Consider the following 55,719-nt stretch of genomic DNA (forward strand, 5'->3'; position numbering starts at 1 on the left):
CCGATGCGCAAGGTGGTCATGGGGCTCCTCGTCGAGTGTGTCTGAGACGCCGGGTCTCGGGTACCGCCTCACCCTAGCCGACGTGCGCCCGCGGGCGTGGCAGCAGATCCTGGGGCGATGGCGACCTACGACGACGTGGCACGGCTCGCCCTGGCACTGCCGGGCACGGAGGAGGGGGTCTCGCGCGGGTGGCGCGTGTGGCGCGTGGCGGGACGCCAGTTCGTGTGGGAGCGACCGTTCAGCAAGGCTGACCTGCGCCGGTTCGGCGACGAGCCGGTGCCCGCCGGGCCGATCCTCGCCGCGGCCGTCGAGGACCTCGGGGAGAAGCAGGCCGTGCTGGACGCCAGGCCGCAGACGCACTTCACCATCGAGCACCTCGACGGCTACGCGGCAGTGCTGGTGCGCCTCGACGTGGTCGGCGACGAGCTGCTGGCCGAGACGGTCGAGGACGCGTGGCTCGCCCGCGCCCCGGTGGCGCTGGCGGCCGCCAGGGCGTCCGGAGCCCAGGGGCCGGCCGAGGGCTAGGTCGTCCCGCCGAGCCCTCCGACCCGGCGGATCGCCTCGTGCGGGTAGGGCACGGTCCGGCTCTCCCGTCGGAACCGCCGGGAGAACTCGCCCATCACGGCGGCGACCGGAGCCTCGCGCAGGAGCAGGGCTCCGACCGACGGAGGAACCCCCTCGGGGGCCGACCCCTGGGCGCACGACCGGACGAACGCACTGCGTTCGTCCGCTGAATGTCCGAAGAGGGCCACAGCCAGCCAGTTCATCAGGTGCATGGCGGTGTAGGACCGGTCGTAGCCGCGGTGCTCGTCGAGGAAGTCGGCCTCGTCCCGGGCGAGCTCGAAGCGGGAGCTGATCGCGAGCCCGTAGTCGGCGACGTACAGCCGTTCGCCGTCGGTCAGGATGTTCTCGAAGTGGGCGTCGAAGTGCTGCATCCCGCGGGTGCTCATGAACTCGATCACGGCTCGCAGCTGGTGGTCCACCATGGCGCAGGCACGCTCGGCGACCTCCCCACCGATCTCGACCTGGGCGCTGAGCCACTCGTGCAGGTTCTGCGGGACGTACTCCTGGAAGACCAGGATGCTCGCCGTGGACCGCCGCAGGGCCTCGATCCGTCCGCGAACTGCGGCTGCGCCGCCCCAGTAGGCGACGGCCCGGTCCACGTCGGCCAGCTCCTCGGGCAGAGGGTGGCCGGCGTCGGGCAGCACACGCCAGTGGTACGTCAGCGGGAAGCCTTCATGATCGCCGGAGATCACCCAGCCGGTGGTCATGAGATGCACGGCCAGCTCCCGCCAGGCCCCGAACCCCGGGGCGCCGATGGTGCCGATCCCGTAGTGGCAGAAGGACGGCAGGCCGAACAGGTTCGTGGTGGTGCGGAGGTTCTCGGGCCGTCGCTCGAGGTCGGTCAGGCGCAGGCGCTTGACGAAGACCGGGACTCCGTCGATCTCCAGCAAGGCGGTCTGCCCGCCGATGCCCGCACCGAGCGGGGGAGCGGCGTCCACGACCTCGCGCAACCGCCGGTCGCTGCACAGGGCGAGAGCGGCGGACACGGACCCGTGGGCCGCGAGGCGGGCACCGCGGGACGTGTCCGGGCCGGTCATCGCAGCTCGCCGGCGCCGTCGGACGGAGCCCGCAGCACGCCGGGCATCAGATGACGTACTCGATGAGCTGGGAGGGGTCCTCGAAGCTCTGGCCGTTGGTCGGTGGCGGCGTGGCCGGCTTGCGCAGCCGTGCCGGTACACCGACCGCGACCGCACCGGCCGGCACGTCCCGGGTGACGACGGCGTTCGCACCGACCTTGGCGTCGTGGCCGATCCAGAGCGGCCCGAGCACCTTGGCCCCGGAGCCGACCATCACCCGGTCGCCGAGCGTGGGGTGCCGCTTGCCCGGGCTCATCGAGCGCCCGCCCAGCGTCACGCCGTGGAACAGCAGGCAGTCGTCACCGACCTCGGCCGTCGCCCCGATGACGACGCCCATCCCGTGGTCGATGAACAGCCGCCGGCCGATCTTCGCCCCGGGGTGGATCTCGATACCGGTGAGCAGGCGGGAGACGAGAGAGATCACCCGGGCCAGCAGGCGCAGGACGGGCTGCTGCCACAGGGCGTGCGCGACGCGGTAGTGCCACACCGCGTGGACGCCCGGGTAGGTCAGGACCACCGCGGCCAGGGACGTCGCGGCCGGGTCCTGGGCGCGCGCGACCTCGGCGTCCTCCCGCAGGAGGCCGAGGAACGCGCGCGCCGAGGAGCCCGCCATCAGTCGAGCAGGTCGGAGAACAGGATGGTGGACAGGTAGCGCTCGCCGAAGCTGGGGATGATGACGACGATCGTCTTGCCCGCGTTCTCCGGGCGGGCGGCGACCTGTGCCGCGGCGGCGAGGGCCGCCCCGGACGAGATGCCCACGAGCAGGCCCTCCTCCTTGGCGGCGCGCTTGGCCCACTCGACGGCGGTCTCGGCGTTGATGTCGATGACCTCGTCGTAGATCTCGGTGTCGAGGATCTCCGGGACGAAGTTCGCGCCGATGCCCTGGATCTTGTGCGGGCCGGGGGCGCCGCCGTTGAGGATCGGGGACTCCTCCGGCTCCACGGCGATGATCTGGACCTCGGGCTTGCGCTCCTTGAGGACCTGGCCCACACCGGTGATGGTGCCGCCGGTGCCGATGCCGGCGACGACGATGTCGACCTCGCCGTCGGTGTCGGCCCAGATCTCCTCGGCGGTGGTCTCGCGGTGGATCTTCGGGTTGGCCTCGTTGGCGAACTGGCGGGCCAGCACCGCGCCCTCGCGCTCGGCGGCGATCTTCTCGGCCGCGGCGACCGCGCCCTTCATGCCCTCCGCGCCCGGTGTCAGGACGAGCTCGGCACCGTAGGCGCGCAGCAGCGCCCGGCGCTCCTTGGACATGGTCTCCGGCATGGCGAGCACCACGTTGTAGCCGCGGGCCGCGCCGACGAACGCGAGCGCGATGCCGGTGTTGCCCGAGGTGCCCTCGACGATGGTCCCGCCCGGCTTGAGGTCACCGGAGGCCTCGGCGGCGTCGATGATCGAGACGCCGATGCGGTCCTTCACGGAGCTCGCGGGGTTGTAGAACTCGAGCTTGGCGGCGACGGTGGCCGAGGAACCCTCGGTGAGGCGGTTGATCCGCACCAGCGGGGTGCGGCCGATGAGTTTCGTCGCGTCGTCGTAGATGGTGGCCATGAGTGTCAGTTCCTTCGTGGGTAGCGGTGATGCAGGGCTGGTGGAGCAGTGATGGTGCTGTCCGGGCCGACGTGTGCAGCGACCGAGCAGGACGCTCGAGCGCGGCGGCCGGCCCGACCGGGCGATCGCGCGGGCTGTCGTCGAGGTCGCGATGGGCGGTGGGGCGGGAGCGTCGCACGGTCGCCGCGACCCGGCGGGCGCGGGTCAGGCGTGGCGTGGACGCTCTACCGACAGCGGCAGGCCGACATCGTCGCGGCACGCGCGGACGGGAGCGGCGACGTGCGAGGCTGGGTTCCGACGAGGAGCGGGGCACCGAAGGGGAGCGCGGTGGTCATCGTGCCTTCCTCTCGGTCCTGCGGCAGCATCTGCTCGCGTCGGCGTTCGTGCAGGGCTGAACAGCCCTGCGGCGTCGAGCCTAACCACCAGCGGACAGATCGACAAGATCGGTCTCACCGATCGAGAGAATCGATGAGTCGCAGCGGGGGCGCTGCTGCACGGTGAAGGCCCCGACCCGCGATGGGTCGGGGCCTTCACCGTCGAGCAGGTCAGGAGGCGGTGCACTCCGCGGAGAGGTCTCCCGGCTCGCCCGTGCCCAGGAAGCCGAACGAGGTCGAGGCTCCGGCCGCGAGCCGACCGTTCCACGCGGCGTTCGAGACGGTGCTGCCGGAGACCGTCCCGTTCCATGCCTGGCTGATCACCGCTCCGTCGACGACGACGTCCCAGCCGTCGATCGCCGCGTCACCGGCAGTGACAGTGACGTCGGCCTGGTATCCACCGGACCACGCGCTGGTGACGGACACGTCGGCGGAGCAGTCGCCGGGGTCGCCGGGATCCTCACCATCGCCGGGGTCGCCGGGGTCGCCGGGGTCACCCGGGTCGCCAGGGTCGGCGGGGCCGTCCCCGACGATGTCGTCGCCACCGATGTTGATGTCGGAGCACAGGTAGTAGGGCTGGTCGGCGTGGCTGGCCTGCCAGACGGTGTAGAGCACCGCCCGCCCGTCGTAGCCGGTCAGGTCGACCTCGGCCTGGTACGGCGAGACGGTCGGGTAGGAGCCCGTCACCTGCAGCAGGTCGAGGTCGTCCCACCCGAGCCGCTCTGTCGTGGGGTCGAAGCTGGGCTTCGAGACGTAGATCCGCAGGTAGTCGGCCCCGTGGTTGGCACCGTCGGTGAGGGTGAGCGTGAAGTGGTGGTCCACCCCGGTGGCGTACCAGCCGCCGGGCGTGTCCAGGTAGTCGTAGCGGCCGCCCTCTGTCTGCCCGCCGGAGCAGAGCTGACCGTCGGGGATGAGCTCTTCGTGCCGGTGGTTGATGCCCTCGTGGTAGAGGCCGTTCCAGTTCCACATGGCGGCCGGCTCCGCCTGCCAGGCTCCCCAGCACATCGGGTCGGCCTCGGCCATCGCCGGGTTGAGGTGGTCGGTGCCCCACCGCTCGAAGCAGCCGTAGTTGCGGGTGGGTGGGTCCGTGACCGAGCCGTGCGCGCTCGCCGGAGCGGCGCCCACGGTGGCGACGGTGACGAGCGCGAGCGGCGCGATGAGGGCGGCAGCGGCGGCCATCGCCGCCCTGCGCCATCGGGACGTACGGGACATCGGTGTCCTCCTGGTGCTCGTTCGGCGGCCGCTGCGCAGCAGCCCGGACACCAGTCATCACGCCACACGGGAGGCCGGGGGGCCACGGGCCGAAGCGTTTAGGGGCCCGGGGGAGGCGACGTCGTCCGCACGCGTCCCGGAAACAGTGAATCCCAGGCCGGCAGGACGCCGAGCCTGGGATTCGAGGGAGAGCGGGCGACGAGAATCGAACTCGCGTCATCAGTTTGGAAGACTGAGGCTTTACCATTAAGCTACGCCCGCGCGTGGCCAACGACGGCGCGCCGCTGGTGCGGTGCGTGCGTCGGAACGCGGGCGCCAGCCTAGCAAAGACTTCCGCGGTCTTCGTGGCACTACACTGTGCGCCGGGCCTGCCGTCCTCGGGCGGACAGGTACCACGGGGTGTGGCGCAGCTTGGTAGCGCATCTGCTTTGGGAGCAGAGGGTCGCAGGTTCAAATCCTGTCACCCCGACCATGGGAAGGCGGGCCTGCGGCGTGCGGGCCGGCCTTGTGATGTCGTCCCACGACGAGGATGCTGGTCGTGTGCGACCCATCGAGTTCGAGCTCGAGCGCCTGGTCATGGCGCCGATCGACGAGGTGTTCGCGCGGATCATCGACATCGACGGGTACGACGACTGGCTGACCGGGACGCAGAGCATGCTCGTGCAGACTCGACAGACCTCTGCCGGGGAGCCTGCTGTCGGCACGACCTTCGTCGACATCACCCGCCGGGGGACGATGCCCGGTGAGATCGCCGAGCTGGAGGCGCCCACGCTGGTCGTCTTCCACTGGTGGCAGCGGTCGGCGGCGGGCAGGACGGCCATCGAGGGCTGGCCGAGCTACCACCTCAGCCCGTCGGGCCACGACCAGACGGTGGTCCGGCATCGCGGCCGGCTGGAGCCGCACGGCATCTGGCTGCTCGGCGCTCCGGTCCTCCGGCGCATCGCCGTCAAGGAGCGCACCATCACGGTCGACGCGCTGCAGGCGTCCTTCGCCCGGGGTGCGCGCGCGGGCTAGCACGAACCTGCCGTCATCCCGGTCGCGGCATCGCGCCTGCCGGGGCAGGCTGCTCGGTGGGGGCACCGAGCGGGGGAGACGCGTGAACGGATCCACGCAGGCGGAGGCCTGGATACCGGGCAGGGTGTCCGAGCGTCTCGCGCGCACTGAGCCCGCCCCGACCTGGCCCCCGACGAGGCCCCGACGAGGTGGACGACTCCTGACCGGCCCAGCGCCACGGACGCCGGGCGGTCCGTGCCGACGAGCAGGACAGGGGGAGGAGCTCAGCGCGCGGAACCTCTTCGCCGGTGCCATCGTGTGGCCATGACAGCCCCGAAGCCGCCCGTAGACCGCATCGTCAGCCAGCAGCAGGCCGTCCTGGACAGCCTCCCGTTCTCCGACACGCAGGACTTCGAGGACGCCACCCGCGGGCTGATCGGCCGTCGGCAGCCGAACGTCGTCACGGCGGACGACGGCGCGGTGCTGTGGGACAACGACACGTACGACTTCCTCGACGGCGACGCGCCCGGCACGGTCAACCCGAGCCTGTGGCGCCAGTCCCGGCTCAACGCGATCGACGGGCTGTTCGAGGTCGTCCCCGGCATCTACCAGGTGCGTGGGATGGACCTGTCGGTCATCTCGTTCGTCGAGGGCGACGACGGCGTGATCGTCATCGACCCGCTGATCTCCGAGGAGACGGCGGCCGCCGCCATCAACCTCTATCGCGAGCACCGCGGGGACCGCCGCGTGACGGCGGTCATCTACTCGCACTCGCACGTGGACCACTTCGGTGGGGTCCGGGGCGTGGTCGACCAGGAGGACGTCGACGCGGGGCGTACCCAGGTGATCGCGCCGGCCGGGTTCGTCGAGCACGCCGTGGCGGAGAACGTCTACGCCGGTCCGGCGATGGCCCGCCGGGCCGGGTACATGTACGGCGCCGCGCTGGCCCGTGGTCCGCAGGCCCAGGTCGGCGCCGGTCTGGGGCAGACGACGTCGACGGGGACGGTGACGCTCATCCCCCCGACGCTCGAGATCACCGCCACGGGCGAGGAGCACGTCGTCGACGGCGTGCGGATCGTCTTCCAGATGGCGCCCGACAGCGAGGCGCCCTCGGAGATGCTGTTCTACTTCCCCGCTCACCGGGCGCTCTGTGCCGCGGAGGACGCGACCCACACGCTGCACAACCTGCTCACACTGCGTGGCGCCGTCGTCCGCGACCCGAACGCCTGGTCGAAGTACCTCACCGAGACCGTGGACCTCTTCGGGGACGACCTGGAGGTCGTCTTCGCCTCCCACCACTGGCCCACCTGGGGCCGGGAGCGGGCCGTGGGGTACCTGGAGAACCAGCGGGACCTCTACGCCTACCTGCACGACCAGACGCTGCGGATGATCAACAAGGGCATGACCGGCCCGGAGATCGCGGAGGAGATCCGGCTCCCGCCGGCGCTGGAGGACACCTGGAGCGCCCGTGGCTACTACGGGTCGGTGAGCCACAACGTCAAGGCGATCTACCAGCGGTACATGGGGTGGTTCGACGGGAACCCCGCTCATCTGTGGGAGCACCCGCCGGTGGAGCGGGCGAAGCGCTACGCGCGGCTCGCCGGCGGGGTCGACGCCCTGGTCGCCGACGCCCGTCAGGCATTCGAGGCCGGTGACCTGCGCTGGGCCGCGGAGGTCGCGAACCACGCCGTGTTCGCCGAGCCGGACCACGTCGAGGCACGCGAGGTGCTCGCCGACACCTACGAACAGCTCGGCTACGGCTCGGAGAACGGCACCTGGCGCAACTTCTACCTCTCGGGCGCCGCCGAGCTGCGGGACGGGCAGTTCGGCACCCCGACGGACACGAGCGCCACCGACGTCATCGCCAACCTCTCCCCGGAGATGTTGTTCGACGCCATCGCCGTCCAGGTCAACGGCCCGCTGGCGTGGAACGAGCGGCTGAGCGTCGACGTGGTCCTGACCGACACCGGCAAGCGCTACCGCCTGCGGCTGGCGAACGGCGTGCTGACGTACAGCGCGGCGCCCCAGCGGGAGGAGGCCGCCGCCACGCTGACGGGGACGACGAAGGCCCTGCCGGTGCTTGCGATGGGCGGCCTGGCTCCGGAGCAGCTCTCGGAGGTCGGCATCGAGATGAGCGGGGACCCAGGGGTGCTCGGCCGGCTCGTCGCGGTCCTGGAGCCCGGGGACAAGGACTTCGCGATCGTCACCCCCTGACGTCAGGAGGCGAGGACCAGGACCACCCCGCCCAGGCCCAGCAAGCACGTGCTGGCGCACACGACCGCGATGCGCCGGCCGTGCCGCAGTCGCGGGGTGGGTGCCTGGAGGTGCGCGTGGGTGTGGCGGGCGTGCTGCGCGGTGAACCACCACAGCGGAGGGGTGAGCACCAGCAGGACCGCGACGGAGACCGCGAGCGCCCGCGAACCCTGCACGGTGGGCAGGACCTGGGTGGTGACCAGACTCGCTGCCATGAACGACAGCAGGGTGCGTCGCCAGGCCAGCGCGGTGCGCTCGGCGGCCACGCCCCGTTCGGCGGACGGGGTGGGCACGTCGGCCGGGTCGCTCATCGCAGCATCAGCGCCAGCAGGACGAGCACTCCGACGGCGGTCACGGTCACGACGAGCACGAACCCGGTGATCGCTCCCGGCAGAGGGCTCTCCTCGCGCATGGCGCGCTCCGCGCGCGCCCACTCGACGGCGGCGACGACGGGTACCACCGACCCTGCGACGAGCAGCACCACGGCCGCCGCGAGGCGGAGCCGGGGCTCCAGGGGCAGGTCGAGGGCCTCCAGCGCGGTCCCGCCGGCAAGGAGCCCGAGCGCCGTGCGTATCCACGCGAGGAGGGTGCGTTCGTTGGCCAGGGAGAACCGGGCGTCAGGTTCGGTGCCCCGGGAGTACACCCATCGGGGGAAGCGTTCGGCGGTCATGGGTCGGACCGTCTCCTCTCGCAGGAACCGTCGCCGCCATCCTGGCACCTGCCGGACGGCGCGGCGCGGCGGCGACATGGGTGCGTCCACGGGCGTCGGCGGACCGCGGACCGGGTCGGCGTCGATGCTCGCGGAGGCGGTGCACTCGTGGGCGGACACCGACGAACGCCGTGCTGGCGTTCGTCCTGGAGGGTGCGTCCTTCGTGCGTGCCTGGCGCCAGGCACGCACCGAGGCCCGAGCGGTGCGGCGCGACGTCGTCCGGCACGTCGTGGTCACCTCCGACCCGAGGCTGCGCGCGGTGGTGCTCGTCGACCGCGACCGGCGGCTCCTCGTCGGGGAGGTCGCCCGGCCGGCCACCCGCGACGCGGTGCTCCGTCACCTGCTGACCCTCCCGCAGGTCGACCGGGTCACCTACCTGAGGATCGAGTTCGTCGGCCCGAGGTCCCCCTACCTCACCGCCAGCGTCGACCTGCGCGGTGACGAGCTCGAGGTCGAAGTCGCCCGGCACCTCGACGAGCTGGAGCGGGCCGTGGCGCGGCTGGAGGCGATCAGCGGAGCCGTGTTCACGGTCTCGACGCCGGAAGAACCTTCCCTGCGGGCCCCCGCGCCTTCCCGCCCCGGCGACGGTCCTCTGGCATGATCAGCCGCTGACCCGTCCGTCCCCTACCGACCAGGAGAGCCATGACCACCCCGGACCCGAACACCCCGCAGCAGCAGCCGACGCCGCCGCCGGGCGGCTATCCCGCCGGGCCCCCGGCACCCGCCTACGGCCAGCCGCCGGTCGAGAACCCCGGCAAGACCCTGGGGATCGTCGGCCTGGTGCTCGGCTTCCTCGGCCCGCTGTCCCTGGTCGGCCTGATCCTGTCGATCGTCGGCCTGCGCAAGTCGAAGAAGGTCGGCCAGCCGAACGGCATCGCGATCGCCGGCATCATCGTGAGCAGCCTGGTGCTGATCGGTGTCATCATCGGGTCGATCGCGCTCGGCCTGGGCCTGGCGCACGTGGTCGAGGTGTGCAACGACCTCGGCCCGGGCACCCATGTCCAGAACGGCGTCACCTACACCTGCGGCTGAGCCAGCCCTTCGCCCGGTCCACGGCCCGCCACGACGTCCTGCGTCGTGGCGGGCCGTGGCGCGTCAGCGGGCGTCGACGAGAGCGGTGGCGTCGGCGTCGACGAGGTCGAAGGTGATCTGGGCCGCGGCCCAGGCGCCCTCGGCGGCGGCGGTCGAGACCTGGGCGACCAGGTTGCCGGCGTTGCCGGCGACCCACACCCCGGGGACCGAGGTGCGTCCCGTCTCGTCGGCCACCACGTGCTCGCCCTGCCCGGAGGGGTGCGGGGCGACCTGCAGCCCGAGCTGGGCGACGACGTCGGCCCGGGCGCGCATCGTGGTGGCCACGGCGAGCGCGTCGAGCGCCACGGTGGAGCCGTCGTCGAGCAGGACGCCGGACAGGCGTCCGTCGTCCGAGGTGACCTCACGGACGGCGCCGGGCACGACGGTGACGCCGCGCACGGCGAGCTTGGCGGCGTCCTCCTCTGCCGGTACGGCAGCGGTGTGGCCCAGCAGCACGACCTGGTCGCTCCACTGGCTGAACAGCAGCGCCTGGCGGGCGGCGTGCGGGCCGGTCGCCAGGACGCCGATGCGTCGGTCGCGGACCTCGTAGCCGTGGCAGAAGGGGCAGTGCACGACGTCGCGGCCCCAGTGCTCGGCGAGGCCGGGCACGTCGGGCAGCTCGTCGCGCAGGCCGGTCGCCACGAGCAGGCGCCGGGACCGGGAGACCCTGCCGTCGTCGAGCGTCACCGCGAAGGGGTGGGTGCCGGCGTCGTCCCGGACGACCTGGGCCACCTGTCCGTCCACGACGTGCCCGCCGACCGCACGGACCTCGGTGCGCCCGGTGGCGAGGAGCTCGGCGGGGGAGATGCCCTCCCGCCCGAGCAGCCCGTGGATCCCGACGGCGGGCGCGTTGCGCGGGTCGCCCGCGTCCAGGACGGCGACGCGCCAGCGTGCGCGCGCCAGGGTGAGTGCCCCGCTCAGCCCGGCGGCTCCGCCGCCGATCACGAGGACGTCGTAGGTGTTCTCGAGTGTGTCGCTCATGGAACCCATCATGAGAACGACTCTCGACGCGCGCAACGCTCGTTGCCGCCGTGGCAAACTGGCGGACATGGCACACGAACAGACGGGGCCCGAGGGCGCCCTCGCCGCGATGCTGGGGACCGTCGGGCCGCGGCTACGGAGCCTGCGGACCGGACGGAAGGTCACCCTCGCGAACCTGTCCGGGCAGACCGGCATCTCCGTGAGCACCCTGTCCCGGCTCGAGTCCGGCCTGCGCCGGCCCACCCTCGAGCTGCTCCTGCCGCTCGCGCAGGCGTACGGGGTCACGCTCGACGACCTGGTGGACGCCCCGACGACCGGTGACCCACGGGTGCACCTGGACCCCGTCACGGTCGACGGCGTGACCTACGTCCCGCTCACCCCGGGTGCGACGGAGATCGTCGCCTACAAGATGATCATCGAGCCCGGCGCCCGGAGCGGTCGGCCCGACCTGCGCACCCATGAGGGGTACGAGTGGTGCTACGTGCTCACCGGCCGGCTCCGCCTCGTCCTCGGGCACCGTGACCTCGTCATGGGCCCGGGGGAGGCCGCGGAGTTCGACACCCGGGTACCGCACTGGTTCGGACCGGCCGACGACGAGGCGGTCGAGCTGCTCAGCCTCTTCGGCGAGCAGGGACAGCGAACCCACACCCGGGTGCGGCCCCGGCGCCCCGCCCAGGAGCCCTGACCGGCGGACGCAGGCGTGGTCTATCCCACCTGTCGGTGGCTGACGGGCGCGAAGCGCGGTGGCGTATGATCGATGGGTTGCCCGTACGCCTGCCGTACCGGCTTCGGAACCACGAGCAGGACCGAGCACGACCTGAGCAGGACCCGAGCACGAACAGCACTGCACAGCATCCAGCGCCGCAGCAACCAGCCCGGAACACACCGGCGAGACGCGCGCGCACGCACCCGACACTCTGGAGACCATCGAAGTGAAGAGCGCCGTCGAGACCCTGGACCCCACCAAGGTCAAGCTGACCGTCGAGGTGGAGTACGACGAGCTCAAGCCGAGCATCGACCACGCCTACAAGCACATCGCGGAGCAGGTGAACATCCCCGGCTTCCGCAAGGGCAAGGTCCCCCCGCGCATCATCGACCAGCGGGTCGGCTGGGGTGCCGTCGTCGAGCACGCCGTCAACGAGGGCCTCTCGGGCTTCTACCGTGACGCCGTGGCCGAGAGCGAGCTCCGCCCCCTGGGTCAGCCCGAGGTCGAGGTCACCGAGGTCCCGGAGAAGGCGGGCGAGGGCCAGCTCGCGTTCGTCGCCGAGGTGGAGGTCCGCCCCGAGCTCACCCTGCCCGAGCTGTCCGGCCTCGAGCTGACCGTCGAGTCGACCGAGGTCGCCGACGCCGACGTGGACGAGCGCCTCGACTCGCTGCGTGAGCGCTTCGGCACGCTGGTGGGCGTCGACCGTCCCGCCGTCGAGGGCGACTACGTCGTCATCGACCTGAAGGCCGTCATCGGCGACGAGGAGATCGACTCGGTCTCCGGTGTCTCCTACCAGATCGGCGCGGGCAACATGCTCGAAGGGCTGGACGAGGCCCTCACCGGGCTGTCCGCCGACGAGACGACCACCTTCACCTCGAACCTCGCCGGTGGCGAGCACGCGGGCGAGGAGGCCACGGTCACGGTCACCGCCACCTCGGTCAAGGAGCGCGAGCTTCCCGAGGCCGACGACGACTTCGCCCAGATGGCGTCGGAATTCGACACCCTCGACGAGCTCAAGGCCGACCTGCGTGGGCAGGTCGCCTCGGCGAAGACCTCGAACCAGGCCGTCGCCGCCCGCGACGCGCTCCTGGAGAAGCTGCTCGAGGCCGTGGAGATCCCCGTCCCGCAGGGCGTCGTCGACGCCGAGGTGCACCGCCACCTCGAGCAGGAGGGACGGCTGGAGGACGAGGACCACCGTGCCGAGGTCGTCGTGGACGCCACCAAGGCGATCAAGAACCAGATCCTGCTCGACACCCTCGCCGAGCAGCTCGAGGTGAAGGTCGGCCAGGGCGAGCTCATCGAGTACCTGGTGCAGGCCTCCCAGCAGTACGGCATGGAGCCGCAGCAGTTCATCCAGACCCTCGACCAGGGTGGTCAGATCCCCGCCATGGTCGGTGAGGTCGCGCGCTCCAAGGCGCTCGCCGTCGCCCTGCGCGACATCGAGGTCAAGGACTCCGACGGCAACGTCGTCGACCTGACCGAGTTCATCGGTACCGCCGAGGACGACGAGGCCGAGGCCGCCGCTGCCGAGGACGCCGCCGAGGAGGAGGTCGCCGAGGACGAGGCGACCGAGGAGCAGGCCAAGGCCTGACCCCCGCCGTACGACGACGGCCCGCACCTTCCGCGCAGGAGGTGCGGGCCGTCGTCGTCCGCGGTGACGGGGCTGTGCGCCCGCAGCGAAACAGGCCCTGCCGGGGACTGTTCGGGCCGGTGGGGCGCGTTAGGGTCGAGCGACAGCGAACCGAAGGAGACGGACGTGAACGACCTGCTGCAGGTGGACCGGGCGATGCCGGAGGCTCGGTCCGAAGGACAGGGCCTCGGCCTCAACGACTCCATCTACAACCGGCTCCTCAGGGAGCGCATCATCTGGCTGGGTTCGGAGGTCCGCGACGACAACGCCAACGCGATCTGCGCCCAGCTGATGCTCCTGGCGGCCGAGGACCCCGACAAGGACATCTACCTCTACATCAACTCCCCGGGCGGCTCGATCACCGCCGGCATGGCGATCTACGACACCATGCAGTTCATCCAGCCGGACGTCGCCACGGTCGCCATGGGCATGGCTGCGTCGATGGGGCAGTTCCTGCTGTCCTCGGGGGCGAAGGGCAAGCGGTACATCACCCCCCACGCCCGCGTGCTGATGCACCAGCCGTCCGGTGGCGTGGGTGGTACCGCGACCGACGTGCGCATCGGCGCACAGCTGATCATGCACATGAAGAAGGTGCTCGCCGAGCTCACGGCCGAGCAGACCGGTCAGCCGCTCGAGAAGATCCTCAAGGACAACGACCGGGACAGCTGGTTCACGGCGGCCGAGGCCCTCGAGTACGGCTTCGTCGACCGTGTCGTGGACACGGCGTCGTCGGTCGCCGGTGGCGGTGGCACGAACCCCAGCTGACACCACCCTCCACCGACCCGGTCGCCAGACCTTTCCTGCTCCGAGGAGAACCATGAGCCACTCGCCCGAGTACCAGTTCGCGATGACGGCCGAGCGCCTCGCCGGGGGCGCCGCGCGCCCGGGCGGCGTCGCGATGCCGTACGGATCGAGCGCCGCCGCACCGTCTGCACGTTACGTGCTGCCCCAGTTCGAGGAGCGCACGCCTTACGGGTTCAAGCGTCAGGACCCCTACACGAAGCTCTTCGAGGACCGCATCATCTTCCTGGGTGTCCAGGTCGACGACGCCTCGGCCGACGACGTGATGGCGCAGCTGCTGGTCCTGGAGTCCCAGGACCCCGACCGCGACATCATGATCTACATCAACTCGCCGGGCGGGTCGTTCACGGCCATGACGGCGCTGTACGACACGATGCAGTTCATCAAGCCGCAGATCCAGACGGTCTGCCTCGGGCAGGCCGCGTCGGCGGCGGCCGTGCTGCTCGCCGCGGGGCAGAAGGGCAAGCGCCTGGCGCTGCCCAACGCACGCGTCCTGATCCACCAGCCGGCGATGGAGAACGGTGGCTACGCCCAGGCGTCGGACATCGAGATCCACGCCAACGAGCTGATCCGGATGCGCGAGTGGCTCGAGACGACGCTCGCGCAGCACACGGGCAAGGACGTCGCCCAGATCCGTGACGACATCGAGCGGGACAAGATCCTCACCGCGGCGGCCGCCAAGGACTACGGCCTGGTCGACCAGGTGCTCGAGTCCCGCAAGGTCGCCCAGCTCGAGAGCTGACCGGCTGCAGCTCCTGCTGCGCCGGGTGCGCCCGGGGCGCCGACCACGTGTCGGTGCCCCGGGTGACGCCACACCGGGCCTATCGTGCTGACAACGCGGCCCGCGTGGTGTGGAATGGTCGAAGGACCTGCACGAGACGGCCCTGCACGAGACAAGGAGGCCCGAGGTGGCTCGAATCGGTGACGGCGCAGATCTGCTCAAGTGCTCGTTCTGCGGCAAGTCTCAGAAACAGGTCAAGAAGCTGATCGCCGGACCGGGCGTGTACATCTGCGACGAGTGCATCGACCTGTGCAACGAGATCATCGAGGAGGAGCTCGGCGAGGCCACCGAGGTCGGGATGACCGAGCTGCCCAAGCCGCGGGAGATCTTCGCGTTCCTCGAGCAGTACGTCATCGGCCAGGAACCGGCGAAGCGAGCGCTGGCCGTGGCCGTGTACAACCACTACAAGCGGGTCCAGGCCGCGCCGCCGGCGAAGGACGACGAGGACGCCGTCGAGATCTCGAAGTCCAACATCCTGCTGATCGGCCCCACCGGGACGGGCAAGACGTACCTCGCCCAGACCCTTGCCAAGCTCCTCAACGTCCCCTTCGCGATCGCGGACGCCACAGCCCTCACCGAGGCGGGCTACGTGGGCGAGGACGTCGAGAACATCCTGCTCAAGCTCATCCAGGCCGCGGACTACGACGTCAAGAAGGCCGAGACGGGCATCATCTACATCGACGAGGTCGACAAGGTCGCCCGCAAGGCGGAGAACCCGTCGATCACCCGGGACGTCTCCGGCGAAGGTGTGCAGCAGGCGCTGCTGAAGATCATCGAGGGCACGAGCGCCTCCGTGCCGCCACAGGGCGGCCGCAAGCACCCCCACCAGGAGTTCATCCAGATCGACACGTCCAACGTGCTGTTCATCGTGGCGGGTGCCTTCGCCGGGCTGGACGACCTCATCGCCGCTCGCTCGCGCAAGCGAGGGATCGGGTTCTCCGCACCGATGGAGTCGGCGGTCAACGAGGACCTCTTCTCCGAGGTGCGCCCGGAGGACCTGCACAAGTACGGCCTGATCCCCGAGTTCATCGGTCGCCTGCCGGTGATCGCCTCGGTGTCCCCGCTCGACCGGGAGGCGCTGGTGCGGATCCTGACGGAGCCGCGCAACGCGCTGGTCAAGCAGTACCAGCGCATGTTCGAGATCGACGGGGTCCGCCTGGAGTTCGCGGACGACGCCATCGACGCCATCGCCGAGCAGGCCCTGCTGCGGGGCACCGGCGCCCGCGGGCTGCGGGCCATCATGGAGGAGGTCCTCCAGCAGGTGATGTTCGACGTCCCGAGCCGCGACGACGTCGAGGGTGTGGTCGTCACCCGTGACGTGGTCGAGGAGAACGTCAACCCCACGATCGTTCCGCGGTCGTCGGGTCCGGTCCGGAACCGCAAGTCCGCCTGACCCCGGCTGCCGACGTGCGCCGGTCGGGAGACGGCGTCGGTCAGCCGTAGATCGCGTCGATTTCGTGGGCGAAGTCCTTCACCACGGCCGAGCGGCGCACCTTCATCGAGGGCGTCAGGTGTCCCCGGGACTCGGTGAGGTCGCCGTCCAGCACCCGGAAGGTGCGGATCTGCTCGGCACGGGAGACCGTCGTGTTGGCGTCGTCGACCGCGGCCTGGACGGCGGCGAGGACGTCGGGGTGGTCCCGCACGTCGGCGGCGGGCGCCCGGGGGATCCCGCGCGCGGCGAGCCAACCGGGCAGCAGCTCGGCGTCGAGCGTGACGAGCGCCGCCACGAACGGTCTTCCGTCACCCACCACGACGACCTGGGACACGAGGGCGTGCGCACGGACCCGGTCCTCCAGGGGTGCCGGCGCGACGTTCTTGCCACCGGCGGTCACGATGATCTCCTTGGCACGCCCCGTGATCCGTAGTCGACCCGACTCGTCGAGGCTGCCCAGGTCGCCGGTGCGGAGCCAGTCGCCCGTGAAGGCCTCCGCGGTGCCCGCGGGGTCGCCGGCGTAGCCGCGCATCAGGTGCGGGCCACGGACCAGCACCTCCCCGTCCTGGGCGATCCGGACCTCCGTGCCGGGGAACGGTGGTCCGACCGTCCCGATCGAGACCGCACCCGGCAGGTTCACCGCCGTCGGCGCCGTCGTCTCCGTCAGGCCGTAGCCCTCGAGGATCGTCAGCCCCGCCCCGCGGAAGAAGTGTCCGAGCCGCTCCCCGAGCGGCGCGCCGCCGGAGATGACGTGGCGCACCCGGCCGCCCAGGGCGGTCCGCACCCGCGCGAGGACCAGACGGTCGGCCAGCGCGTGCCGCACCCTCAGCGCGAGACCCGGCCCGCCGTCGTCCTGGGCACGGGACCAGGCGACCGCGGTCTCGGTGGCCCAGGCGAAGAGCCGACCCCGCCGACCGCCGCCGGCGGCCTGCTCGGCCGAGTGGTAGACCTTCTCGAGCACGCGGGGGACCGCGAGGAGGTAGGTCGGGCGGAAGTCGTGCAGGTCCGCGACCAGGTTCTTCACGTCACCGGAGTGCCCGACGACGGTGCTCCCGGCGACGGCCGCGACCTGGATGAGACGTGCGAAGACGTGCGCGAGCGGCAGGAACAGCAGGGTGCGCGCGTCGCGGGCGGCGACCACGTCCGGCAGCGCCTGCTGGGCGTTGAGCGCCAGGTGGCAGAAGGCTCGGTGCGTGAGCTCGGCCCCCTTGGGGCGCCCGGTGGAGCCCGAGGTGTAGACGATCGTGGCGAGGTCGTCCGGGCCGACGGCGTCACGGCGGGCGAGCAACGAGCGGTTCGGCACGCTGCGCCCTGCGGACCTCAGCGTCGCCAGCGCGGCGTCCTGGGCACCGCAGGAACCTCCGTCGAGCACGAGGACACGCTCCAGGTCGGGCAGGTCGGCGTCGACCTGCCCCACGGCGTCGGCGTGGGCGGGGGTCTCGACGACCGCGAGGCGGACACGCGCGTCGGAGAGGATCCAGTGCACCTGCTCGGGGGAGCTGGTCTCGTAGACGGGCACGGGGACGGCCCCGGCCGTCCAGATCGCGAAGTCGAGCAGCGTCCACTCGTAGCGGGTGCGACTCATGATCGCCACCCGGTCGCCCGGCTCGACGCCGTGCGCGACGAGCCCGCGAGCCACCGCGAGGACGTCGGCGTCGAACTCGTGGGCGGTGACCGGGACCCAGGAGGAGCCGTCGCGACGCTCCAGGAGCGTGCCGTGACCGGTCCGGGCGACGCGGTCGGCGAGGAGGGTGGTGATGCTGGTGCCCTCGGGCACGTCCACGAGGCTGGGCGTCGCGGCATGGTTCATCGGGAGTGTCTCCGGCTACGGCGGGATGGCCCCGGGCGCGGAGCCTGCAGGACACTACACCGTCGAGGTCACATACCGGTCACGCGCCCTGGGCCCGAGCGACGACCGTAGGATCAGGGCATGGCTCAGCCCTTCGACGAAGCTCCCGTTCCCGAGACCGGCCGGGCGCTGCCCCCCGAGATCCTCGCGCTGCGCCGCACCATCGACAATATCGATGCTGCGCTGGTGCACCTGCTGGCCGAGCGGTTCCGGGCGACCGAGCGGGTGGGAGAGCTCAAGGCGACCGACGGGTTGCCGCCGGCGGACCCGCAGCGGGACCGCCAGCAGATCGAGCGCCTCAAGACGATCGCGTCCGGGGCCGGGCTCGATCCACAGTTCGCCGAGGCGTTCCGGAACTTCATCGTCTCCGAGGTGATCCGCCATCACGAGCGCATCGCCGCCGAGCACGAGGCCGGGAAGCGCGCGGGCAACGCGCCCCCGCTCGACACCTACAGTTGAAGAGCACCGTGGTCTGAAGCACCGTGATCGCGCCGTGCTCGCGGCGCGGGTGGCGCGCCGAAGGGATCCGTCGCACGCTGGGAGGCACAGTCGACCGACGCGAGGGAGACCCTGCATGACGATTGAATGGATCAAGCCCCTGGTCGGCCACCCCGGCCCGTTCGCGACCGTCTACCTGGACGCGACGCGATCGGTCGAGGCGGGCGACAAGGACGTGGCCAACCGCTGGCGGGCCATGCGCAAGAACCTGGGGAAGCAGGGCGCACCGGACGGTGTGCTCGACGACCTCGACGAGGCGGTCAGCCGCCCCACCAGGGTCCGTGGCCCGCACGGGAGGGTGCTCATCGCCGATGCCGGCGGCGTCCTCGTCGACCGGGTGCTCAGAGAACCGCCCTCGGTGATGGCCGCCGTCTGGCACCGTGTGCCGTCGCTGCTGCAGGCGGCCCGGTCGGCCGACCAGGCGGTGGACGCCCTCTGCGTCGCCGTGGACCGCCAGGGTGCGGACTTCTTCGCCGTCGCCACCGACGGGACCCGCCTCGGTGAGAGCGAGGCGTTCGAGGGCGGTCACGACCAGGTGTCGAAGACCTCCAGCACGTCGACCAAGCGCGCGACGATCGAGTCGCGCGCGGAGGACTCGTGGCGTCGCAACGCCGAGGCCGTGGCCGGCGAGATCGACCGGCGCGTCGCGTCCGAGCGGCCCGAGGTCGTGCTGGTCACCGGAGACGTGCGTGCGGTGCCCCTCGTCCGCGGTGCGCTCGGCCAGCAGGCCTCCGAGGTGACGGTCGAGGTCGCCGGAGGTGGTCGTGACGCCGGGGTGCACCAGGAGTCGTTCGCCGAGGCGGTGGCCGACGCGCTGGACTCGTTCCGCGCGCGACGCAGCGAGCAGGTGCTCGCGGAGCTGCGCGAGGGCCTGGGACGTGACAGCGGGGCCGTCGCCGGTGTCGAGGACGTCGTCGAGGTCCTCTCGCGAGGACAGGTCAAGCACCTCGTGCTGTCCGAGCAGCTGGCCGACGACGCGGCCCGTGCCCTGCGGTCGTGGACGGACGGCGCCGAGAACGGCCCGGACACGAGCACGCTCCTCAACGGCCGGCAGGTGTGGATCGGCCCGGAGCCGCTCCACATCGGGATCGCCAGGGCGCAGCTCGAGGGCCTGGGCGTGACCGAGGGCCTCGAGGAGCTGCCCGTGGCCTCCGCGCTCATGCGGGCGGCCGTCGGCCAGGACTCCGGGCTCGTCTTCGCCCCGGAGGGATCGGTCGAGCTCATGGACGGAGTCGGTGCGACGCTCCGGTGGGAGGACGGGGGCACGCCGCACGAGTCGGCCGCGTCGATGAGTAGCGACGGGGCGCGCCTGCGGGCCCTGTAAGGCTGTCGAGCCCGGGAGGAGGGTCCGGCGCACGGTCGCGTTCACGGGCGCTGCGCGCCCTGCACTTCGCGTCTGACGACCGTGCGCCGGCCCCTCCTCCCGGGCTCTTGCGTGCCTCGGCCCCCGTCAGCCGCGGGGCTTCTTGGCGGGCGGCTCGCCGAGCTCGTGCTCGACGACGACGATCCCGCCCTGCACGTCGAGGTCGCCCTGGCCCTCGGCCGCCTCGACGAGCTCGAGCTCGCCGGTGGCGCGGCCGGCGCCCCGGATGTCGTCGAGCGCGGAGGTCACGCCCGGCAGGAGGGCGGCCGGCACGGCGACGGTCCCCGACAGGATCGGCGTCTTCATCGAGACCTTCGCGGCCGACTTGAGCTTGCGCAGCGCGGCGAGCGCGTGCCCGGCGGCCGCCAGGTCGAGCGCGTCCGCGCCGGCGGCGGCGGACCGCAAGGGCTCCGCCGTCGGCCACTCGGCGCGGTGCACCGACCCGGCGCGCCACCAGGACCAGACCTCCTCGGTCGCGAACGGGATGAAGGGTGCCAGCAGCCGCAGCATCGCGTCGAGTGCGATCGCCAGCGCGGTGCGCGCCGAGACCGTCTCGGCCGACAGCTCGTCCGCCGAGGCACCCGCCCCGTAGGCGCGGTCCTTGACCAGCTCGAGGTAGTCGTCGCAGAACGCCCAGAAGTACGACTCGGTGATCTCGAGGGCGCGGGTGTGGTCGTACGCCTCGAGCGCGGCCGTGGCCTGGTCCACGACATCGGCCAGGCCGGCGAGCATCGCGCGGTCGAGGGACACGGTCACGGCGGCGGGATCCAGGACGATCTCGCCGGTGCCGGTCTGCGGGTCCACGCCGAAGGTCAGGGCGAACTTCGAGGCGTTGAGGACCTTGATCGCCAGGCGGCGTCCGATCTTCATCTGCCCGACCTCGAAGGCCGCGTCGGTGCCCAGGCGGGCGGCCGCGGCCCAGTAGCGCACGGCGTCCGAGCCGTGCTCGACGAGCAGGTCCATCGGGGTGACGACGTTGCCCTTGGACTTGGACATCTTCTTGCGGTCCGGGTCCAGGATCCAGCCGCTGATCGCCGCGTTCTTCCAGGGCAGGACGCCGCACTCGAGGTGCGAGCGGACCACCGAGGAGAACAGCCACGTGCGGATGATGTCCTGCCCCTGCGGGCGCAGGTCCATCGGGTACACGCGGTCGAACAGGTCGGCGTCACGCTCCCAGCCCGAGACGATGAGCGGGCTCAGGGACGACGTCGCCCACGTGTCCATCACGTCGGCGTCGCCCACGAACCCGCCGGGCTCGCCGCGCTGGGACTCGTCGTAGCCGGCCGGTGCCTGGGACGTCGGGTCCACCGGCAGCTCGGCCTCCGACGGCGTGATCGGGTGTGCGTGGTCGACCTCGCCCGAGTCGAGCAGCGGGTACCAGACCGGCACCGCGACCCCGAAGAACCGCTGGCGGGAGACGAGCCAGTCGCCGTTGAGCCCGCCGACCCAGTTCTCGTAGCGCACCCGCATGAAGTCGGGGTGGAAGTCGAGCTCCTTGCCGCGTGCGAGCAGCTCGCTCTTCAGGTCGCGCCGGTCCCAGTCGCGACCGCCGTTGCGGATGTACCACTGGCGGGAGGTGACGATCTCGAGGGGCTTGTCGCCCTTCTCGTAGAAGTTCGTCATGCGCTGGGTGGGCTTCGGCTCGCCGTCCAGGTCCCCGGACTCCACGAGCGCCTCGACGACCGCCTTGCGGGCGCTGAACGTCGTCTTGCCCGCCAGGCCCTCCGCGTAGAGGCCGGCGCCGGGACCCTCGGCGATCCACGGCGGGGTCTCACGGGTCAGGCGGCCGTCGCGCCCGACCACCGAGCGGGTGGGGAGCTGCAGCTCGCGCCACCACTGCACGTCGGTGAGGTCACCGAAGGTGCAGCACATCGCGATCCCGGCACCCTTGTCCATGGCCGCGGCAGGGTGGGCCACGACCGGCACCTCGACGCCGAACAGCGGGGACGTGACGGTGGTGCCGAACAGGTCCTGGTAGCGCTCGTCGTCGGGGTGGGCGATGAGGGCCACGACGGAGGGCAGGAGCTCGGGGCGGGTCGTCTCGATGTACACGGGCTCGCCCGCGCCGTCGGCCCCGGCGCGGTGGAACGCGACCCGGTGGTAGTGGCCGGGGTACTCGCGGGCCTCGAGCTCGGCCTGGGCGACCGCCGTCTGGAAGGTGACGTCCCACAGACCGGGGGCCTCGGCCTGGTAGGCCTCGCCGCGCTCGAGGTTGCGCAGGAACGCGCGCTGCGAGGCGGCTCGCGAGGTCGCGTCGATCGTCTGGTACGTCTGGGCCCAGTCGACGCTCAGCCCGAGGCGACGCCAGAGCTCCTCGAACTGACGCTCGTCGTCGGCCGTGAGGCGCTCGCAGAGCTCGATGAAGTTGCGGCGGCTGACCGGGACCTGGTCGGCCGGCTTGACGGCCTTGCCCTCGGTGCCGGTGTGCGGGGGCTCGAAGCCCTCCACGTAGGGCAGGGACGGGTCGCACCGCACGCCGAAGTAGTTCTGCACGCGCCGCTCGGTGGGCAGGCCGTTGTCGTCCCACCCCATCGGGTAGAAGACCTCCTTGCCCCGCATGCGCCAGAACCGGGCCACGACGTCGGTGTGCGTGTAGCTGAACACGTGACCCACGTGCAGCGACCCGGAGACCGTCGGCGGCGGGGTGTCGATGGAGTAGACCTGCTCGCGGGTGGCGGTGCGGTCGAAGGCGAAGGTGCCCTCGGCCGCCCAGCGCTCGTCGAACTTCTGCTCGAGCCCGTCCGTGCTGACCCTGTCCGGCACCTCCCGGACCACCGCACGCACGACGTCGCCGGCTACGTCGCCGACGGAGCCGCCGGTGGCCGGGGTCGTCGCGAGGGTCTGCTCGGGCGCCTGCTGCGCCGGGGAGGTCGGGAAGTCGCTCATGGTCACACATTGTCCCAGATCTGCCGGGGCGGGCCGACGGGTTTCAGCACGTGAGCGCCCTCCGCGCGGACTGGCGCCGCGCGCCATTCTCTGACTAGAGTCAGAGACCATGACCGCCAGCGCACCCGCCCCTGACCCCGTCGACGTCGTCCGTCGGTTCAACCGCAGCTACACCCAGCGGGTCGGCGCCCTGGACGAGTCCTTCCTCGGGTCGGGGATGCCGTTGGGCAGGGCGCGGCTGCTGTACGAGATCGGGGTCGAGCCCGGCACCACGCAGGACCTGCGCACCCGGCTGGGCCTCGACTCCGGGTACCTGAGCCGCCTGTTGCGGGACCTGGAGGCGGACGCGCTGGTGACGGTCGAGCCGGACCCGGCCGACCGGCGTCGTCGGACCGTCGCACTGACCGACGAGGGCCGCCAGGCGTGGGGCGACCTCGAACGGCGTTCCGCCGAGCGGGCCCGCGGGTTGGTCGAGCCCCTCACCGCCCGGCAGCAGTCGCGTCTCGCGGCGGCGCTCGCGGAGGCGGACCTGCTGGTTCGTGCCGCCACGATCGAGCTGGAGACCGTCGCGCCCGCCGCGGACCTGGCCCGCCGTGCCGTGCGGGCCTACGTCGACGAGGTCGGGGCGCGCATCGGCGGGACCGGCACCTTCGACGCCGACGAGGCGCTCGCCGACGACGCAGCGCGCCTCGTGGCGCCCCGCGGCGCGTTCGTCGTGGCGACGTCGGCCGGGTCTCCCGTCGCCTGCGGCGGGGTCCAGACCCTCGGGCCCGGTGTGGGCGAGATCAAGCGGATGTGGGTCGACGACGCGTGGCGCGGTGCCGGGCTGGGGTCGCGACTGCTGCGGCACCTGGAGCAGGTCGCCCGCGAGCTGGGGCACACCGAGCTGCGGCTCGACACCCACGAGGCGCTCACCGAGGCGATCGCGATGTACGAGCGCGCCGGCTACCGCCGCATCGAGCGGTACAACGACAACCTGCACGCGACGCACTTCTTCTCCACCGAGATCCGTGAGTTCCCGAGACGCGGGGTACCGGGTAGGCGTAGGGTCGGGCCATGTCTGCCTCACCCGACCTGACCATCGGCTACGCCGCGATGCTCGAGCAGTTCCACCCGACGGAGGTCGTCGACCTCTCGGCCTACGCGGAGGAGCACGGCTTCACGGGCGTGATGGCCGCCGACCACTTCCAGCCCTGGGTCCCTCAGCAGGGGCACGCGGCCTTCGTCTGGAACGTCCTGAGCGCGCTCGGCGAACGGACCCGTGGGGACCTGGGCCCCGGCGTCACCGCCCCGACGTTCCGCTGGCACCCGGCCATGGTCGCGCAGGCCTCGGCGACGCTCGCCGCCATGTACCCCGGGCGTCACTGGCTGGGCCTGGGCTCCGGCGAGGCGCTCAACGAGCACGTCACCGCCGGCTACTGGCCCGAGGCGCCCGAGCGCATCAACCGCATGTTCGAGGCCATCGACATCATCAAGAAGCTCTTCACCTCCGGCCTGGAGGGCAAGGACGTCAAGCACTCCGGGCAGTTCTACAAGATGGAGTCGACCCGGTTGTGGACCATGCCGGAGGTCGCCCCGGAGATCCTGGTCGCCACCGCGGGCCCGGTCACCGCCAAGCGTGCCGGCAAGCACGCCGACGGTCTCATCACGGTCGGTGCCCCGCTGGAGAAGATCGAGATGCTGTTCGGCCGCTTCGACGCCGGCGCCCGCGAGGTCGGCCGCGACCCGGACACCATGCCGAAGGTCCTGCAGGTGCACATGTCGTGGGCCGAGACGGACGAGGAGGCGCTGACGAACGCGATGACGGAGTGGCCGAACGGGGGCATGAAGTTCCCCAAGGCCGACATCCGCTCGCCGCACGACTTCGCCCAGATGGCCAAGCTGGTCCGTCCCGAGGACTTCGAGGGACGCATGGTGATCTCGGCCGACCCGGACAAGCACCGTGAGGCCATCCAGAAGTACGTCGATCTCGGGTTCGACCGCATCTACCTGCACAACGTGGGTCGCAACCAGCGTGAGTGGATCGAGACCTTCGGCCGCGAGGTGCTGCCGAAGCTCGTCCGGTGAGCCGCCCTGGTCCCCGGCAGGGGGAGGGGGCGCTCGACGGTGCCCGGTTGACGCTCTGGGCGCCGGACGGGTTGGCCGAGGTGCGCCCGGGCGACGACCTCGCGGCCCTGGTGGGCGATCTGCTGGCGAGCGACGCGGACCGCTCCGGCGATCGCCTGGCGGAGGGCGACGTCGTCGTGGTGACCTCCAAGATCGTCTCCAAGGCCGAGGGGCGGGTCGTGCGCGCCGCGGACCGCGAGCAGGCGATCACGGACGAGACCGTGCGGGTGGTCGCGGTACGTGAGCGGCCGGGCGGCCTGCCGCCGCTGCGCATCGTGGAGAACCGGCTCGGGCTGGTCATGGCCGCAGCCGGGGTCGACGCCTCGAACACCCCGGAGGGCACGGTGCTGCTGCTCCCCGAGGACCCGGACACCTCCGCCCGGGCACTACGTGCCGCGTGGCGAGCCCGCTTCGGCATCGACCGGCTCGGTGTGGTCGTCACGGACACCGCCGGACGACCCTGGCGCGAGGGCCTGACCGACATCGCCGTCGGCGCCGCGGGCCTCGCCGTGGTGGACGACCTGCGTGGCGGGACCGACGCTCACGGGCGACCCCTGTCGGTGACCGTCGCCGCGGTGGCCGACGAGATCGCCGCCGCGTCCGAGCTCGTCCGCGGCAAGGCGAGCGGACGGGCCGTCGCCGTCGCGCGCGGCGTCGGGCGGTACGTGCTCGCCGGCCACGGCCCGCAGGGTGACGGTGCCGGGGCGCGGAGCCTGGTGCGCGGCGGCCCGGACGACCTGTTCCGCGAAGGGAGCGCGGAAGCCTATGCCCGCGGTCTGGCGGACGGGCACGACCTGCCGCGATGACCCGGGAGCCCCGGGTGCCCGGCGGAGGAAATGCCCTCGATCGACGGCATCCCGTTCGCTAGCGTGGCCGGCATGCTGCCCCAGGAGTGGATCGAGCACCGGCGTGCGGAGGACCGTGAGCAGGTCGGGTGGATCCGACCCGACGGCGAGGACTGGGTCGCCGTCTCGCTGCTCGGGCACGAGCTGACCGGTCCGGTCGACTGGCTCGCTGCGGAGGAGGCGCTCGACGGCGCGACCCTGGCCTGGTTCGCCGAGGTGTGGATGCTCGAACGACCGGGGCGCGAGCCGCTGCGCGTCCGGCTGGTCGAGGTCACCCCCGACGGTGTGGTGGTGCAGACGGACGACTTCGGCGCGATCGACGTGCCGGTCGAGAGGTTCACGCTGCCGTGGCCGGCGCCGGAGGAGCTGCGGCCCCGCCGGGCCGGCGACCCGGACGGACGGACCTTCCCCGCCTCAGGGCGTCACGGGTGACGGCTCGCCACCCGTGATGCGGACCAGCTCGTCGAACGACGTGGGGAACACGGTCCGGGCATGGCCGGCCGCGGCCCAGACCACGTCGAAGCCCGCCAGGGCGACATCGACGACGGTCCGCACGGGCGCGGGGTGCCCGAGCGGTGCGACCCCACCGATGACCTGGCCCGTCGCCTCCTTGACGAGCTCCTTCGGCGCGCGGCCGACGCGACCGCCCAGGCGGTCACCGAGGAAGGCGGTGTCCACGCGGTGAGCGCCGGAGGTCAGCACGAGCAGCGGCTGGTCGTCGAGGGTGAATACCAGGGAGTTGGCGATCGCTCCCGCCTCGACGCTGAGGGCGTGGGCCGCGGCGGCGGCCGTGGTGGCGGCCTCGTCGAACCAGCGGATGCCGTCGGCGGCGGAGACGGCGCCCTCGGCCACCAGAGCGGTGCGGACCCGGTCGACGGCGGGGTGGGACGTGGAGGTGCTCATACGCCCGCAGCGTAGTGCGCGGGGGGCGCGAGGGTGTCCCCTTTTTCTGCTGCCGTCGCCGCTGTGGGCGCTACCGGCTACCGTCACGGGGTGAGTGCCGGGCACCAGCGCCCGGTCGAGGAGGGAAGACGCACATGACGCAGCACGCGACCAGCGTGACCGGTGACCGGGTCGGGTTCGACCGCTACGGTGACGGCGGGCCGGCCGTCGTCTTCGTCGCCGGTGCAGGACCGTCCCGCGCGACGGACCCGGTCACCACCGCGACAGCACGGCTGTGCGCCGAGCAGGGGCTGACGACGCTGGTCTTCGACCGTCTCGGTCGGGGGGACAGCCCCGCCGACGGGGTGCTCGACCTGGATCGCGAGCTGCACGCCCTCTCGACGATGATCGACGTCGTCGGACCGCCCGCCGTGCTGGTCGGTCACTCGTCGGGGTCGGCGATCGCGCTGTGCGCCGCGGACGCCGAGCTTCCGGTCTCGGGCCTGGTCCTGTGGGAGGCGCCGCTCTCCGAGCCGGCCGACGACGTCGCCGTGTGGATCACCGAGTTCGAGCGCCGGCTCGACGCCGAGGACTACGTCGGTGCCACCGAGCAGTTCATGAAGGACATGCCTCCGCAGTGGTTGGAGGCGCTGCGGGCCGCGCCCGACTTCGAGGTGCTCGCCCGGGCGTCGGCGACCCAGCGCGCCGACGGGCAGGCCCTCGTGCGGGCGACCGACCTCGTCGAGACGGAACGGCTGCGCGAGCTCGCCATCCCGGTGCTCGCCGTGCACGGCACCCGCACCTTCCCCGAGATGCCGGTGGCGGCGGAGCGCATCGTCGCAGCGGTCACCCGGGGTGCGGTGGACGAGGTGGCCGGCGCGGACCACTCCTGGCAGCCGGAGGCGATGGCGGAGCGGATCGCCCGGTTCGTCCGCGAGGAGGCCTGACCGACGAGGGCTCCGTCCGGCGCGCTATCTCGCGCCGTCCTCCTCGAGCTCGTCCGTCACCACGGTCCCGTCTGTCTCCACGGTCCCGTCGGAGGTCGCGGGATCACCGTCCGACGGCGGCAGGGACGTCGGGGTCCGCTCCGGTGCACGGACGGACGGTCCGTCGTCGACGTCGTCGCCCGAGAGCCAGCGCAGCCAGTCGTTGCGCGGGTCGCCCTCCAGCACCAGGGCCCGCACCAGCAGGGTCAGCGGGATGGCGAGGATGGCGCCGAGCGGGCCGATCACGAAGGTCCAGAACACCACGGACACGAAGCTCAGCGTGAGGGACAGCGAGACGGCGTCCGCCACGAACTTCGGCTGCACGAAGACCTGCAGGACGACGTTGACGACGCAGTACACGGCCACGACGGCCAAGGCGAGCTGCCAACCCCCCACGACGAAGCCCATGACCACGGGAGGGACCAGCCCGAGGACGAAGCCGATGTTGGGGACGAAGTTGGTGACGAAGGCGAGGATCGCCCAGATGGCGGCACCGGGGACGTTCAGCAGCCACAGGGCGACCCCGTCGACCAGTGCGACGACGGCGCCGAAGGTCGCGTTGACGACGTAGTAGCGGCGTACGCCGGAGCTGAACCGGGTGGCGCGGTCGATGGCGTCCGCCCGGGTGGCACCGAACCGGTGCTGCGCCGTCGAGTAGCGGGCGCCGTCGGCCGCCATGAAGACGGCGTAGGCCAGGACGAAGAAGAACGCGGTGCCGACGGTCACCACCGTGCCGCTGACCGTCCCGGCCACCGACAGGACGTTCGCCGGCTGCAGCCAGGAGGTCACGGTCTCGGTGACCTGGGTGTCGATGCCGGTGGCCACGAGCTGCGCCTCGATGTCGGACACCGACGCGGCGAGCTGCGGGATGTAGCTCTGCACGAGGGCGGCGAACCGGAAGCCGGCCCACACCAGCATCGCCAGCAGCGCGGCGAGGATGAGGTAGGCCACGACGATCACCACCGTGGTCGCCGCCCAGCGCGGCCACCCGCGCGACTCGAGCGGGAACCGCACGGGGTGGCAGATGATGACGATCACCGCGGCCAGGAAGAGCGGCGCCAGCACCCCGGCGGCAGCATGGACGGCGGCCAGGACGACGGCGCCGCTCGCCAGGACGAGCAGGGTCCGCGCGGCAGGGGAGAGCCCGACGTGCGTCGGTGTCGGCTCGGTCTGGGCGCGGGGAGTCGAGGTCACGCGTCGACCCTAGCGGGCGCCTCCCCGACCGCCAGCCGGGTGACCCTGCTCCCCGACGCGGTGACGCTCCCGCACCGGGCATATGCTGCCGGGAACGGGTCGAGCGTGAGGTGGTGCCCGATGGTGCGTGGCGAGGTGGTCCGGTACGACGCGATCAAGGGCTACGCCTTCGTCGCCGCCGACGAGCTGGACGAGGACGTGTTCCTGCACGTCAACGACATCGACTTCGACAAGACGCTGATGGCGGTCGGCACCGTGGTCGAGCTGACCCACGAGACGGGGGACCGCGGCCCCCGGGCCCTGAGCGCCTCGCTGGTGAGCTCGCCTGTCGCCGACGCGGCGCACGCGGCGCTCGGCGGAGAGCCCGTACGGCGTGCGGACGCGGGCCAGCGGACCGAGCGGGCCCCGGGCCAGCGCCCGCACGACGGGTTCGCGGACGTGCTGTCGGCCGGCGAGCTGCGTGCCGAGCTGACCGAGCGGCTCCTGGCGTCCGCGGGCGACCTCACGGGGCGACAGGTCCTGGCTGTCCGGGGCGCCGTCGAGCAGCTCGCGCGGTCCCACGGGTGGCTGGACGCCTAGGACGCGCGCTACATCCACTTCTTCCAGCGGAACACCGCGAAGAGGCCCACGCTGACGGTGATCATCGCCAGCAGTGCCAGCGGGTACCCCCACTGGGCGTGCAGCTCGGGCATGACGTCGAAGTTCATCCCGTAGACCGAACCGACCAGGGACGGGGCGAAGATGATCGCCGCCCAGCCGGAGATCTTCTTGACCTCGTCGCCCTGCTTGATCGAGACCTCGGTGAGGTGCGTCATCTCCTCGTTCTGCCGTTGGGCCACCAGGGTGGCGTTCACCGTGAGGATGTCGCGCAGGACCACGCGGAAGGTCTCGACCGACTCGGCCACCTCGATGAGGTGGTCGGCGACGTCACGCAGGTAGGCCTGCAGCTCGTCGTCCACGTGATACTTCTCGGCGCCCTTGGCCAGCGACTGGCAGACGTTCTGCAGCGGGCGTACGGCACGCTGGAAGTCGACGACCTCGCGGGAGAGCTCGTAGATGCGCCGCGACACGGACTTGTCGCCGGAGAAGACCTCGGACTCGATCTGGTCGATGTCGAAGTCGAGGCCGGAGATCACCGGTGCGTAGTCGTCGACGACGCGGTCCATGATCGCGTAGAGCACCGCCTCCGGCCCGCGCGAGAGCATCTGCGGGGTGGACTCCAGGCGTGCGCGGACGGTGGCGAGGTCGGGGGAGTCGCCGTGGCGGACGGAGACCACGAAGTCCGGGCCGACGAACAGGTGCAGCTCGGAGAACTCCACCTCCTCGATGGAGTCCAGGTACCGGGCCGCGTGCAGCACGACGAACAACGTGTCGCCGTACCGTTCGATCTTCGGGCGCTGGTGCGCCTGGATGGCGTCCTCGATGGCCAGCGGGTGCAGGTCGAACTCCCGGGCCAAGGCTGCCAGCTCTCGCTCGTCGGGGCGCTCGAGGCCGATCCAGGCCATCCCGTTCGGGGTCGACCGCAACGTGCGGAACGTGTCGGCCAGGCGGGTGAACGACGCCGTGCGGTGCCCGTCGCCGTCGTACACCGCGGCCGCGACGATGGCGGACCGGGACCGGGGCCGGATCGGCGTCGGGGTCGCGGGCTCCGGGGTCGCAGCGGGAGCACCGCGTCGGGGCCGCAGCGCGCCGAGGACCTGGCGAGGGCGTGCGGAACGGGGAGAGCTGAAGGCCATGAGGGACTCCCAGGCGTGCAGGAACGATGGTCTGCGTGCTGTGGATCCCGCGACTGAGGTGGCTGGGCACCGGGGCGCGTTCAGGGACGGCGGCGTCGTCCGGCGCAGGGCGCCGGACGGTATCGAGCCGAGGTCAGTCGCGGCTCGGACTACTAGGAGGCTCGCTGCGGGTCATGCGCGATACCTCCTTCGCGGTCGGGCAGCACGGGCGACTGCGTGCACGGGGCCTCGGTCAGTGTACTCCCGCGCGCACGACGGCGCCCGGAGGCAGTTGCGTGACCTGGCCCACCGCCGCGAGTCTGGGCTCAGCGCAGCCGCACGGACAGACAGGTGACGCAGCCCTCGAGCTTCTCGAGCTCGGTCACCGGCGTCGTGACGACCTCGAGGCCACGGGAGCGGAACAGATCGGCGCTGCGCGGCGCGCTGGCGGACATCAGGACGGTGCCCTCGTCGAGGACGACGACGGCGTTCCCTTCCGGCTCGGGGACGGGCAGGAACCGGTCGAACAGCTCCGGGTCGTCCACCTCGGGCGGGTGCCCGACGACGGTGCCGTCCGGCAGGGCGGTCACGGCGCTCTTGAGGTGCAGGACCCGGGTGACCGGCACCGTGACCACCTGCCAGCCACGGGGCGAGAGGAGGTCGCGGAGCGCGGCGATCCCGTCGTCGTTCGTCCGTGAGCTCCGGCCGACGTAGACGGTCCGGCCGATCTTCAGCACGTCCCCGCCGTCGAGCGTGCCGGGCGCCTCGATCTCCGCGACCTCGAGGCCCAGACCGGTGACGGCGGGACGGAGCGTGGCCAGCTCGCCGCGGCGCGAGGCCGCACCGGGCCGCCCGAAGACCGCCAGGTCGTCGAAGACGACGACCCCGTCCTCGACGAACACGCCGTCCGGGTGCTCGTCGGCCGACGGCACCTCGCTCACCTCCCAGCCGCGCGCACGGAAGACGCCGACGTAGCCCTCCCACTGGCGACGGGCGAGCGCCGGGTCGACGGGCACGCGGTCGAGGTGGGTGACCTCGCCGTCGGCGAGCTGCGGGGACGGCGGGCGGACGAGGAGGCGCGGCATGGCCCCAACCTAGCGGCGTGGGTCGAGCACGGACATCCCGGCGCGCGGCGCGTCCCGCAGAGCCGGCAGCAGGTCGGCGGCGACGTCCATGCCGACGACCTGTCCCACCAGGTCCTGGGGCCGCAGCGTCCCGTCCGCGACGAGCGCCAGCATCTCCGGGTAGTCCGCCGCGGCCATGCCGTGGGAGCCGAGCACGTCCAGCTCGAAGGCGATGACGCGGTCCATCGGCACCCGTGGGTGCCCCGCCGCGGCGGGCAGCAGACCCACCTGCACGTGCCGGCCCCGGCGGCGCAGCGAGTGGACCGCCGTCGCGCACGTCGTCTCGGTGCCGACGGCGTCGAGCGCCACGTGCGCGCCGCCGTCGAGCACCTCGTGGACCCCGGCCACGACGTCGGTGCCGGGGTCGGCCAGCACGGTGTGCTCGGCACCGGCCCGCCGAGCCGCCTCCAGCGCCCGGGGGTTCCGGTCGACGGCGACGACCTGCGCCCCGCGGGCGGCCGCCACCATCACGGCACTCAGCCCTACCCCGCCGGCACCGACGACGACGACACGCTCACCGGCGCGCACCCTCGCCCGGTGCACCACCGCTCGGTAGGCCGTGGCGAAACGGCAGCCGAGGCTCGCCGCCGCCACCGACGTGACGCCGTCGGGCACCGCGACCAGGTTGTGGTCCGCGGCGTGCAGCACGACCTCCTCGGCGTACGAGCCGTGGTGCGTGAAACCTGGCTGGGTCTGGTCAGGGCACACCTGCGCATCCCCGTCGCGGCACCAGGTGCACCGGCCGCAGCCGCAGACGAACGGCGCCGTGACACGGTCGCCCACCCGCCAGCGTCCGACGCCGGCACCCACCGCGGCGACGGTGCCCGCCAGCTCGTGGCCGGGAACGTGGGGGAACGCCGTGATGTCCGGGTCGTGGCCCGCCCACGCGTGCCAGTCGGACAGGCACAGGCCGGTCGCGTGCACCTGGACCACCACCCCACCGTCGGGCGCAGCAGGCCGGGGCAGCTCCCGCACCGAGACCAGGCCTCCGAAGCGGTCGAACGCCAGGGCGCGCATCGGGCGGCTCACCCCTCGGCGATGCGCCGGACCGCCGCCAGCGTGGCGGGGATCCCCTCGTGGGCCATCCGAGTGCGGGCCTCGATCTCGGCGTCGGCGTCGTCGCCGTAGCGCTGGGCGAACGCGGCCAGGCCCTCCGGGGTGAACTCCCAGGACTCGGTGAGCACGGTCGCCCGGCCGTCGTCGCGGGACTCCAGCGTGTAGGCCCAGCGGACGAAGCCCTGCCCGACCACCCAGGCGAACTCGCGGCCCGGGTCCGCGACGACGACCTGCGACCGGGTCTCCCACGTGCGGTCCGGTGTCTCGTTGCGGCCAGTGAAGTGCGCGCCGCTCCGAGGCGGCTCCCCGGGACCGGGGGCCTCGGCCTCGTCCCACCAGCACTCCTTGCACACCGGTGACCACTCCCCGGTGCGGGTGACGTCCGAGACGAGGGCGTAGACCTCGTCCGGGGTGGCGGCGATCTCGATCGACTGCGCGTGGGTCCGTGCGGTAGTCATGCCCGCGATGATCGCACGGCCGAGACCGGGGCCGTGTCGCGGTGCTGCCCGACCGACAACATGTCGTCGCCCGACGTTCACCCTGCCGGACCCCGACGTTTGCCCCGAGCAGGCAGCGTGCGGGTCAACGCTCCCGAGCCGAAGGTGTCCCGTCGCATGCCGTCGTCCCGCCAGCCCTCCGTCCGTCTGACATCGACCCTCATCGCCATCAGTCTCGTCACCGGAGGGCTCGCCGCCACGGCGCTCCCGGCCGCGGCGGCCCCGGAGCCCGGCGACCCGCCCGCGGCGGACCTGCCCTGGCCGCTGGTCGTCACCGAGATCGCCCCCGACAACACCGGGCCCGACCACTTCGAGTTCTTCGAGGTCACCAACACCACCGACGCGCCGGTCGACCTCGCCGAGCAGGCGTTCACGTACGTCTTCACGCACGAGGGCACCTCGGGCAGCGACAAGCCGCTCGACCTCACGGAGTCCTCCGCCGTCGTCCCCGCGCGCGGCAGCGCCGTGCTCTGGCTGCAGTACTCCACCTCCACCGTCGACAGCTTCGCCCGGAGCGACGACGACTTCCGTGCGGCCGTCGGCGCCGACGACGACGTGCTGCTCTTCCACGTCACCGGGCAGGCAGGCATGGCCAACACCGGGACCCGAGGCATCCGCGTCGACACCTCTGGCGGGCAGACCAGCTGGTCGGTGTACGACCGGGTCTCGGCCGCGCCCGACGTCTCGACGCACTTCGCGGTCCCCGCCGACCCGGACGCGGGTGGCACGGTCGAGCTGTCCTCGGGGCCGTTCACGCCCGGGGTCGTCGACCCCGCTCAGCTCATCCCGACCGAGCCGGAGCCCGAGCCGGGACCGGAGGTCCCCGTGCAGGGCCCGCCGCCGCCGACCGACCCGGGCCTGGACGCCCCCGTGCTGCAGATCACCGAGCTGGCGCCCGACACCGCGAACGTCGGTGGCGCCGACGCCTACGAGTTCATCGAGGTCTACAACGCCTCCGACGCGCCGGTGCCCTTCGGGGAGCACTCGATCGACTACCTCTACCTCGACGGCAGCCACCAGGTCACCAACAGCACCGTGTGGCCCGCGACGCCGCACGACCCGGTGATCGAGCCGGGGAGCACGCTGGTGCTGTGGGTCAAGAACGGCGCGAACGACGGCCTGACCGCGGCGGACTTCAACGCGCACTTCGGCAGCCGGCTGACCGCGGGCGTCGACCTGGTGGAGATCCACTCCGCCGGGATGGCCAACGGTGGCCAGCGAGGCATCCAGGTGACCACCAACACCGGGCACGTCGTCTCGCGAGCCGACTACATGACCGACGACCAGACCGTGGCCGACCGTCCCATCCAGTACCGGTGGGACGAGGGCACGACCCAGACGCTCGTCGGCACCGGTCTCGCCACCCCCGGGTACGCCTCCCCGGACCAGGTGCCGGACGCCCTGGTGGCCACGCCCGAGGACACGAGCGCCCCGGACATCGCCGACCTCACCGACCACGGCCCGGGTGCCGACGGCCTCGCGCTGGCGTTCGACGTCACCGACGACCGCCGGGTGACCACCGTGGAGCTCACCCTCGCCACCGACGTCGGTGAGCCGAGCACGCGGCTGCTGCGCTTCGACGAGGAGGGGCGCTACACCTACGCCGTGCCTGCCGTCGACCTCTACGGCAAGGCCTGGGTCGAGTACACCCTCACCGCCTCGGACGGCACGGGCACCAGCACGCTCGGTCCGGTCCGGATCGACCTCCTGGACGGTGAGCGCGCACCGCTGCGCCTCAACGTCACCGACGGTCAGCACGTCGCCGGCCAGACCTGGCTGGCGGCGACGACCATGGGCGACCCCCGCGACGTGCGCCTCGCCGTCGACGGCCAGGAGGTGGGCGACCCGACGCCCTCGCTGGAGGCGCCGGCGATCTTCGCCTTCGAGGCGACCAGCACCGACGCGTTCTTCCGCAACGGCGTCAAGCTCGGCGACGAGGTGCTGACGATCTTCGACGAGGGGTTCTACGACCGGGTCGAGACGGTGGCGAGCGACGTGCCGCTCGACCGGACGGTCGCGGGAGAGAGCCTGACCCTCGGCATCTACGCCGGTACCAAGGCCTGGCCGGAGCCGGACCCGGACGAGAACAACGACGACTTCAGCGCCTACGACCTCCGTCTCGCCCTCCCCGACGGGCGGGTGCTGCTGCCCGAGAGCTGCGCGGGGGCGGGCGAGGGCCAGGAGGAGACCGCGCGCCCCTGCCCAGGCCCCGGCGAGCGCGTCCGCTTCTCCGACGCCGACCAGGTGTACTTCACCGCCACCTTCACCGTGCCCGACGACGCGTTCGACTCGATCGCGTACGCGTGGGACACCACCGCGGTGGACGACGGCGAGCACGTCGTGTCTGCGACGGCGGGGGAGGAAGCGGTGACCCGGACCGTCGTCGTCGACAACACCGCACCACGGATCACGACCGCGCTGCGCGACGGCGAGACGTACCGGGGCGAGGTCGTGCTGGACGCCGAGGCGTCGGACGCAGGCTCCGGGCTCGCGTCCCTCACCGCGACCCTGGACGACGTCGCCGTCGAGCTCCCGCACACGACGAGCTCGCTCGTGCTGGACCCGGGCGAGCACACGTTCGTCGTGCGGGCCGAGGACGAGCTCGGCAACACCGCCACGCGGACGGTGGTGTTCACGACGCCGGACGAGAGGCCGGGCGTGACGCTGAGCGAGCCGCAGGACGGTGCCGTCGTGGCCACCGGCGACGTGCCGTTGGCGGCGACCCTCGAGACGGCCACGGGAGACGCGGTGGACGTCGAGTTCCGTCGGGGCTTCACGTTCGACGCCACGGACGCCGAGGTCGGCGTCTTCGCCGGGACGACGACCGACGCCGCCTCCGTGGACCGCGACCACCGGGACGACGGGGACAGCGACGAGATCAGCTCCGACACCGAGCTGCCGTACCAGCTCTTCACCCTCGACGTGCCCGAGGAGGCCGGTGACGAAGGGCAGGTCCGTGTCGCCTGGTCCGGCTCGGCGAACCCGGACGCCAAGGTGCTGCTCTCGGTGCTCGACACGTCGGACGGGACCTGGCGCGAGATCGACCGGCACGTCACGACCGACGGCGAGGTCGACGTCGAGCTGGGCGGCACCGTGCCGCTGGCCGACCACGTCCAGGACGGCCGGGTGACCGTCCTGGTGCAGCACTCGGAAGGGTTCGCCGGCACCGCCCGCTCCGCGCGCGAGGACAACACCCCATTCCACCCGGACGCCACGCCCCGCTCGGAGTACGACTTCACCATCGGCTGGGAGTCCGACACCCAGTACTACAACGACAACGAGGGGCGGCCCACCGACGGCTCGGGCGAGGAGTGGTACTCCCACCAGGAGGCCATCCACGAGTTCTTCCTGGACCGCCGCGACGAGCTCAACCTGCAGTACCTCATCCACACCGGGGACGTCGTCGACGACTGGGACCAGGAGCACCAGTGGCTCAACGCCGACCCGACGTACCGGACCCTCGACGAGGCCGGGCTGCCGTACGGCGTGCTGGCCGGCAACCACGACGTCGGCGGGGCGCTCGCCGACTACTCGGCGTTCTCCCAGTACTTCGGAGCCGACCGGTTCTCCGGCAACCCGTGGTACGGCGGCGACCACCAGGACAACCGCGGTCACTACGACCTGATCAGCGTCGAGGGCGTGGACCTGCTCCTGCTGTACATGGGCTGGGCCCCGGGTGACGACCAGATCGACTGGATGAACGAGGTCATCTCGCGGTACCCGGAGCGCAAGGTGTGGCTCAACCTGCACGAGTACATGCTCACCACCGGCGGGCTGGGGCCGATCCCGCAGCGCATCCTCGACGAGGTCGTCGCGCCGAACCCGAACGTCGTCCTGGTCAGCTCGGGCCACTACCACGACGCCTACACCCGCACCGACGCGTTCGACGACACCGGCGACGGCCTCCCCGACCGGACGGTCCACTCGATGCTCTTCAACTACCAGGGGCTGCCCGAGGGCGGGCTCGGGTACCTGCGGCTGCTGCACTTCGACAACGCCGGCGAGCGCATCATGGTGCGGACCTACTCGCCCTCGCTCGACGTCTTCGACTCCGACGACCCGGCGCTCAACGACCCGCCCGGCATGCAGGACTTCGAGATCCCGTACGCCGCGCTCGGGCTGGAGCCGAGCACGAAGACGCTGGCGACCGACGCCATGACCTTCGACGTCCTGACCACGGAGACGATCGACACGGTCACGGCGGTGGCGAGCGGCGAGACGGCCCGAGGCACCTGGTCCGGCGTGGGCCCGGGCGAGCACGGATGGTTCGTCCAGGCCACGGGACCCTACGGCGGGGTCACCGCGTCGACGGTGCGGACCTTCACGGCCGAGGAGGTTGCCGGGCCGTCGGTGCGTCCCGGCACGCCGATCATCGTGGTGCCAGGTGGTGACGGCCCCCGGGTCGGCAAGCCCGTGCGCGTGGACCCGGGGAGCTGGACGCCCGGGACCCGGCTGACCTTCGTGTGGCGGGCCGACGATGAAGAGGTCGCCGCCGGCAAGGGGCGGACCTACCGCCCGACGGCGGACGACGTCGGCAAGCGGCTCACGGTCGAGGTGACCGGCACCAAGAAGGGGCACCGGCCGGCGACCGCGACGTCTGAGGAGACCGCCGCGGTGGTGGGCCGGCGCTGACCGTCAGGGTGCCGAGCGCCCGGGGGGCCGGCACGATCCACGCGGATCGTGCCGGCCCCCGGACGGTCGGTGCTGCGGTGGTCAGCCGAGCGAGGCGACCTCCTCGGCGGTCAGCGCACCGGTGTAGACCTGCAGGTCGTCGACCGATCCCTGGAAGGGGACGTCCCACCAGTTGACGCCGAGCGCGAAGACGCCGTTCGACGTCGTGAAGACGTTCGGGAAGCCCGCGCCGGTGTGCACGACCTCGCCGTCGAGGTAGATCGTCACGTCGCCGCCGTCGACGGTGAAGACCACGTGGGACCACTCGTCGGTGGGGAGGCGCGTGCCGACGTCACCGTCGTAGAACTGGGTCGAGCCGGACCACAGCATCGTGTTGTTCGCGCCGAAGCCGACCTCGGGCACGAGGCTCACCCAGCTCGTCTGGTTGCGGGCGCCGAAGAACGCCGTGGTGAAGGGCGTCCGGCGCTCGGGCTTCAGCCACAGGCTCACCGAGTAGTGGTGCCCGCTGATCAGACCGTCGGGAAGCCGGACGCCGCTCGACCCGTCCAGGACGAGCGACTGCCCGCGGACGCCGTCGTCGAAGGAGACCTGCCCCCCGGCGCTGTCGATCCGGTCGCCCGTGACGGTCCCGGCCGCGACGGCGTCGTCGACGGCGGTGAGGTCACCGTCGAACGGGAAGTGCGCGACCAGCCCGGGGGCGGGCAGGGCGGCGACGGTGAGCTCGAAGTCGACGGAGCCGGAGACGCGGCCGCGGGCGACCTCTGCGGTCAGGGTGACCGGCACGTCCTCCTCGGTGCGTGTCACCGTGCCGTCGGGGGCGACGGCCTCGGGGTCCGACGACGTCCACCGGACCGTGGCGTCGTGGGTGCCGACCGTGGGCAGGTCGAGGTCGGCGACCACCGGGGTGGGGACCGCGAGGTCGGCCAGGACGGCGTCGACCACCTGGCGGTCGGTCATCGGAGCCTGCGCGCTGCCCCACAGCGGCACGCCGTCGTCGCCGACCACGCTGAACGTGGTGACCCACGCCGCGGCGGTGGGGTCCCACTCGCGCGAGAACACGCCGTCGGACTCCGCACCGCCGAGGCTGAGGTGGAGGCGGTTCTTGGCGGACAGGCGCCAGCGACCGTCGACGGCGCCGCTGACGCGCCCGTTCTGGTGCAGCGTGACGGTGCTCGCCCGGCGGATGTCGGCGGTGATCGCCTTGTCGTGCTCGATGAACCGGTAGTCGCCCACCACCTGCTTGCGCAGGAAGTGGTCGGTGTCGTTGCCCCCGGCGTAGCGGTAGGGGGCGGCGACGGGCCAGCCGTCGGCGTTGAAGGACATCTCGTGGACGCGGATCTGGTGGAACTCGCCCATCTCGGGGAACCGGCTGTGGAAGATCAGCAGCATCTCACCGGTGTCGGGGTCGACGTAGGTGGTGTTGTGGCCGGGGGAGACCTTGCCGTCACCGATCCCGGTGCCCGGTGCGCCGACCTCTCGCTGGAACTGGTAGTTGCCCATCACCTTGACGCCGTACGGCTCGATGGTGGCGTCGTCGAAGATCGGCAGGTCGGGGTTCGAGCGGACCTCGCGCATGTCGTGGCCCTCGGCGTCCTCGAAGGGTCCGTCGGGGTTCTCCGACCGCATCACCCGCATGTTGTACCCGGAGTCGGCGTCCAGGCCTCCGAACGAGGTGAACAGGTAGTAGTACTCGGTGTCCGGGTGGTACATCATGGCCGGGCCCTCGATGCGGCTGTGGTTGCCGCCGGTGAGGTGCGTGCCGTAGCCCTGGTCGGGCAGCGGGAACCCCGTGGCGGGGTCCAGCTCGAGGACGAAGATCCCGCCGGAGAAGGAGCCGTAGACCATCCACAGCCCGCCGTCGGCGTCGTAGAAGACGTCGGGGTCGATCGCGTTCGGGTGGATGCGGGCGTCGTAGGTGGTGCCGTCCTCGCCCGGTCCCTCGCCGTCGCGGTGACCGGACCGCAGGACGATGCCGAGGTCCTCGTAGGGGCCGTCGACGTCGTCGGCCACCGCGATGCCCAGGGCGCTGCGCGGGGAGTCGCCGCGGCAGGCGTTGTAGTACATGTAGAACTTGCCGTCGGCCTCGAGCTGGATGACGTCGGCCGCCCAGAGGGTGTCGGTCTCGGCCCACTCGAACGCCTCGGCGAGCTCGACGGTGACGTCGTCGAACAGCGGGTTCTGCGGGGTGACGTGGTTGGCCACCTGCTCCCACTGCAGGAAGTCCTCGGTCTTGGCGGCGGCCAGGTGCGAGCCGAAGACGTAGTGCTCGTCGCCGACGGTGACGAGCGAGGGGTCGTGGGTCTCCGCGTCGGCGAAGACTGGTGGTGGCGGGTCGGACGGCGCGGGCGGTGCGGCGTTCGCGGTGCCCGTCGCCACGGCCGCGAGCGGCAGGGCGAGGGCGGCGGCGGCCGTCAGGGCGGCGATGCGTCGTGACCGGCTGCGGGTCATGGCGGCTCCTTGGTGTTCAGCGTCGAACGGAGATCCGTCGTCGGATCCGTGGTACATCGATGTAGAAGGTGAGATTACATCGATGTACCACGGGTGGGTCAAGAGGGCGGGCGAGACCGCGACCGACGCGACGGCCGGGCTATCCCGGTGGGGTGACGGCCAGGCCCGGGCGCCAGGCCCACGCCTGCCAGACGACGACGGCGTTGAGCGCGACGCCCGCGACGATGAGCAGGTTGTCGTAGAGGCCCGGGTAGGGCAGCCCGGCGAGGTTGAGGACGGCGAGCAGCACGGCGGCGACCAGGGTGGTCCAGCGCAGCGGTCCGGCCGGGGCGAGCAGGGAGAGCATGATCATCGCGACCGGGACGAGCATGACCACGGCGGCCAGCGTCCAGGTCCAGCCCGCGACGGGACGGCCGTCCATCTCGCCGGGCCGGAAGTCCCCGGCGAAGATCCTCAGGACGTCACCCAGCAGGTACACCAGCATCAGCGAGATCCAGCCGCCCGCCAGGACGATGCGCGAGGGGTCCATGCCGCCTCCTCAGGGCTTGAGCACGATGTTGCCGACCTTGTGCCCGGCGTCGATCCGGGCGTGCGCTGCGGCGAGCTCGTCCAGCCCGACGACGGCGGTGACCACCGGTGACAGCACGCCGTCGGCGACGAGCCGCAGGAGCTCGGCGACGTCGGCGGGCTTCTCGGGCGCGGGGCCGGAGCGGACCCGCCCGACCGAGGCGAGGGTCTGCCCGAGGCTCGCGGCGATCAGCAGCAGGACCCCGTCGGGCGCGATCAGCCGGCGTCCGGTCCGCAGGTTCAGCGCGCCGACCGTGTCGACGACCACGTCGAAGCGGCCGGCGACGTCGACCGGCGCCGTGGTGGTGCGGTCGATGACGTGGTCGGCACCGAGTCGCGCGACCAGATCGAGGTTCGGGGTGCTGGTCATGGCGGTCACGGTGGCGCCGAGGTGGCGGGCGATCTGGACGGCGCTGGTACCGACCGCGCCTGCCGCGCCGGTGACGAGGACTCGGGACCCGGGAGCGACGGTCGCCCGGCGGCGCAGGTAGTGCCACGCCGTCGTGCCCCCGAACAGGACCGCGGCGCCGTCCTCGTCGGTGACACCCGCCGGGAGCGCGACGGCGCGTGCGGAGGGCACAGCGACGAGCTCGGCGTGCGTACCGAGGCGCGTGCCGGTCATCCCTGCCACCCGGTCACCGGGGGACAGGTCGGTGACCTCGGCGCCCACCTGCTCCACGACGCCGGAGTAGACGCCACCGAGGATCGGACGGCGGGGTCCCCGCAGCCCGACGGCGAGGCGGGCGAGCGGGCCGAAGCCCGCCGGGAACCGGGCGCCGCGGAGGCGGGCGTCCGCACTGGTCACCGCCGCCGCGTGCACTCTCACGAGCACCTCGCCGCGGCCGGGCACCGGGGTCGGGACGTCGCGGACCGTGACGACGTCGGGTGGGCCGTACCGCTGGACGATCGCTGCGCGCATCGCTGCCTCCCTGACAGGTGTAAGGCTGATGGTTCACTGTAGTCTTACGGCTGTAAGAACGGCAAGGCTCGAGGAGGACTGGTGTGGCACGGGCGGTGCTGAACAGCGCACGGATCGTCGAGGCGGCCGTCGCCGTGGCCGACGACGGCGGGTTGACGGCCGTGAGCATGCGCCAGGTCGGCCGACGGCTCGGGGTGGAGGCGATGTCGCTCTACCACCACCTCGCGAACAAGGATGCGTTGCTCGACGCGCTCGCCGACTGGGTCTACACGCAGGTCCGGCTCCCCGCCGTCGGCGACCCGTGGCGAGCGGCGATGGCGGCGCGCGCGGCCTCGGCGCGACAGGTGCTGGCCCGGCACCCGTGGGCGTTGGGGCTCGTCGAGTCCCGTCGCACGCCCGGACCGGCCCTCCTGCGCCATCACGACGTGGTGCTGGGCTGCCTGCGCGCGGGCGGCTTCCCCGTGGCCATGGCGAGCCAGGCGTTCGCCACCATCGACTCCTACGTGTACGGGTTCGTCCTGACAGAGCAGAGCCTGCCGTTCGCCGCCTCCGACGACGTCGAGGAGTTCGTCGACGAGATGGAGCTGCCCCAGGACCGGTACCCCCACCTGGCCGAGATGGTGTCGGAGCTGGTGGTCGGCGGTGGCTACCGGTTCGCCGACCAGTTCGACGACGGCCTGGAGCTGGTCCTGGACGGCCTGGAGCGGCGGCTGACCGAGCGTCGCCCGGCCGGCCGTCGCCTGCCTCCTGCCTGAGCAGGAGGCGGTCCGTCACTCGGCACGTCCCGCTCGGATCGGCCGCTGCAGCTGCCGACCCGAGTCCAGCCTGCCGATCGGAGGCGCGCCCGGCGGTGCAGTGGCGCCCCGGGCAACCGTCCTGCATCGTGGTGCTCGATGAACAGGTCGATGACGCCCCGCAGCCCCCGTCCCTTCACCGTCACGGTCGCCGCCGTGGCCTCCGGCGCCCTGCTCGCCGCCGGTCTCCCCGCCACGGCCGGTGCAGCTGAACGTGCGGCACCCGTCGCGCCAGCGCAGTCGTCGGCGAACGGCGCGGCCCAGGTCGACGCGCCGGTGCCGGACATCGACTGGCAGCCCTGCGACGACGCCGGGGGTTTCGACTGCGCCGAGATCCAGGTCCCGAGCGACTACGACCGTCCCCACGGCCGGACCACCACGATCGCGCTCACCCGCCTGCCGGCGACCGACACCGAGAACCGGATCGGCAGCGCGCTGGTCAACTTCGGCGGACCGGGCGGACCGGGCGTCGAGACCCTGCACCTGGTCGGCGAGACGATGGTCGACCCCGAGGTCCGGGCCAGGTTCGACCTGGTGAGCTTCGACCCGCGCGGTGTCGGCCAGTCCGACCCGGTGACCTGCTTCCGCGACGCGGAGCGCGAGGAGCAGTTCCTCGCCGGGCTGCCCGAGATGCCGATCACGCGCTCCGACCAGCGCCGCATCGTCGCCGGGTTCGCGCGGATCGCCACCGGCTGCCAGGTCGTGTCCGGGCAGCGCCTGGCGACCGCGTCCACGGCGAACGTGGCGCGGGACATGGATGTGCTGCGACAGGCGCTGGGCGACGAGCAGCTCACCTACATCGGCTACTCCTACGGCACGATCCTGGGCGCCACCTACTCGGCGCTGTTCCCCGAGAGGGTGCGTGCCCTGGTGCTCGACGGCACGATCGACCCGGTCGCCTGGTCCGGCAAGGGCTCGCCGGACCCGATCGCCACCCGCCTCGGGCAGCCGGAGGCCACCGTCGAGACGTTCGCCGAGTTCAACCGCCTGTGCGCCGAGGCCGGTCCCGCCTCCTGCTCGCTGGCCGCCCTGGGCGACCCGGCCGACGTCACCGAGGAGGTCCTCACCACGCTGCGCGAGGGGCCCGTCGAGGTGCCGGACGGCGACGGCGGCACCGTGGCGGTCACGTACGGACAGATGGTCTCGGCCTCGTACACCGCGATGTACGGCACGGCCCAGTGGCCGGACCTGGCGCTCGCGTTCACCCAGGTCGCGGTCGCCGCGGGCATCGGCGAGCAGCCACCGTCGGCGCGGGCGCAGGGTCGGTCGCTGGACGACCTGCTGCGCGAGCTCGGCGTCGTCGAGGACTACCCGTCGCTCGGGAGCTCGCTCGCCGCGCAGTGCATGGACACCGCCGAACCGTTGCCCCTGTGGCGGTACCCGGCCTATGTGGACGACCTGGACGAGGAGTACCCGCACTTCGGGCTCCTGCGCGGGTGGACCGGCGCGGCGTGCGCGGCCACGGTCCTGCGCGACGAGGACGCCTACACCGGGCCGTGGGGCCAGACGACGCAGGCGCCGGTCATGGTGATCGGCACCCGCCACGACCCCGCCACGCCGTACCGCTTCACCGCGCCGTACGCCGATCACTACGACGACGCGCGGGTCATGACGGTCGAGGGCTGGGGGCACACCACCCTGGGTGCGAGCACGTGCGCGGACGCCGCGATCGCGCGGTACCTCGTGGACGGCGAGGCCGACGACGGAGCCACCTGCACCCAGGACATCACCCCCTTCGCGGCGGCGGCGCAGCGTTCCGACCGCGAGGACCTGCGCACGCTGGTCGGTCGGTCCGCCTGGTGGGGCGCCTGACCGGGGCGGCCGGACCCTCGGCCCACCGCGGCGCACGTCACTGACAGCGGCGCCGACCCGCGTTAACCTGGACGGTGGGTCGGCTACCCGGCCCGGACAGGTTTGTGTATCTACCAGGTGCTCCTCGCGCCCACGGCGGCACGACGATCGTGCGGCGGTGCCGCGCTGGAGGAGACCGACGAGCATGACCCTGACGAACGACCGTCCCCGAGCAAGAGGCATCGAGCCGCGCACCACCGTCCCGCAGGCGGTGGGCCCCACCTACTTCCCGCTGGCGTTCGTCGCGCGGCTGCCCTTCGCGATGATGGTCGTCGGTGTGCTCACCCTCGTCGTCGCCGCGACCGACTCCCTGACCCTCGGTGGTGCGACGTCCGGCATGGTGGGCCTGGGAGCCGCGGTGTGCGGGCCGCTGATCGGCGCGTGGGCCGACCGGTCCGGTCAGCGCCGCGCGCTGCTGGCCACCGCCGTGGTGCACAGCATCCTGCTCCTCGTCCTGACGCTGGCGGTGTTCCTCGCCGTGCCCGCCGCCGTGGTGCTCGCCGTCGGGTTCAGCATCGGTGCCAGTGCCCCGCAGGTCCCGCCGATGTCGCGCAGCAGGCTCACCGGCGTCATCCGTACCCGCCTCCCGGCCGCGCGGCGACCCGTGGCGCTGAGCCGGACCATGTCGTACGAGGCCACGGTCGACGAGGTCGTCTTCGTCTTCGGCCCCTTCGTGGTGGGGGCGCTCGCCACCCTGTTCGGACCCGCGGCGCCGATCCTCGCCGCGTCCGCGCTGACGGCGCTCGCCGTCGGCGCGTTCGCCCTCCACTCCTCGGGACGGGTGGCGCCGCCCCCCGGGCCGTCGGCAAGGACGGCGGGCACGACGGCGGCGGGCGCCGCCGGTCCGCCGCCCGTGCAGGCTCCGGTCCGCGAGCTGTTCAGCGGGCGTGTGCTGGTCCTGGTGGCCGGCTTCCTCGGGATCGGGCTGTTCTTCGGCTCGGTGCTCACCGCGCTGTCCGCGTACACCGGGGACGCCGGGCACTCGGAGCGGGCCGGTCTGCTCTACGGGTTCATGGGCATCGGGTCGGCGTTGACGGCGCTCGCGGTGGTGGTGTTCCCTGCGCGGTTCAGCCTGCGGGCGAGGTGGCTGGTCTTCGCCGTCGTGCAGCTCGCCGGGGCCGTCGTCGTGGCGACGGCGTCGTCCACGGGGATGCTGCTCGCCGGGTTGCTGATCGCCGGGCTCGGCATCGGCCCGAGCCTGGTGACGATCTACTCCCTGGGTTCCGAGCGCAGCCCGGTCGGGCGCACCGCGACCGTCATGACGATGCTCGGCTCGGCGATCATCCTCGGGCAGTCGGCGGCGTCGGCCGCGACCGGGTTGCTCGCGGACACGTTCGGCACGTCGGCGGCGATGGCGGTGCCGGTCGTGGCGGCCGGGGTCGTCGCCGGTGCCGCGGCGGCGAACTGGCGCCTCGGGCGAGCGCCCGCCGCCGTGGAGGCTCAGGCTTCAGCCACCGATGCGTGAGCCTGCACGTCATCGAGTCGTGCTCACGCCGCCCGACGGCGGTGCTCGGCAGGGCTGACCCCGCGCACCCGCTTGAACGCGGCGCTCAGCGCGAACGGGGAGGCGTACCCGACGGCTCGCGCCACGGAGGACAGCGTCGCGGCCTCGTCGGCGAGCAGCATGTCGGCGGCGAGGTCGAGGCGCCACCCGGTGAGGTAGGCCATCGGCGGCTCGCCGACCAGCCCGGTGAACCGACGGGCGAACGCGGCGCGCGACAGGCCCACCTCGCGAGCCAGGCCGTCCACGGTCCAGGGCCGGGCGGGGTCGTGGTGGATGAGCCGCAGCGCGGTGCCGACGGCGGGGTCGGCGTCGGCGCGGTACCACCCCGGCCCCTGCGGGTGGTCGAGCCACGCACGCAGGCAGGTGATGAGGAGCAGGTCGAGCAGCCGGTCGAGCACCGACTCCTGGCCGGGCAGGTCCTGGACCACCTCGCGGGCGAGCAGGTCGACCAGGGTGGGGTCGACGTCACCGCGGCGCAGCACCACCCGGTGCGGCAGCACCCGCAGGAGGCGCCGGCCGACGGCGCCGTCGAGCGGGTACGTGCCGGTGATGATCACCGTCTCGCCGTCGAGGTCGTTGCCCCAGGACCGCACGCCGAACACCGTCATCGGTGACGGCCCGCCGTCGATCGCGCGGCACTGGTCGCTCGGGCCGACGACGACGGTCGGCGCGGTCTGCGGAGAGTCGGCCACGACGTAGTGCTCGGGTCCGCGCAGCAGGACGACGTCGCCCGCCTCGACCGTGGTACCGCCGTCGTCACCGGTGCCGTCCGGACCCACCCAGGCCGCACCGCGCAGCACGGGCACGATCGTCAACGGGGCCTCGTCCTCGATCCGCATGCCCCACGGTGCCCGCAGGTGGGAGCGCAGCAGGAACGCGTCCCGGGCGCGGGGACCGTCGAGCAGGCCGGAGACGACGTCCATGCGGCCACCCTAGACCGCTCACGACGGCACGGCGAGACGATCGCATATGCAGCGGAGCGCCTCGGCGATGGATCGTCTCGGGCGACGCCGCTTGACTCGGAGGTGACAGCTCACCACGCCCCTGGAGGTCACCATGTCCCAGCAGCACACGCTCGACACCTCGTTCCTCGCACGGACCGGCGACGTCGCCGCTCGCGGCACCGTCGTCGTCCTCGGCGCGACCGGCAAGACCGGCCGGCGCGTCGCCGACCGGCTCGACGCGCTCGGGGTGCCCGTGCGCCGCGCCTCGCGAGGATCCACCCCGCGCTTCGACTGGGCGGACGAGTCCACCTGGCCGGCGGTGCTCGACGGCGCCGCGGCCGTCTACGTCGCCTACGTTCCCGACCTCGCGGTCGCCGGTGCGCCGGAGACGGTCACCCGGCTCGCCGAGCACGCGCGTGACGCCGGCGTGCAGCGGCTCGTGCTGCTGTCCGGGCGGGGCGAGACCGAGGCCCAGCGCGCCGAGGACCTCGTCGCCGAGGTCTTCCCGGCCCGCACGGTCGTGCGCTGTGCGTTCTTCGCGCAGAACTTCGACGAGAGCTTCCTGCTGGAACCGCTGCTCGCCGGCGAGCTCGCCCTGCCCGTGGACGAGGTGCGCGAACCGTTCGTGGACCTGGAGGACGTCGCCGAGGTGGCGGTCGCCGCCCTGACCGACGACGCGCACGCCGGCCGGGTCTACGAGCTGACCGGCCCGCGCCCGCTCACGTTCGCCGAGGCGGTGTCCGAGATCGGCGCGGCCGCCGGCCGGGACCTGCGGTACGTGCCGATCTCCATGGACGACTTCACCACGGGTCTCGCGGCCCTGGGTGTTCCGGCCGACGAGGTCGACCTGCTGCGCTACCTGTTCACCGAGGTGCTCGACGGCCGCGGCGCGTGGGTCGCCGACGGCGTCCAGCGGGCGCTGGGCCGCCCCGCGCGCGACTTCCGCGAGTACGCCGCGCGGGAGGCGTCCGACTGGGTGCCGGGAGCGGGCGCGTGACCGTGTACGGGGTGCTCGTCGGCGCGGCCGCCGTCGCCACGGGCATGGCCGGGGGAGTGCTCTACGCGTTCTCGGCCTTCGTCATGGCGGGCTTGCGGCGGCTGCCGCCCGACGACGGCGCCGCGGCCATGCGGGCGATCAACCGCGACGCCGTCCGGCCCCCGCTGATGGTGCTGCTGCTCGCGGCGGTCGCGCTGCCCGTGGCGGGCGCCGTCGCCGGCCTGGTGAGCTCCGAGCCGGGTGCTCCCTGGGCGGTCGCCGGGGCGGTGACGACGGTGGTCGGCGTCGTCGGCGTGACCGGTCTGGGCAACGTCCCGCTCAACGACCGGCTGGATGCCGCCGCGGAGCCGGGCGCCGAGTGGCAGCGCTTCGTGCGGCCGTGGCTCCGGTGGAACCACGTGCGCACGGTGGCCGGCGCCCTGGCCGCAGGGATGTGCGTCCTGGCCCTGTGACGACGCGGTGGCCGGTCAGCCGAGCTCGGCGGACAGCACGATCTCCTCGCCGACGTCGAGACGGACGTCCGTGAGCCGCACGCCGGGCGGCAGGGCCTCGGCGAGGTCGATCCGCTGCCCGGCCACCGCCTCCACCCGCCCCTTGGAGGCCGCGAGGAGCGCCCCGACGATCGGGTTGCCGCTGGAGAGCTGGACGTCACCGACGGTGACCACCATGGCGCTGTCCACCGCTGCGGACGCGGTCGCGGTGATCTTGGCCGAGAGGAACATGCCCTTCTTGATCGACGCCTCGACCGCGATCGCGGCGTCCCGGGGGCCGGTCTGGTCGATCTGCAGGTCGAAGCCCGTCAGCTGGATGCCGTTGCCGGACAGCGCCACGGCGAGCAGGCCCTGCACCGTGCCGGCCAGGCCGGCCCGGGAGACCGCCACCCGGGCGCTGCCGGTCACCGGCGAGTCCTCCGACGGCTCGACGAGCTCGGCCCCGACGGACCCGTCTGCCGCCGACACCCAGGCGAATCGCGCGCCCTGCAGCTCGGCGGACAGGTCCACCGGCAGGTCGACGACGGACAGGGGGTGGGCGCCCAGCCGGAGCGTGCGCAGCACGGCGTCGTCACGCGAGACCACGTCCGGGGTCCACGCCGGGTCCACCGGCGCCTCGCCCTGGCTCGGTACGACGGCCACCCCGGTGAGGTCGATGTCGAGGGTGTGCACGTCGGCGCCGTCGAGGTTCGCCTCGATCCGGGCGTCGTCGAGCCCGTGCACCTGGCCGCGCACCGCCTCGCGCACGGTGGCGCGCAGTCGCGCGGCCAGGTCGTCACCCGTCGTGGGGCGCGGGGCTGTACCGAGGGGAAGCAGGGAGTCCATGGTGCCCGAGCCTAACGGGCGCCGAGGCCGGTCCGCGGCACGCCCCGAGGGCTCAGGGAGCCAGCGGGCTGTGCCCGGCTGTCACCTGCTCGCCGTCCGGCACGGGACCGGGCGGGGTGCCGCCGCCCCACGGGTCGTCGCTCAGCTCCTCGCGCCCGTGCGGATCGAGCCAGCCGCGCAGGTCGGGGCCGGCGGGCACGATCCGGGTGGGGTTGATGTCGGTGTGCACCACGTAGTAGTGATCCTTGATCTGCGCGAAGTCCACAGTGTCGCCGAAGCCGGGCAGCTGGAACAGGTCGCGGGCGTAGGCCCACAGGACCGGCATCTCGGTGAGCTTGTTGCGGTTGCACTTGAAGTGCCCGTGGTAGACGGCGTCGAACCGCACCAGCGTCGTGAACAGCCGGATGTCGGCCTCGGTGATCGCGCGGCCCATCAGGAACCGGCGGGTCGCGAGCCGCTCCTCCAACCAGTCGAGGGCGGTGAACAGCCGCACGTACGCCTCGTCGTAGGCCTCCTGGGAACCGGCGAACCCGCACCGGTACACCCCGTTGTTGACCTCGGTGTAGACCCGGCGCATCACGGAGTCCATCTCGGCGCGGTCCTCGGGCACGGCCGGGAGCAACCGTGGGGCGCCCTGGCGGTGGTGCTCGGCCCACTCGGTCGACAGGTCGAGCGTGATCTGCGCGTAGTCGTTCGTCACGACCGCCCCGTCCCGCGTGTCGACCATCGCGGGGACGGTGATGCCGCGCGGGTACTCCGGGTCACGGGCGAAGAACGCCTGCTGCAGCCGCTCGATCCCCAGCACGGGGTCCTTGCCGTCCGGGTCGAGGTCGAACGTCCAGCTCCGCTCGTCGTGCGTGGGCCCTGGCATGCCGATGCTGATCACGTCCTCCAGGCCGAGGAGCCGGCGCACGATGATCGAGCGGTTCGCCCAGGGGCACGCCCGTGCGGCGACCAGCCGGTACCGGCCGGGCTCGACGGGGTAGCCGTCCTCACCGTCGCGGGTGATGCGGGTGGAGATGTAGTTCGCGTCGCGGACGAACTCCTTGCCCTCGACGGTGTACTTGCCACCCTGGGAGTGCTCCGGGAGTTCCGTGGTCGTGCCGTCGTTCACTTCGTCTCCTTCGCGGCGGCCTTGGCCGCCTTCTTGAACGCGCGGACCTCCTGCAGCGTCTCGGCGCTGGTGACGTCCGCGATGGATCGGCGGGAGCCCTCTTCCCCGAACTCGCCGGCAGCCTCCCGCCAGCCGGTCGGCTCCACGCCTCGCTGCTTGCCGAGCAGCGCGAGGAAGATCTTCGCCTTGCGCTCGCCGTAGCCGGGCAGCGCGTTGAGGCGGCGCAGCACCTCGGCGCCGGTGGGCGGCTCGCCGGACGCTCCCGGGTCGGTCCAGATGCGCGAGGCGTCGCCGTCGTAGTCGTCGACGACGGCGCGGGCGACCGCCTGCACCCGCCCGGCCATGGACCGGCCGTAGCGATGGATCGCCGGGGGAGTCGTCGCCATCGTCACGAACGCGTCCGGGTCGGCGTCGGCGATCGCGGCCGGGTCCATCGTGCCGAACCGGTCGAGGATCTTGCGAGGCCCGGCGAACGCGTGCTCCATCGGGTACTGCTGGTCGAGCAGCATGCCGACCAGCAGCGCGAACGGGTCCTCGCTCAGCAGTCGGTCCGTGTCGGCGTCGCCGGTGATCCAGAGGTCGGTAGCCATGCACCCATCCTGCCGGACATCGCCGGTGCCCGCGGCTAGCCTCGGCACATGGCTCGACCCCCTCATGTCCTGGCCGGCAGCCTCGCCGCGACGCTCACCGCCACCGGCATCCTGCACCTCTGGCGTCCCCGCCCGTTCGAGGCGCTGATCCCTCCGGCTCTCGGCTCACCGCGTGCCTGGGTGTACGGCAGCGGTGTCGCCGAGCTGGCGTGCGCGGCGGCGGTCGCGGTGCCGGCCACCCGCCGGGTCGGTGGCCTGGCCACCGCCGCACTGTTCGTCGGGGTGTTCCCCGGCAACGTGAAGATGGCTCTCGACTCGCGGCCCGGGGTGCGCTCGTGGGCGCGTCGGCCCCTGGTCGCCTGGGGCCGGCTGCCGCTGCAGGTCCCGCTGGTGGCCTGGGCCTGGCGGGTGGCCCGCGACGCGTCGGTGCGCTGACCAGCCGTCGTCCACAGCCTGTGGACGACGACGGCACGAAGTCCCCGCGCCGCCGTAGCGTCACGCGGCATGAGAGCACACCACGTCTCGCCCGCCGGCGCGCGCATCGCCCGTACCGCGACCGCCGTCGCCCTGGCCGCGACCATCGGGCTGCTGACGAGTGCCTGCCTGCACGACGGGTCCGCACAGTCGGGCCACGGCGCCCCGGTCGCGGACGAGCCGTCCGACCCGGCTCAGGAACCGTCGGTGCCCCTGGAGGCGGCACCGACCACGGAGGCGGCCGTGGCCGCCCTGGAGCACCACCTCGCGCTGGAGCAGGAGGTGTACCGCACGGGCGACGCGACCGAGCTCGACCAGATGGCTGCCGAGACCTGCGAGACCTGCCGGGTGCGCTGCCAGCTGGCCCTCGACGCGCACGCCGCGGGGTTCGAGGTCGTGGCAGGGCGCGCTCGGGTCGAGCTGGTTCGCCGGGTGCCCGCAGAGGAGGTCGTCCCCGCCGAGCAGCTCGACCCCGAGCTCGACAGGGACATCTACCTGCTGCACACGCGCGTGCACAACACCGAGACGACCCTGCGGACGCCCCACGGCACCGACAGTCACCCCGCCGCCGAGCACGGGCTGGTCGCGACGCTCGTCGCCGGTGCGGAGGGGAGCTGGCACGTCGGGGACCTCACCGAGACGCTGTGAGGCCTCAGCGCTCCTCGAAGGTGAGCACGGGCCGTCCGGTGCGCGGGTGCCGCAGCACGGTGGTGCGCACCCCGTAGACCGGGTCGATCACCTCGGGGACCAGCACCTGCTCGACCGGGCCGGCCGCCACGACGTGCCCGGACGCGCCCGGGGCGAGCACCACGGCGTGGTCGCAGGTGGCGGCGGCCAGCGACAGGTCGTGCAGGGCTGCGAGCACCGTGACGCCCTCGCGGGCCAGCTCACGGACCAGCCGCATCGTGGCGAGCTGTGCCGCGACGTCGAGGTGGTTGGTGGGCTCGTCGAGCAGCAGCACGCGCGGGGCCTGGGCGAGCGCGCGGGCCATGTGCACGCGCTGGCGTTCCCCGCCGGACAGGGTGGTGACCTCACGGTCCGCGAGGCCGAGGGCGCCGACCCTCTCCAGGGCGGCGCGGGCGATCGTATGGTCGTCCTCGCTCGGTCCGGCGAGCAGCGACCGGTGCGGGGTCCGTCCCAGCAGGACGGCGTCCAGCACGGTCACCGGCAGCTCGGTGGCGGCGTCCTGCTCGACGAAGGCCACCGTGCGCGCCCGGCGGCGTCGCGGCATCGCCAGCAGGTCCTCGCGTGCTGCGCCCGAGGGGCCCGGCGCGCCCACCGGATCCGGGGAGGCTGTGCCGGCCAGCGAGACCCTACCGCCGTCGGGTCGCTGCACACCGGCGACGAGCCGCAGCAGGGTCGACTTGCCGGTGCCGTTGGGACCCAGCAGGCCCGTGACCGCTCCGGGCGGCGCGGTGACGTCCACGTCGTCCAGGATCAGGCGCCCCGCCACCGACCACCGGACCCGCTCGGCGGCAAGGCCCGCCCCGCTGGTCCTCCCGGCGGAGGGCTCGGCGACTGTCGACCGTGGACCGGCCTCGAGGCGGGCCTGATCGGAGACCTGCGTCATGAGCGTGCCCGTCCCTTCCAGAGCAGCAGCGCGAACACCGGGGCGCCGATCGCCGCCGTGACGATCCCGACGGGCAGCTCGCGCGGGGCGAAGACGGTGCGGGCCAGGGTGTCCGCCCACATCAGGAACGTCGCCCCGCACAGCATCGACAGCGGCAGCAGGGCACGGTGGCGGGCGCCGACCAGGAGTCGCACCGCGTGGGGGAGGATCAGCCCGACGAACCCGATCGCCCCGGACTGCGAGACGAGCGCGCCGGTCAGCAGCGCGACCACGAGCAGCAGCCCCCAGCGCACCCGCGCCACGGGCACCCCGAGCGCCGCGGCGGAGGTGTCGCCGAACGTGAAGGCGTCCAGCACCGATCCCGTCGAGGCCAGCAGCGTGCCGAGCACGAGCACCGCACCGGCCGTGACGGCCACCGACGTCCAGGTCGCCCCTGCCACGGACCCGAGCAGCCACGACAGGATCTCGCGGTACTGGTCGCCCTTCGCCGACCAGAAGATGACGAAGCTTGTCGCCGCGGCCGCGAGCTGGGACACGGCCAGCCCGGCGAGCACCGTGCGTGCCGGGGACAGCCCGCCGGCCCCCCGCCCCGAGGCCGAGGCGAGGGCGAGCGTGGTCACCAGTGCCGCCGTCGACCCCACGAACGCCGCCACCGGGAGCACCGCCGTCCAGCCCAGCACCAGTACGCATGCGGCACCGAAGGACGCCCCCGAGCTCAGCCCGAGCAGGTAGGGGTCCGCCAGCGGGTTGCGGGTGAGCGACTGCATGACGACGCCGCAGACCGCGAGCCCGGCGCCGACCGCCGCAGCGGTGAGCACCCGGGGCATCCGCAGCTGCCACACGATGCCGTCGGCCAGCGTGTCGGGGGCGCCGATCCCCAGCAGGTCGCCCAGGCCCAACCGGGTGGCCACCACGTGGGCGACGTCCGACGGCGTCAGCCCGGCCGGGCCGATCGCCACCGTGACGACCACGCTGGCCAGGAGCGCCGCCGTCGTCCCGCCCAGCCACACGAGCAGCCGCCCGCGCGACAGCGTGCCCGCCGCGCCCGAGGTGCTCGGGCGCGTGGTGCGGGCGGACGCCGTCGGTGCGTCAGTCATCGATGTCGATCTCCGCGAGCCCCTGGGAGATGCTCAGGGCGGCGTCGGCGTTGCGCACCCCCGCCTCGGAGGCGGGGAAGGGCACGACCAGGAACCGCTCCTCGGCCACGGCGGACAGCTCGGCGGTCGCCGGGTTCTCCTGCAGCCGGGCGATCTTGTCCTCGGCGCTGTTCCACGCCGCGTCGACCAGGACGATGACGTCGGGGTCGGCGTCGACGACCTCCTCCCAGGACATCGAGGTCCAGGTGTCCTCGACCTCCCCGGCGACGTTGCCCAGCCCCACGGCGTCGAGGATCATCTGCGGAGCCCCGATCCCGGCGCCCACGTACGGGATGTCGCTGCCGGAGGAGTACCAGAGCGCCTCGAGCCCGCGGTCGTCGGGGACGATGGCCCCGAGCACGGCGCTCTGCTCCAGCACGACGTCCTCGGCGGTCTCGGCGACGTCGAAGATCTGCCCGACCTCGCGCACGTCCGCCCACACGTCCTCGAAGGTCAGCGGGTTCGGCATGTACCCGGGGTCCTTGCACGCGGCCGGGGCGACATAGCTCGGCACCCCGAGGCTCGCGAGGGTCTCCCGGTCACCGGCGCCGTCCGCCGAGACGTTCGACTCCCAGCCGGCGTAGACGAGGTCCGGCTCCAGCTCCAGGAGTGCCTCCGTGCCCGGGACCTCGTCGCTGAACGGCTCGGCCACGGCCGTTCCCTCGGCCTCCTCCGCGAGCCACTGCGGGACCTCGCCGTCGAGGAACGCCGCACCGACGACCCGGTCGCCCAGCCCGAGAGCGAGCATCGTCTCGGCCGTCGAGGACTTGATGGTCACGACGCGCTCGGGTGCGGCGTCGAACGTCACCTCGGTGCCGCAGTTGTCGAGCGTGAGCGGGTACTGCGTGGCGGCGCCCTCCGCGGCGGGCGCACCCGACGGCGCGGACGTGGCGCCGTCGTCGGCGGTCCCTGTGCCGGACGAGCAGGCGGCCAGGACCAGGACGGTGGCGACGGGCAGGGCGAGAAGGTGCGGACGAGGCACGCGGGAGGCTCCCTCTGAGCGGTTGGCGCACGGCGCGACGAGGCGGGGCGTGCAGGGTGGACGCGGTGCGTCATCTCGCACCGACCGGACCTGCGACCCAGAGGGGAGGGGTCGCACCGACGGGCGAGTCAGGGGTGCCCGTGGTCCGCAGGTCCAGCCTAGTACGCCGTCCGACCAGGCCGGGAGTCCCTTCGTGGAACAGCACGGCAGGCGCACCCGTTGACAGCGGCATGACGACCTCGACCCTCACCCCGACCGACGAGACCATCCGTCGCGTCCTGCAGGACACCACGACCTGGGCCGTGGTGGGCCTGTCCACGAACACGGCCCGCGCGGCGTACGGCGTCGCCAAGACGTTGCAGCGGCACGGCAAGCGGGTCGTGCCCGTGCACCCCTCGGCACCGACGGTGCACGGCGAGCAGGGCTTCGCCACCCTCGCCGAGATCCCTTTTCCCGTCGACGTCGTGGACGTCTTCGTGCGTTCCGAGCTCGCCGGGGACATCGCGGACCAGGCGATCGCGGCGGGAACCCGCGCCGTCTGGTTCCAGCTCGACGTGATCGACCAGGTCGCCGCCGCGCGCGTCCGGGACGCCGGGCTGGACATGGTGATGGACCGCTGCCCGGCCATCGAGCTGCCCCGGCTCGGCATCGCCTGAGCCGACTCGGGAGCACGACCACTCCTTACGAGCCGGTGACGGATGGCGCCCGTGCGCTGGTGAGCGTGCGTCGCGGTGACACAGTGGTCGGC

Annotated in this window: 53 protein-coding genes and 2 tRNA genes (1 of these 55 cut by a window edge); 28 read left to right on the forward strand and 27 right to left on the reverse strand. The window is 72.7% G+C overall.

What is annotated here, in order from left to right:
* Positions 1-11: the start of an LLM class F420-dependent oxidoreductase gene (locus HDG69_RS06425; RefSeq protein ID WP_171783219.1), read on the reverse strand. It extends 1,021 nt beyond the left edge of the window; only the first 11 of its 1,032 coding nucleotides appear in the window; its start codon is at positions 9-11; its stop codon lies beyond the left edge, outside the window.
* A gap of 106 nt (positions 12-117) precedes the next feature.
* Here HDG69_RS06425 and HDG69_RS06430 point away from each other — a divergent pair, with 106 nt between their 5' ends.
* Positions 118-525, forward strand: coding sequence for an MmcQ/YjbR family DNA-binding protein (locus tag HDG69_RS06430; protein ID WP_171782857.1), 408 nt, complete (start codon positions 118-120; stop codon positions 523-525).
* Here HDG69_RS06430 and HDG69_RS06435 read toward each other — a convergent pair.
* The 5 genes from HDG69_RS06435 to HDG69_RS06455 form a co-directional block, all read right to left on the reverse strand.
* Positions 522-1,601, reverse strand: a complete 1,080-nt coding sequence (locus tag HDG69_RS06435; RefSeq protein WP_171782858.1) for a protein kinase family protein — start codon at positions 1,599-1,601, stop codon at positions 522-524. The genes HDG69_RS06430 and HDG69_RS06435 overlap by 4 nt on opposite strands.
* A gap of 46 nt (positions 1,602-1,647) precedes the next feature.
* Positions 1,648-2,253 carry a serine O-acetyltransferase gene (gene cysE / locus HDG69_RS06440; protein ID WP_171782859.1) on the reverse strand — a complete coding sequence of 202 codons (606 nt, stop codon included), beginning with the start codon at positions 2,251-2,253 and terminating at the stop codon, positions 1,648-1,650.
* Positions 2,253-3,188: a cysteine synthase A gene (gene cysK / locus HDG69_RS06445; protein ID WP_171782860.1), complete on the reverse strand. Its 936-nt coding sequence runs from the start codon at positions 3,186-3,188 to the stop codon at positions 2,253-2,255. The genes cysE and cysK overlap by 1 nt, the downstream gene beginning before the upstream one ends.
* Before the next feature lie 545 nt (positions 3,189-3,733).
* Positions 3,734-4,774 carry a lytic polysaccharide monooxygenase auxiliary activity family 9 protein gene (locus tag HDG69_RS06450; RefSeq protein ID WP_171782861.1) on the reverse strand — a complete coding sequence of 347 codons (1,041 nt, stop codon included), beginning with the start codon at positions 4,772-4,774 and terminating at the stop codon, positions 3,734-3,736.
* Between the two features lie 190 nt (positions 4,775-4,964).
* Positions 4,965-5,035 (reverse strand) — tRNA-Gly (locus tag HDG69_RS06455).
* 134 nt (positions 5,036-5,169) lie between these two features.
* Between HDG69_RS06455 and HDG69_RS06460 the strand changes: the two genes are divergently transcribed.
* The 3 genes from HDG69_RS06460 to HDG69_RS06470 all read left to right on the forward strand — a co-directional run bounded on the left by HDG69_RS06460 (position 5,170) and on the right by HDG69_RS06470 (position 7,981).
* Positions 5,170-5,246: transfer RNA gene (locus HDG69_RS06460), tRNA-Pro, on the forward strand.
* A 68-nt stretch (positions 5,247-5,314) separates the two neighbouring features.
* Complete coding sequence (locus HDG69_RS06465) at positions 5,315-5,788, forward strand: SRPBCC family protein (protein WP_171782862.1); 474 nt, start codon at positions 5,315-5,317, stop codon at positions 5,786-5,788.
* 303 nt (positions 5,789-6,091) lie between these two features.
* Entirely contained in the window at positions 6,092-7,981 is a 1,890-nt protein-coding gene (locus HDG69_RS06470) for an alkyl/aryl-sulfatase (RefSeq protein ID WP_171782863.1), read from the forward strand.
* Positions 7,982-7,983: 2 nt separating this feature from the next.
* Here the strand turns inward: HDG69_RS06470 and HDG69_RS06475 are convergent, their stop codons facing one another.
* The gene (locus HDG69_RS06475) at positions 7,984-8,331 is read right to left on the reverse strand and encodes a DUF202 domain-containing protein (protein ID WP_171782864.1); all 348 of its coding nucleotides are present in this window, start codon (positions 8,329-8,331) and stop codon (positions 7,984-7,986) included.
* Positions 8,328-8,690, reverse strand: coding sequence for a YidH family protein (locus tag HDG69_RS06480; protein WP_171782865.1), 363 nt, complete (start codon positions 8,688-8,690; stop codon positions 8,328-8,330). The genes HDG69_RS06475 and HDG69_RS06480 overlap by 4 nt, the downstream gene beginning before the upstream one ends.
* Before the next feature lie 170 nt (positions 8,691-8,860).
* On the opposite strand from HDG69_RS06480, the gene HDG69_RS06485 reads away from it, so the two are divergent.
* Together HDG69_RS06485 and HDG69_RS06490 are read left to right on the forward strand one after the other, a co-directional pair.
* Positions 8,861-9,331, forward strand: coding sequence for a cation diffusion facilitator family transporter (locus HDG69_RS06485; RefSeq protein ID WP_171782866.1), 471 nt, complete (start codon positions 8,861-8,863; stop codon positions 9,329-9,331).
* Between the two features lie 41 nt (positions 9,332-9,372).
* Positions 9,373-9,762 carry a DUF4190 domain-containing protein gene (locus HDG69_RS06490; protein ID WP_171782867.1) on the forward strand — a complete coding sequence of 130 codons (390 nt, stop codon included), beginning with the start codon at positions 9,373-9,375 and terminating at the stop codon, positions 9,760-9,762.
* 63 nt (positions 9,763-9,825) lie between these two features.
* Here the strand turns inward: HDG69_RS06490 and HDG69_RS06495 are convergent, their stop codons facing one another.
* Entirely contained in the window at positions 9,826-10,782 is a 957-nt protein-coding gene (locus HDG69_RS06495; protein WP_171782868.1) for an NAD(P)/FAD-dependent oxidoreductase, read from the reverse strand.
* Positions 10,783-10,849: 67 nt separating this feature from the next.
* On the opposite strand from HDG69_RS06495, the gene HDG69_RS06500 reads away from it, so the two are divergent.
* The 5 genes from HDG69_RS06500 (at position 10,850) to clpX (ending at position 16,093) form a co-directional block, all read left to right on the forward strand.
* A complete protein-coding gene (locus HDG69_RS06500; RefSeq protein ID WP_171782869.1) occupies positions 10,850-11,467 on the forward strand; it encodes a helix-turn-helix domain-containing protein in 618 nt (205 codons plus the stop codon).
* A gap of 247 nt (positions 11,468-11,714) precedes the next feature.
* Positions 11,715-13,079: a trigger factor gene (gene tig, locus HDG69_RS06505; protein ID WP_171782870.1), complete on the forward strand. Its 1,365-nt coding sequence runs from the start codon at positions 11,715-11,717 to the stop codon at positions 13,077-13,079.
* A gap of 195 nt (positions 13,080-13,274) precedes the next feature.
* Positions 13,275-13,883, forward strand: a complete 609-nt coding sequence (locus HDG69_RS06510; protein ID WP_171783220.1) for an ATP-dependent Clp protease proteolytic subunit — start codon at positions 13,275-13,277, stop codon at positions 13,881-13,883.
* A 52-nt stretch (positions 13,884-13,935) separates the two neighbouring features.
* Positions 13,936-14,661, forward strand: coding sequence for an ATP-dependent Clp protease proteolytic subunit (locus tag HDG69_RS06515; RefSeq protein WP_171782871.1), 726 nt, complete (start codon positions 13,936-13,938; stop codon positions 14,659-14,661).
* A 166-nt stretch (positions 14,662-14,827) separates the two neighbouring features.
* Positions 14,828-16,093 carry an ATP-dependent Clp protease ATP-binding subunit ClpX gene (gene clpX / locus HDG69_RS06520; protein WP_171782872.1) on the forward strand — a complete coding sequence of 422 codons (1,266 nt, stop codon included), beginning with the start codon at positions 14,828-14,830 and terminating at the stop codon, positions 16,091-16,093.
* Between the two features lie 40 nt (positions 16,094-16,133).
* Here clpX and HDG69_RS06525 read toward each other — a convergent pair whose 3' ends face one another.
* The gene (locus HDG69_RS06525; RefSeq protein ID WP_171782873.1) at positions 16,134-17,942 is read right to left on the reverse strand and encodes an AMP-dependent synthetase/ligase; all 1,809 of its coding nucleotides are present in this window, start codon (positions 17,940-17,942) and stop codon (positions 16,134-16,136) included.
* A gap of 120 nt (positions 17,943-18,062) precedes the next feature.
* Between HDG69_RS06525 and HDG69_RS06530 the strand changes: the two genes are divergently transcribed.
* Both HDG69_RS06530 and HDG69_RS06535 read left to right on the forward strand, forming a co-directional pair.
* Positions 18,063-18,440, forward strand: coding sequence for a chorismate mutase (locus HDG69_RS06530; protein ID WP_171782874.1), 378 nt, complete (start codon positions 18,063-18,065; stop codon positions 18,438-18,440).
* Positions 18,441-18,555: 115 nt separating this feature from the next.
* On the forward strand, positions 18,556-19,803 hold the full coding sequence (locus tag HDG69_RS06535) for a baeRF2 domain-containing protein (RefSeq protein WP_171782875.1): 1,248 nt from the start codon (positions 18,556-18,558) through the stop codon (positions 19,801-19,803).
* Between the two features lie 126 nt (positions 19,804-19,929).
* Here the strand turns inward: HDG69_RS06535 and valS are convergent, their stop codons facing one another.
* On the reverse strand, positions 19,930-22,728 hold the full coding sequence (gene valS / locus HDG69_RS06540; RefSeq protein WP_171782876.1) for a valine--tRNA ligase: 2,799 nt from the start codon (positions 22,726-22,728) through the stop codon (positions 19,930-19,932).
* A gap of 109 nt (positions 22,729-22,837) precedes the next feature.
* On the opposite strand from valS, the gene HDG69_RS06545 reads away from it, so the two are divergent.
* From HDG69_RS06545 to HDG69_RS06560, 4 genes are all read left to right on the forward strand, one after another.
* Positions 22,838-23,806 carry a bifunctional helix-turn-helix transcriptional regulator/GNAT family N-acetyltransferase gene (locus tag HDG69_RS06545; protein ID WP_171782877.1) on the forward strand — a complete coding sequence of 323 codons (969 nt, stop codon included), beginning with the start codon at positions 22,838-22,840 and terminating at the stop codon, positions 23,804-23,806.
* Complete coding sequence (locus HDG69_RS06550) at positions 23,785-24,795, forward strand: TIGR03557 family F420-dependent LLM class oxidoreductase (protein WP_171782878.1); 1,011 nt, start codon at positions 23,785-23,787, stop codon at positions 24,793-24,795. Before HDG69_RS06545 ends, HDG69_RS06550 begins: the two co-directional genes overlap by 22 nt.
* Positions 24,792-25,640 carry a coenzyme F420-0:L-glutamate ligase gene (gene cofE / locus HDG69_RS06555; RefSeq protein ID WP_343036291.1) on the forward strand — a complete coding sequence of 283 codons (849 nt, stop codon included), beginning with the start codon at positions 24,792-24,794 and terminating at the stop codon, positions 25,638-25,640. Before HDG69_RS06550 ends, cofE begins: the two co-directional genes overlap by 4 nt.
* Before the next feature lie 72 nt (positions 25,641-25,712).
* Positions 25,713-26,111: a hypothetical protein gene (locus HDG69_RS06560; RefSeq protein WP_171782879.1), complete on the forward strand. Its 399-nt coding sequence runs from the start codon at positions 25,713-25,715 to the stop codon at positions 26,109-26,111.
* Here the strand turns inward: HDG69_RS06560 and HDG69_RS06565 are convergent.
* A complete protein-coding gene (locus HDG69_RS06565) occupies positions 26,094-26,582 on the reverse strand; it encodes a YbaK/EbsC family protein (RefSeq protein ID WP_171782880.1) in 489 nt (162 codons plus the stop codon). The two genes, HDG69_RS06560 and HDG69_RS06565, sit on opposite strands and share 18 nt — an antisense overlap.
* A 134-nt stretch (positions 26,583-26,716) precedes the next feature.
* Between HDG69_RS06565 and HDG69_RS06570 the strand changes: the two genes are divergently transcribed.
* On the forward strand, positions 26,717-27,508 hold the full coding sequence (locus tag HDG69_RS06570; protein ID WP_171782881.1) for an alpha/beta fold hydrolase: 792 nt from the start codon (positions 26,717-26,719) through the stop codon (positions 27,506-27,508).
* Positions 27,509-27,532: 24 nt separating this feature from the next.
* Here the strand turns inward: HDG69_RS06570 and HDG69_RS06575 are convergent, their stop codons facing one another.
* On the reverse strand, positions 27,533-28,741 hold the full coding sequence (locus tag HDG69_RS06575; RefSeq protein ID WP_171782882.1) for an AI-2E family transporter: 1,209 nt from the start codon (positions 28,739-28,741) through the stop codon (positions 27,533-27,535).
* Positions 28,742-28,861: 120 nt separating this feature from the next.
* Between HDG69_RS06575 and HDG69_RS06580 the strand changes: the two genes are divergently transcribed.
* A complete protein-coding gene (locus HDG69_RS06580; RefSeq protein WP_171782883.1) occupies positions 28,862-29,320 on the forward strand; it encodes a cold-shock protein in 459 nt (152 codons plus the stop codon).
* A gap of 8 nt (positions 29,321-29,328) precedes the next feature.
* Here the strand turns inward: HDG69_RS06580 and corA are convergent, their stop codons facing one another.
* From corA to HDG69_RS06600, 4 genes are all read right to left on the reverse strand, one after another.
* The gene (gene corA / locus HDG69_RS06585; RefSeq protein ID WP_171782884.1) at positions 29,329-30,477 is read right to left on the reverse strand and encodes a magnesium/cobalt transporter CorA; all 1,149 of its coding nucleotides are present in this window, start codon (positions 30,475-30,477) and stop codon (positions 29,329-29,331) included.
* Positions 30,478-30,782: 305 nt separating this feature from the next.
* On the reverse strand, positions 30,783-31,541 hold the full coding sequence (gene ddaH / locus HDG69_RS06590; RefSeq protein ID WP_171782885.1) for a dimethylargininase: 759 nt from the start codon (positions 31,539-31,541) through the stop codon (positions 30,783-30,785).
* Positions 31,542-31,550: 9 nt separating this feature from the next.
* Positions 31,551-32,597 carry a zinc-binding dehydrogenase gene (locus HDG69_RS06595; protein WP_171783222.1) on the reverse strand — a complete coding sequence of 349 codons (1,047 nt, stop codon included), beginning with the start codon at positions 32,595-32,597 and terminating at the stop codon, positions 31,551-31,553.
* Positions 32,598-32,605: 8 nt separating this feature from the next.
* Positions 32,606-33,094 (reverse strand): SRPBCC family protein, encoded by a 489-nt coding sequence (locus tag HDG69_RS06600; RefSeq protein WP_171782886.1) that lies wholly within the window; start codon positions 33,092-33,094, stop codon positions 32,606-32,608.
* Between the two features lie 156 nt (positions 33,095-33,250).
* On the opposite strand from HDG69_RS06600, the gene HDG69_RS06605 reads away from it, so the two are divergent.
* A complete protein-coding gene (locus HDG69_RS06605) occupies positions 33,251-37,765 on the forward strand; it encodes a lamin tail domain-containing protein (protein ID WP_171782887.1) in 4,515 nt (1,504 codons plus the stop codon).
* A gap of 81 nt (positions 37,766-37,846) precedes the next feature.
* On the opposite strand, the gene HDG69_RS06610 is transcribed toward HDG69_RS06605, so the two are convergent.
* The 3 genes from HDG69_RS06610 to HDG69_RS06620 form a co-directional block, all read right to left on the reverse strand.
* Positions 37,847-40,213 carry a LamG-like jellyroll fold domain-containing protein gene (locus HDG69_RS06610; RefSeq protein ID WP_171782888.1) on the reverse strand — a complete coding sequence of 789 codons (2,367 nt, stop codon included), beginning with the start codon at positions 40,211-40,213 and terminating at the stop codon, positions 37,847-37,849.
* A 139-nt stretch (positions 40,214-40,352) separates the two neighbouring features.
* Positions 40,353-40,742, reverse strand: coding sequence for a hypothetical protein (locus tag HDG69_RS06615; protein WP_171782889.1), 390 nt, complete (start codon positions 40,740-40,742; stop codon positions 40,353-40,355).
* Between the two features lie 9 nt (positions 40,743-40,751).
* Complete coding sequence (locus HDG69_RS06620) at positions 40,752-41,699, reverse strand: NAD(P)-dependent alcohol dehydrogenase (protein ID WP_171782890.1); 948 nt, start codon at positions 41,697-41,699, stop codon at positions 40,752-40,754.
* An 83-nt stretch (positions 41,700-41,782) separates the two neighbouring features.
* On the opposite strand from HDG69_RS06620, the gene HDG69_RS06625 reads away from it, so the two are divergent.
* The 3 genes from HDG69_RS06625 (at position 41,783) to HDG69_RS06635 (ending at position 45,809) form a co-directional block, all read left to right on the forward strand.
* Positions 41,783-42,454, forward strand: a complete 672-nt coding sequence (locus HDG69_RS06625; protein WP_171782891.1) for a TetR/AcrR family transcriptional regulator C-terminal domain-containing protein — start codon at positions 41,783-41,785, stop codon at positions 42,452-42,454.
* 150 nt (positions 42,455-42,604) lie between these two features.
* A complete protein-coding gene (locus tag HDG69_RS06630; protein WP_171782892.1) occupies positions 42,605-44,305 on the forward strand; it encodes an alpha/beta fold hydrolase in 1,701 nt (566 codons plus the stop codon).
* Between the two features lie 184 nt (positions 44,306-44,489).
* Complete coding sequence (locus HDG69_RS06635; RefSeq protein ID WP_171782893.1) at positions 44,490-45,809, forward strand: MFS transporter; 1,320 nt, start codon at positions 44,490-44,492, stop codon at positions 45,807-45,809.
* Positions 45,810-45,832: 23 nt separating this feature from the next.
* Here HDG69_RS06635 and HDG69_RS06640 read toward each other — a convergent pair whose 3' ends face one another.
* Complete coding sequence (locus HDG69_RS06640) at positions 45,833-46,771, reverse strand: AraC family transcriptional regulator (RefSeq protein WP_171782894.1); 939 nt, start codon at positions 46,769-46,771, stop codon at positions 45,833-45,835.
* Between the two features lie 133 nt (positions 46,772-46,904).
* Here HDG69_RS06640 and HDG69_RS06645 point away from each other — a divergent pair, with 133 nt between their 5' ends.
* The gene (locus HDG69_RS06645; RefSeq protein WP_171782895.1) at positions 46,905-47,789 is read left to right on the forward strand and encodes a Rossmann-fold NAD(P)-binding domain-containing protein; all 885 of its coding nucleotides are present in this window, start codon (positions 46,905-46,907) and stop codon (positions 47,787-47,789) included.
* Positions 47,786-48,241, forward strand: a complete 456-nt coding sequence (locus HDG69_RS06650; protein ID WP_216645167.1) for an anthrone oxygenase family protein — start codon at positions 47,786-47,788, stop codon at positions 48,239-48,241. The genes HDG69_RS06645 and HDG69_RS06650 overlap by 4 nt, the downstream gene beginning before the upstream one ends.
* A gap of 15 nt (positions 48,242-48,256) precedes the next feature.
* Here the strand turns inward: HDG69_RS06650 and HDG69_RS06655 are convergent, their stop codons facing one another.
* From HDG69_RS06655 to HDG69_RS06665, 3 genes are read right to left on the reverse strand one after another with little or no spacing between them, the layout of a single operon-like run.
* Positions 48,257-49,105, reverse strand: coding sequence for a hypothetical protein (locus HDG69_RS06655; protein WP_171782896.1), 849 nt, complete (start codon positions 49,103-49,105; stop codon positions 48,257-48,259).
* 52 nt (positions 49,106-49,157) lie between these two features.
* Positions 49,158-50,219, reverse strand: coding sequence for a glutathione S-transferase C-terminal domain-containing protein (locus HDG69_RS06660; protein WP_171782897.1), 1,062 nt, complete (start codon positions 50,217-50,219; stop codon positions 49,158-49,160).
* Positions 50,216-50,809, reverse strand: a complete 594-nt coding sequence (locus HDG69_RS06665; protein ID WP_171782898.1) for an HhH-GPD-type base excision DNA repair protein — start codon at positions 50,807-50,809, stop codon at positions 50,216-50,218. Before HDG69_RS06665 ends, HDG69_RS06660 begins: the two co-directional genes overlap by 4 nt.
* Positions 50,810-50,857: 48 nt before the next feature.
* Between HDG69_RS06665 and HDG69_RS06670 the strand changes: the two genes are divergently transcribed.
* On the forward strand, positions 50,858-51,244 hold the full coding sequence (locus tag HDG69_RS06670) for a DoxX family protein (RefSeq protein ID WP_171782899.1): 387 nt from the start codon (positions 50,858-50,860) through the stop codon (positions 51,242-51,244).
* Positions 51,245-51,313: 69 nt separating this feature from the next.
* Entirely contained in the window at positions 51,314-51,931 is a 618-nt protein-coding gene (locus tag HDG69_RS06675) for a hypothetical protein (protein ID WP_171782900.1), read from the forward strand.
* A 4-nt stretch (positions 51,932-51,935) separates the two neighbouring features.
* Here the strand turns inward: HDG69_RS06675 and HDG69_RS06680 are convergent, their stop codons facing one another.
* Genes HDG69_RS06680 through HDG69_RS06690 form a run of 3 tightly spaced genes read right to left on the reverse strand, consistent with a single transcriptional unit; the run spans position 51,936 to position 54,971 of the window.
* Positions 51,936-52,853 carry an ABC transporter ATP-binding protein gene (locus HDG69_RS06680; protein ID WP_171782901.1) on the reverse strand — a complete coding sequence of 306 codons (918 nt, stop codon included), beginning with the start codon at positions 52,851-52,853 and terminating at the stop codon, positions 51,936-51,938.
* On the reverse strand, positions 52,850-53,950 hold the full coding sequence (locus HDG69_RS06685) for a putative F420-0 ABC transporter permease subunit (RefSeq protein ID WP_171782902.1): 1,101 nt from the start codon (positions 53,948-53,950) through the stop codon (positions 52,850-52,852). Before HDG69_RS06685 ends, HDG69_RS06680 begins: the two co-directional genes overlap by 4 nt.
* Complete coding sequence (locus HDG69_RS06690; RefSeq protein ID WP_171782903.1) at positions 53,943-54,971, reverse strand: putative F420-0 ABC transporter substrate-binding protein; 1,029 nt, start codon at positions 54,969-54,971, stop codon at positions 53,943-53,945. The genes HDG69_RS06685 and HDG69_RS06690 overlap by 8 nt, the downstream gene beginning before the upstream one ends.
* A 230-nt stretch (positions 54,972-55,201) precedes the next feature.
* On the opposite strand from HDG69_RS06690, the gene HDG69_RS06695 reads away from it, so the two are divergent.
* Positions 55,202-55,627 (forward strand): CoA-binding protein, encoded by a 426-nt coding sequence (locus HDG69_RS06695; protein WP_171782904.1) that lies wholly within the window; start codon positions 55,202-55,204, stop codon positions 55,625-55,627.
* Positions 55,628-55,719 lie beyond the last annotated feature (92 nt).

Source organism: Isoptericola halotolerans, assembly GCF_013149785.1.
In the GTDB taxonomy this organism is placed as follows: Bacteria; Actinomycetota; Actinomycetes; order Actinomycetales; family Cellulomonadaceae; genus Isoptericola; species Isoptericola halotolerans.

Bases quoted from the DNA above. Each gene is read 5' to 3' on its own strand.
- HDG69_RS06490 (WP_171782867.1), top strand. From the start codon at position 9,373: ATGACCACCCCGGACCCGAACACCCCGCAGCAGCAGCCGACGCCGCCG.
- HDG69_RS06510 (WP_171783220.1), top strand. From the start codon at position 13,275: ATGCCGGAGGCTCGGTCCGAAGGACAGGGCCTCGGCCTCAACGACTCC.
- HDG69_RS06570 (WP_171782881.1), top strand. From the start codon at position 26,717: ATGACGCAGCACGCGACCAGCGTGACCGGTGACCGGGTCGGGTTCGAC.
- ddaH (WP_171782885.1), bottom strand. From the start codon at position 31,541: ATGCCGCGCCTCCTCGTCCGCCCGCCGTCCCCGCAGCTCGCCGACGGC.
- HDG69_RS06680 (WP_171782901.1), bottom strand. From the start codon at position 52,853: ATGACGCAGGTCTCCGATCAGGCCCGCCTCGAGGCCGGTCCACGGTCG.
- HDG69_RS06605 (WP_171782887.1), top strand. From the start codon at position 33,251: ATGCCGTCGTCCCGCCAGCCCTCCGTCCGTCTGACATCGACCCTCATC.
- HDG69_RS06600 (WP_171782886.1), bottom strand. From the start codon at position 33,094: ATGACTACCGCACGGACCCACGCGCAGTCGATCGAGATCGCCGCCACC.
- HDG69_RS06435 (WP_171782858.1), bottom strand. From the start codon at position 1,601: ATGACCGGCCCGGACACGTCCCGCGGTGCCCGCCTCGCGGCCCACGGG.
- HDG69_RS06430 (WP_171782857.1), top strand. From the start codon at position 118: ATGGCGACCTACGACGACGTGGCACGGCTCGCCCTGGCACTGCCGGGC.
- HDG69_RS06560 (WP_171782879.1), top strand. From the start codon at position 25,713: ATGCTGCCCCAGGAGTGGATCGAGCACCGGCGTGCGGAGGACCGTGAG.
- HDG69_RS06475 (WP_171782864.1), bottom strand. From the start codon at position 8,331: ATGAGCGACCCGGCCGACGTGCCCACCCCGTCCGCCGAACGGGGCGTG.
- HDG69_RS06470 (WP_171782863.1), top strand. From the start codon at position 6,092: ATGACAGCCCCGAAGCCGCCCGTAGACCGCATCGTCAGCCAGCAGCAG.
- HDG69_RS06500 (WP_171782869.1), top strand. From the start codon at position 10,850: ATGGCACACGAACAGACGGGGCCCGAGGGCGCCCTCGCCGCGATGCTG.
- HDG69_RS06615 (WP_171782889.1), bottom strand. From the start codon at position 40,742: ATGGACCCCTCGCGCATCGTCCTGGCGGGCGGCTGGATCTCGCTGATG.
- HDG69_RS06565 (WP_171782880.1), bottom strand. From the start codon at position 26,582: ATGAGCACCTCCACGTCCCACCCCGCCGTCGACCGGGTCCGCACCGCT.
- HDG69_RS06480 (WP_171782865.1), bottom strand. From the start codon at position 8,690: ATGACCGCCGAACGCTTCCCCCGATGGGTGTACTCCCGGGGCACCGAA.
- HDG69_RS06665 (WP_171782898.1), bottom strand. From the start codon at position 50,809: ATGGCTACCGACCTCTGGATCACCGGCGACGCCGACACGGACCGACTG.
- HDG69_RS06635 (WP_171782893.1), top strand. From the start codon at position 44,490: ATGACCCTGACGAACGACCGTCCCCGAGCAAGAGGCATCGAGCCGCGC.
- cysE (WP_171782859.1), bottom strand. From the start codon at position 2,253: ATGGCGGGCTCCTCGGCGCGCGCGTTCCTCGGCCTCCTGCGGGAGGAC.
- HDG69_RS06645 (WP_171782895.1), top strand. From the start codon at position 46,905: ATGTCCCAGCAGCACACGCTCGACACCTCGTTCCTCGCACGGACCGGC.
- HDG69_RS06675 (WP_171782900.1), top strand. From the start codon at position 51,314: ATGAGAGCACACCACGTCTCGCCCGCCGGCGCGCGCATCGCCCGTACC.
- HDG69_RS06450 (WP_171782861.1), bottom strand. From the start codon at position 4,774: ATGTCCCGTACGTCCCGATGGCGCAGGGCGGCGATGGCCGCCGCTGCC.
- HDG69_RS06685 (WP_171782902.1), bottom strand. From the start codon at position 53,950: ATGACTGACGCACCGACGGCGTCCGCCCGCACCACGCGCCCGAGCACC.
- HDG69_RS06535 (WP_171782875.1), top strand. From the start codon at position 18,556: ATGACGATTGAATGGATCAAGCCCCTGGTCGGCCACCCCGGCCCGTTC.
- HDG69_RS06655 (WP_171782896.1), bottom strand. From the start codon at position 49,105: ATGGACTCCCTGCTTCCCCTCGGTACAGCCCCGCGCCCCACGACGGGT.
- HDG69_RS06640 (WP_171782894.1), bottom strand. From the start codon at position 46,771: ATGGACGTCGTCTCCGGCCTGCTCGACGGTCCCCGCGCCCGGGACGCG.
- HDG69_RS06620 (WP_171782890.1), bottom strand. From the start codon at position 41,699: ATGCGCGCAGCGATCGTCCAGCGGTACGGCCCACCCGACGTCGTCACG.
- HDG69_RS06695 (WP_171782904.1), top strand. From the start codon at position 55,202: ATGACGACCTCGACCCTCACCCCGACCGACGAGACCATCCGTCGCGTC.
- HDG69_RS06670 (WP_171782899.1), top strand. From the start codon at position 50,858: ATGGCTCGACCCCCTCATGTCCTGGCCGGCAGCCTCGCCGCGACGCTC.
- HDG69_RS06550 (WP_171782878.1), top strand. From the start codon at position 23,785: ATGTCTGCCTCACCCGACCTGACCATCGGCTACGCCGCGATGCTCGAG.
- HDG69_RS06525 (WP_171782873.1), bottom strand. From the start codon at position 17,942: ATGAACCATGCCGCGACGCCCAGCCTCGTGGACGTGCCCGAGGGCACC.
- HDG69_RS06545 (WP_171782877.1), top strand. From the start codon at position 22,838: ATGACCGCCAGCGCACCCGCCCCTGACCCCGTCGACGTCGTCCGTCGG.
- HDG69_RS06610 (WP_171782888.1), bottom strand. From the start codon at position 40,213: ATGACCCGCAGCCGGTCACGACGCATCGCCGCCCTGACGGCCGCCGCC.
- cysK (WP_171782860.1), bottom strand. From the start codon at position 3,188: ATGGCCACCATCTACGACGACGCGACGAAACTCATCGGCCGCACCCCG.
- valS (WP_171782876.1), bottom strand. From the start codon at position 22,728: ATGAGCGACTTCCCGACCTCCCCGGCGCAGCAGGCGCCCGAGCAGACC.
- corA (WP_171782884.1), bottom strand. From the start codon at position 30,477: ATGGCCTTCAGCTCTCCCCGTTCCGCACGCCCTCGCCAGGTCCTCGGC.
- HDG69_RS06595 (WP_171783222.1), bottom strand. From the start codon at position 32,597: ATGCGCGCCCTGGCGTTCGACCGCTTCGGAGGCCTGGTCTCGGTGCGG.
- HDG69_RS06580 (WP_171782883.1), top strand. From the start codon at position 28,862: ATGGTGCGTGGCGAGGTGGTCCGGTACGACGCGATCAAGGGCTACGCC.
- HDG69_RS06530 (WP_171782874.1), top strand. From the start codon at position 18,063: ATGGCTCAGCCCTTCGACGAAGCTCCCGTTCCCGAGACCGGCCGGGCG.
- HDG69_RS06495 (WP_171782868.1), bottom strand. From the start codon at position 10,782: ATGAGCGACACACTCGAGAACACCTACGACGTCCTCGTGATCGGCGGC.
- HDG69_RS06630 (WP_171782892.1), top strand. From the start codon at position 42,605: ATGACGCCCCGCAGCCCCCGTCCCTTCACCGTCACGGTCGCCGCCGTG.
- HDG69_RS06515 (WP_171782871.1), top strand. From the start codon at position 13,936: ATGAGCCACTCGCCCGAGTACCAGTTCGCGATGACGGCCGAGCGCCTC.